The organism is Paenibacillus sp. J22FR21, from assembly GCF_056269135.1.
Genome location: NZ_JBWDNJ010000010.1, coordinates 57,672 through 115,342, shown reverse-complemented (window position 1 = coordinate 115,342; position 57,671 = coordinate 57,672). Strand labels below are relative to the sequence as shown.

Sequence of the window (57,671 nt, the reverse complement as noted above, 5' to 3'; positions counted from 1 at the left end):
AACCTGGCAAGCAGCGTAGCTGCCTCTTGCTGTATGCAGCTTAATCGCTGTGTTACCGTCCTCCGACACGACGCTATCCGGGTAGATCCATTCATTCATGCTGAAGATTTGAGCTTTCATTCGAGTTATACCTCCTGCAAGGCTTACTTAGATTGCTGGTCCATAATTGCCGTCTTCCGTTTGATAGATTCGAATATAGTCCACTTCCAGCGTCTGAGGGAATACCGTTGTCTCATCGGGATAGCCCGGCCAGTTCCCGCCGACGGCCAAGTTCAGCATCATATAGAAAGGTTTGTTGAATGGTGCCGGGTAAGGCTCGACTACCGAAGACTCCGTCTCTCGTGTATACCATTCGCTGCTCTTATAGTAAATCTGACCATCGATGTACCACCTCATCTGTGTCGGCGTCCAGTCCACCGTAAACGTATGGAACTCATCCGCGAAAATACCGGATTCCAACGTGTAGCAATCACCCTTATAATAATGCGGATTGCCCATGTGAAGCGTGCCATGCACTTTGTTTGGCTCATGTCCGCACATCTCCATGAGGTCGATTTCACCGGCACTCGGCCAGTCGCCGTGAACCTGTAAATCCGTAGACATCATCCAGAAAGCCGGCCAAATGCCTTGACCATAGGGCAGTCTCGCACGAATTTCAAAACGTCCATACGTCCAATCCACCTTGTTTCGCGTAACCAGCTTCGCCGATGTATAAGGACTTCCCTCGTATTCCTCTTTGATTGCTTTAATAATAAGCTTGGAATCCTCGATATAAGCATTTCGTGCTTCTCTCGTATAATACTGGAGCTCGTTATTCCCCCAGCCATGACCGTCAATATCATAATCCCAACGCGACAAATCAATCTCCGGCCCGTCAAACTCTTCATTCCATACCAGCTTCCATCCGTTATCCGATACATCGAAGTGGTTCGTTATCATAGGTATACCTTACCTCCAATTTATTCGAATCGCTGCCAGAACAAAAGGTTGGAGTGGAAACCCGCATTCAGGCTCCCACTCCAATGATACTGCTATTTAGTTCTCATCCTTGAACTTCTCGTTCACTTGATCAATGGCATCCTGCAAGCCAAGACCCATTTGCTCATCGGCAAATTTCTTAAGCGCTGCTTTGATATCGTCATTGCCCATAACAAGCTTGGTTACCAAACCATCAATGTCTCCGCCGCCTGTGCTAAGCGAGCTAGCAAACGAATTGACAACCCAGTTTACTGGAGCTTTCTCACCGGTTTTCAGCGCTTCTGCCTCAACGCCATCCAAGTACTGTTGTACTTGCTCCGTCTCCGACGGACCATACCCTTCAATGTAACGCACGCCGTCACCCCAGATGGATAGACCGTTGAACACGGTTGAAGACGGGTACTTCTTCGCTAGATCAAAGCCTTCTTCACCAGAATGTTTATTGGTGATTTTATCGCCGTTTGGCTCCCAATCAACGCCTTCAAGTCCGTAGAACACGGTCTTCTGACCTTCCGGGGACGCAAGCCAATCCAGCAGGGCCAGAATGCGTTCTTGCTTCTCGTCACTAACTTCACCGTTAAAGAGCGTGCCGGACCAGTAGTCAAAATAGCCGTACAAGTAGTTTTTGCCGTCCGCTGCCGGAATGTTCGGCAAAATTTTCACGTGATCGATAATTTTCGAACCCGGGTTAGCTGCTGTCCAGCCCGGAATCATACCTGTCATTGTTTTCACCGTAGTGACGATTGCAGCTGCCTTGCCTTGATTAAACTTGCCGTCAGCATCCATGTTCGGAACCGCGAAATCCTTATCCATCAGACCGGATTTGAACAGGTCTCTCTCTCGTTCAACAACTTCAGCATAGCCATCCGTCATCCAGCCCGGAATCCATTGGCCGTCTACCTTCTGCCACCAGCCGCCGCCAGGAGCAACGTTGTGGAAGACGCTGTCATGCGTCCAGCCGATGTTATTCGTCGTAAGTCCGATTACGCCTTTCTTATCAGCCAGCGTTTTCAATACAACCTTCAGCTCATCGTACGTCGTCGGATCTTTGAGCCCCAGCTCTTCCATCCAATCCTTACGAATCAGAATGCCGCGGTCGTTCGGAAGCTCATTGCGGTTAGCAAGCATCCTTGGCACAAAGTAGCTCTTGCCATCGGCTGCATTCGCGCCTTGAACGTCCGGAAGATCGATATATTTCTTCAGATTCGGAAATCTGCCCATATCGTCCGGCAGCGGCTTTATGATCCCTTGATCGACCCATTGATTGAACAAGTCACCGCTTGTCGCATCCGAGAAGAAGGCATCAGGCAGTTGACCGGAAGCGGCCCACAGCTTCGTTCTGTCCGAGTAATCGCTCCACGATTCATTAACCGGCTTGATTGTGATATTGAATTTATCTTGAATCATCTTCAGCATATCGTCCGGTTGGCCATCTTTAATCGCGGAAGCGATGTCAAAATACGCAATGGACACTTCCAAATGTTCTTTGTAAAGATCGGCTTCGGCTGCATTCCCATTGCCCGTGTTCGCTGCATTGTTCGTTGCCGCTGAATTGCCTGAATTGTTCGATGTATCCGCATTCGACCCGCAACCTGCCAGCAAGGTGGTTGCAAGCAGCGCTGTGCTAAGACCTACGGTAAGAGTTTTCTTGTTCTTCATATCTCTTGTATCCCCCTCAAGTAATGTATCTTCTTTCAAGGCCCCGGTACCGGTAATCAGCTTCAAAGGAATTAACCTTTGATCGAACCGATCATCACCCCCTTAGTGAAATACTTTTGCAGGAAGGGATAGACGGCCATGATCGGTAAGCTCGTTACCATAATTGCTGCCATTTTGAGTGAATCCTGTGGAATTTTCACTTTCGATTGATCGATAACCGATACACCGTTATTCATGCTTAATATTTGAGAAATACTAGTCAACATGTTGCGCAGCATGAGCTGCATCGGATATTTATCCGCATCGGTCAGGAACAGCATCGGCGTATACCAATCGTTCCAGCGATCCACCGCGTAGAAGAGCGAGATAGAAGCAATGACCGGCATCGAGGTCGGAATGACGATGCGCATCAGGATCGCGAAATCGCCTGCCCCGTCGATCTTGGCCGACTCCTCCAGACTCGTCGGGAAATCCCGGAAGAAGGAGAGCATAATCCAAATATAGAACGTATTGAGCGCCGATGGGAGAATCATAACCCAATAGCTGTTCTGTAAGCCAACACCTTTAATCGTCAAGTAGTACGGAATAAGGCCGCCTCCGAAGAACATCGTGAAGATAATGAAGCCCATAATATATTTCCAGCCCGGCATCCCTCTCTTGCTGAGCGCATAAGCGGCAACCGTCGTTAGAAACAAGCTGATTAACGTACCTAGGATTGTAACAGACATCGAGACCGCGAAGGCTCTGCCGACGCCGTACTTAATAATCTGCTCGTAACCCTCAAGTGTAAAAGTCGTCGGCCAGATCAAGCCGGTCGGCGTTCCGAATGAGCTGATTAATACGGTATAGAACGGAAATATGGCCGCTACTGCTGCGATGATAAATAGGGCATGCAGTAGGATGTCTGCTTTGCTCTTTCCCCTATTTGCCAAACGATGCTCTTCTTGACCGCCGACGTTCTGATTTACAACTGTAGTTTCTGCCATTACATCAGCCCCTCCTGACCCATACGTTTCACGAAATAATTAGCAATCAGCAAGAGGGCCAAACTGATAACCGACTTAAACAATCCAACTGCCGTAATGATACCGAAGCCAAGATTAACTCTTCCGGAGAACGATAATCGGTACATAAACGTATCGAGAATATCCGCCACATCGTAAACGCCCGGACTGTACAGGTTGAAAATCTGATCGAAGCCGCCATTCATGATGCCGCTGACAGCCAGAATCAGCATCATTGCAGCAACCCCATTAATCGATGGCCAAGTAATGTGAAGCATCTGCTTCCACCTGTTAGCGCCATCCATATAAGCTGCCTCATACAGCTCCGGACTTATCCCGGCAATAGCGGCCAGATAGATAATGGCTCCCCAGCCTGCTTCCTTCCATATATTCGTCGAGTACAGCAGCCCTCTGAACGTATCCGGATCGGATAGCAAACTGACATTCTCAAGGCCAATATGCGATAGCACCAAATGTACCGCACCTGTGTTGCCAAGGATATTCACGAGAATACCGCCAAGCACGACCCAGGAGAGGAAATGCGGAAACGTGAATACGGTTTGGTACAGCTTCTTCAGCTTGGAGCCTGCGACCTCGTTAAGCAGCAGGGCTACGATAATCGCCATCGGAAACTCGATGATGAGCCTGCCGATACTGATGACGATGGTATTCTGGAACGCCGTCCAGAAATCGGAATACTTGAAGATGTACCGGAAGTTGTCCAACCCAACCCATGGACTGCCCAATATGCCTTTGTTGTACATGAATTTCTTGAAGGAGAGCGTGACGCCGTACATGGGGATGTACGCGAAGATCGCGTAGTAAACGACAATGGGCACTAAGAACAAATAAAACATTTTATACTGCAAGATCCGTTTCCATAGCACTGTACCGTTCAAATGAACCATCTCCAATATACGTATGTCGTCTTACCTGCTGTTCTGTAAGGTATAGAACTATATTAGCCGCAAATGAAAGCGCTTCCCATGTACAATGAATAGCAGCTTTTGTATTCAGAATCGGTCATTTTCCGTTAGGATTCTGCTTACATCTAACAAATAGACAAGAACTAATAATAATTGTCCATTTCCGTTCGTTCAATAAAAAAAGAACGGCGGAATGCCGTCCCTATTTACTCACTCGATATTCTCTTGGCGTCTTGCCGACGATCTTCTTGAATATTTTGCTGAAATAATAAGCATCCGGATAGCCCGCGCGTTCCCCGACACGGTGGATGGGCAGGTTGCTGTTCCTCAGCAGCTCACAAGCATGACGGACGCGAAGCTCAGCCAAGTAATCCGTAAACGATTGGCTGACATGCTTGATAAACAGCTGACTGATATAATTCCGGTTCATATAAAATTCATCAGCCAGCATCTGAAGCGATAGATTCTCCTGGTAGTGATTGTTCACGTACTCAATGACGGCAACGAATGACTCGCTGCGGAAATGCCCTTGATGATACATGCCGCCTAAGTAAGCACCTGACATACGTTTCAAATCCTGGATTAATTCCGCGATATCCTGATATCGCTCGATTAATCGTTCATAGTCGACCAGCAAGTATCTGGCAAGCTTCTCTGAATCATTATTCTGCGAATGTATAATGGTCGTTAATACCGTGTTATGGAGGAAGAAGGCGTGCTTGATCTGGTAGGCGCCGGCACGGAACGACTGCTCATATTGCTCGAATAGCGACATCAATTCAGTCAAATTCCGATTCTGAAGTGCAGCGGGCAGCTGTTTGAAATCCGAGAAGCCCTTCGACTCACCGACTTGGAGCACGGTTGGCTGGCCGGTTATAAAGTATTGGAAGGCTGCCATCTCCGCATCCTCGATGGCTCCCTTCAGCTCTGCAACGTGATGGAATAATCCGCTGATCCCGATGCCGCGGAATGTGGCGCTGCTATTTGTCAAATGCCCGTAAAGCGATTCCGGCTGATCCTCTTCCGTTACGATATATACGCTCTTCCCCCCGCTTGCGCTCAGCCTCATATGCCGATATGGACGAAGCAGCAGATTCAAGTCGTTAACATCCAAACCGACAACAACACGTAAACCGCTTGCAGCATCGAAGCCGGCATTGGTCAGCAGCTTCATCACTCGCTCACTGCCGTCTTGCTTATCCTCCACAATCCATTCCAGCATAGAAGGCACATCTTTGGCCGAACGTTCATCCAGCCTCTCTTTGGCTTTCTTGAGCAGTGGAATGATCTCCTCTTCCTCAATTGGCTTCAGACAATACCCAATTGCTCCTAAATTCATGCATTTCTGTACGTACGAGAACTCCGCGAAGCCGCTGACGACAATGAAGAGCGTATCCAGCTGCAGCTCGTTGCATTTCTTAATGAGCTCCAAGCCGCTGATCTGCGGCATCCGAATATCGACGAAGGCCAAATCGGGATTGATCTCTTTCATGATCTCAAGCGCTCTTGGACTTTGCGTTTCGGTAGCGACGATCTCAAAGCCAAAACGGGACCACTCGATGGTATCCAGCAGATTCTTCACGACCCACTGCTCATCATCGACAATCATAGCTCTATACATGGTCAGCTCCTCCTACCATTTGAACGGGAATCCGGATCGTAACGACGGTGCCTCTATTTTCTTTGCTCCATATATCCAGTCCATAATCATGGTCATAATGAAATTGCAGGCGATGATGGACATTCATCAGTCCAACGCCGTCAGACTTCGCGGCATCGGGCTTCATCTGACGGTCCGAATGAAGCTGGTACCTCAATCTAGCTAATCGTTTCTCGTCAATGCCAATGCCGTCATCGCTGACGATCACAATCAGATCATGCCCGCTGTTGAGATCGTAGTGAGCGGTAATGGTCAGTTTGCCTTGTTCATATCTCGGTTCCAGCCCGTGATAGACGGCATTCTCGACTAAGGGCTGCAGGATCATTTTCGGTACAACAGCAGACTTTAAGCTCTCCGGGATATCGCACTGAAAGGTAAAACGGTTCGAGAAGCGAATCATCTGAATGTTCATATACGCTTCTGCAATGCGGATTTCATCGGACAGCAAAACTGTGTCCTGACCTTTGATACTGTATCGGAATATCCGAGACAAAGCCCCGGTCATCTCGCGAATCTCCGGCACGCCGCGCTCGGAAGCAAGACCGCGAATCGTATCCAGCGTATTGTAGAGGAAATGCGGATTGACCTGACTCTTGAGAAAATCAAACTCGGCGCGCTTCTTCTCAATTTCCGACTTTAACAGCCGTTCGTTCGAATCGACCAGCTGCTCGGTGAGATCCTGCACGTCCGAGAGCATCTGATTGTACCTGATGCCGATGACTTCCGCTTCTGTAGATCCTTGCAAATCCAGCCTTTTGTTCAAATCGTCCTTATGGTGAATTCTCATATAATGATAGAGTTTGCGCAGCGGCAAAATCATATTGTTCAGTATCAGCACGAACGGAATGATAAGCAGCAGTATGCCGACACCTAAGGCAATCATCGTCTGCTTGCGCAGCTTGCGGATATCCTTGAAGAAAACATCATCCGGAATCAAACGGACGAATTTCCCGCCGATTTGGGGCAGTTCCTTCACTTGAATATGCTGCAGCTTGCCATCCACCTGCACAATGCCGCTTTCCGATTCGTGGCTTGGTAAGCGGAACGGTTGTCCGATTTTATCACGAGCATTGCTCATGAATATCGTGTTGTTCCGATCCAGCAAGTATACGCTCGTTCCGGGCTGGAGAGATTTGATGTCATAGCCGCCGGTAAGTGTAGCTGCGTCGATAAGCAGGATGATCTGACCGATCTCGTTCGTATAGTTGTTGTGAATGTCACTGGAGAAAATGTTCGTACCGACAGCGAAGCAGTAACGTTCGAGCCCTATGTTTTTGCAGGTTTGAATGGCAGAGAAATACGAATCCGCCTTCTTCGGCATCTTGACGTTAAACTGACTCAGCGTACTGCCCTGCAGGGAGAAGGTTTCGCCGTTCTTACCGATGATTAGGAAATCCAAGATCCCCGGCTTAACCGTAGATAAGTTGATGAATAAATTCCTCAGCGTCGGATAACGCTGCAGCTTGGACAAGGGATCCTCGTCCAGCAAATAATCCTGGATCGATTTATTATAGGCGACATTGTAGGTCAGCCATTTCACTACATCATAATTCGATAGAATCGTTTGTTCAATCTGGCTGAACATATCGTTTGTATAGACCTCGTTGTTCTTAGTCAGAAAGGCCGCGCTTCGGCTGTAGTTAAACAACAGAATTGCGATAATCATGCCCATCGTTAAAGTTGCAATGAGGAACATCTGCCCTCTGATCGGCAGCTTACGCAACACATTCATAGTCTGTCATCCTGCCTCGATATGGATTGAAACGTTTCGACTCCAATTATAGCACAGAAGGTGAAACCGCTGTCAGTGTCGATATTGCCGATGCAAAATAAAAGCGTGCAGCTCCTCTTCATCGGAATGAAAAGGATTGCACGCTTCTAAATTATTATTTCACGAGCAGCTTAACAGCATCGTCCATCATTTGCTCGCCGGCGATTTTGCCGGAGTAGAGCCATGCGCTTGAAGCCGGAACTTCATAAACATGGTTGTTCTTCACAGCAGGGATGTTCTTCCATACTGGGTTTTTCAACGTTTCAGCTGCATCGGTTTTGTCGCTGTTCACAAGAATGATGTGATCGGCTGTCAATTCCGCAAGCTTCTCCATCGCAACCGGATTCCAAGAAGCTTTGGACTTCTCCGGAATTTCGTTAACCAGGTTCGGAGGCGTTACGCCAAGATCCTTGTACAGGACCGCGCCGCTTGATTTCGTTTCATCTACGATATAGAAGTTCTTCGCTACGAGCCATAGAACTGCTACGGACTGCTTATCGATCGCGCCGGCAAGCTTCGCTTTCGTGTCAGCTGCTTTCTGATCGTAGTCGGCAATTGCTTTCTCTGCATCGTCGCTCTGATTGAGCAGGCCGCCGATTGTCTTCAGAGTTTCGCGCCAGTCGTTGTTTACTTTGTCGCCAAGTACGTAAGTAGGAGCGATCTTCGCATATTGCTCATAAAGCCCCTTCTGTACAGCAGACTCGGAACCGACGATGATGAGATCCGGTGTTAAGCTCAGTACATTCTCAACCGGCAGATCCCAGCCAATTGTAGGTACATCTTTCAATTGCGGTGCCAGGTAATCTTGAATGCCGTTTGCAACAGACCACTGAGCAACAGGCGTCTTACCAAGCGTTATTACCGGATCTTCTAAATAAGAAGCGAGGATACGCTTCGGCTCAGCAGGAATTGTAACATCATGGCCCATGCCGTCCTTAACTACTTTCTCAGTTGGAGGCTCAGTTGCCGCGTTGTCGCCGGTATTCTCAGCAGCGTTGTTGCCGCTGTTCTCAGTTGCGGTGTTGCCACTGTTATTCTCGGATTTGTTGCCGCACGCGGATACAACCAGCATCAATGCCAGCAAACCCGTCATGATCAAACTAAACTTTCTAACCGTACTTGTCTTAAACAATGTAACTGCCCCCTGATGATAAAGATTTCTTCACTACACTGCATGATAATGAATATCATTTTCAAAGTCAAGACATAGTGATGGATTTCCTTGTCATGTTCGCGCTGTATACGCGCATAGTGTTCTAAGATATAGGAAATGGTCCAGTAACGTCCTTCGCTATCTCCCGACTTATAGAAACTTGTGGTACGCTTGTCATAATGATGTTATCAAGGAGTGCCCTCATGCCAAATCAAACCCTTTCCTCTCCACGGGAAACGAAGCCGCGCCATATTCTGTTTACCGGCGGCGGCTCAGCGGGACATGTGACCGTCAATACGGCACTAATCCCCACATTGCTCGATCGAGGCTGGAAGGTCTCGTATATCGGCTCGAAGAACGGGATTGAGAAGCAGCTCGTGAGCCGACTCTCCGGCGTCGATTATTACGGCATCTCGACAGGAAAGCTGCGCCGCTACATCGATTTGGAAAATGTGAAAGATCCTTTCCGTGTCGTCAAAGGCGTCTTCCAGGCATTCCGCCTCATTAGAGGACTAAAGCCCGACATGCTCTTCTCCAAAGGCGGCTTCGTCTCCGTTCCGGTCGTCATTGGCGCTTGGTTGAACCGGGTGCCGGTCATCATCCATGAATCGGATTTGACCCCCGGCCTTGCTAATCGGATTGCTGGGCCATTCGCTAAGCGGATCTGCATCACCTTCGCGGAGACCGCCCAGCATATTAAAGGCGACAAAGCCGTTCATGTCGGGCCGATCATACGCAGCGAGCTGCGCGAGGGAAGCGCGTGGAAAGGCATCAAGTGGTGCAAGTTCACACCTGGGAAGCCTGTCCTTCTCATTATGGGCGGAAGCCTCGGCTCCCAGCGCATCAACGAAACCATCCGGCGCAATGTCGCTGAGCTCACGCGCACGTACCAAATCATTCATATATGCGGCAAAGGGGAGCTGGACGCAAGCTTCGACCGCATCCCCGGCTATCGGCAATATGAATATATCCATGATGAGCTGGCTGATGCGCTCGCATGTACGGAACTCGTCGTTTCGCGGGCCGGCTCCAATTCGATCTTCGAGTTTCTCGCGCTCTGCAAGCCGATGCTGCTCATTCCGCTTTCGAAGGATGCGAGCCGCGGCGATCAGATTCTAAATGCCGAATCGTTCCGGCAATCCGGTTATTGCGAGGTGCTGCAGGAGGAGGAGCTGACGGATGAAACGTTCTTATCGCGGCTTGCCTCGCTGTACAGCAATCGGGATGCGATCAAAGAACGTATGCGGCAGCATGGGCAGGATGATGCCGTCAGCCGATTAATCGCACTTCTTATGGAATAAGGGGAATCTAAAAATGGCTCGTTCGCAGTTTTCTGCAAACGAGCCATCTTAATGTGTGTTACAGCATTACAGGGCTAAGGCTGGTAATGAAAGCAAGATCAGCTTGCGTGTAACGCTGGTCTTCGACCAAGTTTCCATATTCGTCGAGTCCGGTTACAGACATTAGCGCATTCGGAACCCCTGCTTCTACAGTCACCGACAATTGCACTTCATACGTGACATTCCCTGCAATATAAAATTCCCGTACGTCGTACGAATCTTCAAGTACTTCGTACATGGAGTAATACGCCGTATAGAAGTCACTGGAATCGACAGAAGCGAATATTTGTACAGTAATCCATACGGAATCATCGGTGTCCAGATTTCTCGTGTTCACGACGATATTGGTCGCCGCAGTTCCGGAAGCTCTGGTGTTGGTAACTACGCCTGTTGAATAAGCCATAATCACATCAACTCCTTTCAAGTAGACATGCTGTATTATATGACAAGCTGTCTACATTGACTGGGGTTTTATGTCATAATCTATGAACCCTTCTTCCTGGCGTTCAGGCTTACCATCATCTCTGCGTAACGACGTTCAGATAGTTGATAGAACGATATACATAGAACACAAAGCAGCAAGCCGATTGCCGGTAAGATGGACATCATCACATGAATACCTGTCAGCACGGTATCGGTTTGGTCTTGATCAGCCACATAGCCGGACAGCGAAAGTCCGTATCCCGCTATTGCACCTGCGATTGCAGAGCAAAGCTTCGCATTGAATGTTCCGACGGAGGTCACTATGCTCTCGGAGCGTTTCCCCGTCTTCCACTCTGCATATTCAATGGTATCCGCCTGCATGGATGTAATTAGGACAAGAATAAAGCCGAGTCCGAACATACTGATCGCATTGACAGTGAACAGAACGGCTGTATTCTCCGGTTGGATAAAGAAGAGCACCAGATTCGCAGCGATTCCAATAATACCGCCGATAATGAAGGTCGTTTTCTTCCCTCTCTTCGCTGCTATCTTCGGCGTGATGCCCATTGCCAAGAGCATCAGAAGCATCGCGCTTAACAGAAACAGCGGAAGCTTGTCTTCGTCGCCAACATTATATTTCATAAAATAAATCGCCATCGTATTCTTCAGCACGAGCGGCGTTGTAGCGAAGAAGCTCGCAAGCGTCACAATAAGCAGCGGTTTATTGCGAATGACCACGTTTACGCTGGCTTTCAGCGACTCATGCTCTGCTCTTGTTCCAACTAATCGCTCGTGTGTGTTTCGGAACATCAGCATGATAAGTAAGACACAGATGAGTGCAAATATAATCGCCGTCCACAAGTAACCGTTTGCATCATTGTCACCGCCAAGCGCCTTCACAAGCGGACTGACTGCACCGCTGGCAATGATGATGCCGACTGCACCGAGGATTTTGGGAAAGGCAATAATTTTGGTGCGTTCTGCCGGATCGTTCGTGAGCGTTGGTGCAATGGACCAATACGGTACGTCGAATAGGGAATACGCCGTGTTCCAAAGCATGTACGTGACATAGATGTAGACAATCTTCATTGGCATGCTAAAGTCAGGGGCGTAGAAGCACATTACGGTTAGCAATGCGACGATCACGCCTCCGAGCAGGACGAACGGTTTGAATTTGCCCCATCTCGTATTGGCGCGGTCGATAAACACGGCCACTACCGGGTCAAGCACAGCATCCCATATCCGTGCAATCAGAAACAACGTGCCGACGATCGCAGCATCAATGCCGAACTCATCCGTGTAGAAAACCATGAGGAATGTAGTTACGAGACCATAAATCAGGTTTTGCCCAAGTGCGCCTAATCCATAAGACCATTTTTCCTTTGCGCTTAATGCCTTCATCCCACTGTCTCCTTAGGTTCATCTTTCATTGCTGCCTACTTAAAGTCCTAGTACTACTCGCCTATCAGTGTAATTTGGTTGACCGATTGTTGCAAGATGATATGCTTGAATTCTATGATCGTGAAACTAAAAAAGATGCCTTTCGCTCCGGGAAACGCCCGTGCGATTGACATCTTTCTAGTCCAGCAGCTGCTTTACGCCTATAATGATGGCCGCCCATAGCGCCAGGGATACGGCAATTGCTGCAAGATAACTCCATTTGAAGCGCATATGATGCATGTTTCACCTCTTATCTATCCCAATAGTATCGTCAAAACCGATTCTGCACAATTGGTTTGTCCCTATTAGGAGAGTCTTTTGGGCTATCCCGCAATCATCGCTTTGTGATAAGGAGGAAATTCCGGCAATGAAGCTTACGATTACGTATGAGCATGAAATTCCGATTAACGCCTTCTATTGGACACCTAAAGCCTATCGACAGCCTTTGCATGCGCATACAAGTTTAGAAATGGGATTATGTTTGTCGGGGACGGGGACGTTTTATTTTGGGAATAAACAATATCATGTCCGGGAAGGCGACTTCTTCCTCGTTAATAATGAGGAGCTGCATATTGCGCAGTCGGATCCCCTTCATCCCAGTCACTATCTGTTTCTGAATTTCGACAGCGACTTGCTCATGAAAGAAGATCCGAGCTTGCTGCTTCCCTTCTCTTACCATTCAGAGCATTTCAGCAACCTCATTGCCGCCGATACTCCACTTGCTGCGGCCATCGCGCCATGGATGACGACGATTGAACGGGAGCTGCGTGAAGGTAAGCCGGGCTACATCGCGCTGGCCAAGAGTGCCCTCATCCAGCTGTGCGGCCTGCTCTTGCGGCATTACCATAGCGGACTTACCGCCTCGCAGCAGCGAATGATGGTGCAATCGGTCAATCAGACCAAGGCGCTGGCCTCGCTGGTTGAACAGCGCTACCGCGAATCGATCAGTCTCCAAGATATTGCGCAGGAGCTCGGCATCAGCGTGTCTCGAGCGAGCCGTGTGTTTCACGAGACTACAGGCCGCCGATTCGCCGACTATGTGGCCATGCTTCGGGTCCAAGAAGCGAAGCGGCTGCTGGCCGGAACCGACAAGCAGGTGGCTCATATCGGGTTCGAATGCGGCTTCCAAAGTTTAGCTACCTTTTACCGTGTATTCAAGGAGTCGACAGGCATTTCACCGGTTCATTTTCGCCAAACCCTCGGGCTCGCACCGGATGCAGCTTCCGCAAAAAATGAGAGTTTCCCGCCTGTACCGTGAGAAGATGCATCATCTATTGTCCGATACAATAGATATATACGTTAGAGAGGACTGGTGAATGCTATATGGCAGGTTGGGCTCCCTTATTTTCACTGATTCAAGAAGAGATAAAGCAGCGTGGTGAAGAAGGCTGTGATGTGACCGGGTTTGCGGAGAAGCTGGAGGCGGTTAAGGCGAATAGTAATAACGAGTCCGCGCTGATGGACATCTATAGCGAATTGATGGCACTTCCGATTCGAGCGGATTTCCCTTATTCGGAGCCCTCCGATCTGGAAACGATCCGTGCCGAAAGCCCAGCAGGACTGACAGTTGCTACGCCTTCGCTGACCGACGGTGAATGGCTCGATAAGTTTAACGGCGCATGGCTCGGTCGTTCCGCGGGCTGCGCGCTCGGCAAGCCGCTCGAAGCAGGTCCGTACATGAACGGTTCCGGCGGCAGACCCGGCTGGGCGAATGTGAAGCTGTGGTTTGAAGGCGCGGATGCCTGGCCGATTCAAGGGTATACGCCTGTCGAGTCCGCCAGTGTTGAAGACTACCCGGATCTACATATCGCCATGTGGTGCAAAGCGAGCACACGCGAGCATATCGCTTACATGGAAACGGATGACGATATCCGCTACACCGTGCTCGGCCTTCATATGCTGGAGGAACGCGGAACGGATTTCGACTCGTGGGATATCGGCAAAATGTGGCACCGCAAGCTCAGCTACGCCCAAGTCTGCACGGCGGAAACGCAGGCGTATCTGAACTTCGCCCAAGTGACCTCGCATATGGGCGATTCCAGCCCGGAAGAGCGGCTTGCCTCTAAGAATTGGGTGCGAACCTACCTGAATCCGTACCGGGAATGGATCGGCGCGCAAATCCGCGTTGACGGTTACGCGTATGGCGCTGCCGGTAATCCTGAGCTGGCGGCGGAACTCGCTTGGAAGGATTCCTCGTTCTCCCATGTGAAGAACGGCATCTATGGCGCGATGTTCTGTTCGGCTATGATTGCCGCTGCTTTCGTAGAGACTGACGTTCGCCGCATCGTAGAGATCGGGCTCAGCGTTATCCCGGCGGGCAGCAGACTCGCGGAGGACGTCCGATTCGCGATCGAGATTGCGAATTCGACGACGGATCAAGTCGAGCTCGTCAGCCGCATCTGGGAAGCGTTCAAGCATTACGATGCCGTGCATACGAACAATAATGCGGCGCTCTGCGCGGCTGCCTTGCTTTACTCCGGCGGCGATTTCGAGAAAGGCATTACGACAGCCGTACTCGGCGGCTGGGATACGGACTGCAACGGCGCGACTGTCGGCTCCATCCTCGGTGCGATGCTGGGGGCCGGCGCACTGCCTGCTTCTTGGACGACACCGCTTAACGACAAGCTGTACGCGGAAGTGACCGGCTTCCATCCGATTGCAATTTCGGATTGCGCTCGCAGAAGCTACGAGGTATTCCGCAAGATACAGGCACAACCGCCGGCTGCGGCTGCGGTTAACGTATAATCGAAAGGAGCTAAGCGGCTGGGATGCGCTTAGCTCCTTTGTTTTGGGGAGGGCCAGGGGCTCAGAGGGGGCACAAGTTGCTGCTGCTGGCATGGCATCGCCTCGCCTCGCCTGCGGAAGCTCGTTCTGAGCGAAAATGCTGCATTTCATGCAAATTGGCTCTGTCTGGCTGCCTGCGGAAGCTCGTTCTGAGCGAAAATGCTGCATTTCATGCAAATTGGCTCTGTCTGGCTGCCTGCGTGAACTCCTCCTTGATCGCCTACCTGGCTTGACCACCTGAGGGAACTCGTCTTGAGCGAAAGTGTTGCATTTCATGCAACATAAATGGTGTTTTGCTGCTGCAATGGGAAAATTGTTGCAGAATCTGCAACATAAATGGAATTCTACCCATCGGAACGTCGGATTTGATGCATATTCTGCAACATTTCCTCAGCAGCACTCTTAAGAACTCCTATCTGCGAAAACAAATTAGATCTTGTTAATCGCATATATTTCGCGGGAAGCTCTAACGGATCGTACAGGGCTTATTTGGTGGTATTCAGGTATCTGGGAGCTGATTACGTGGGGGAAACCGGGCTAGTCTGTTAGCGGAGAGTGCGACTTTGGAACTCTCAGCTTCATTTTGACGTGGTTTCGGTGGTGAGAGTTCGTTAATCGCACTCTCACCATCATCGCGGAGGGAGTCGGGTTAGTCTGTTTGCTGAGCGTGCGACTTTGGAACTCTCAGCTTCATTTCGGCGTGGTTTCTGTTAAACCGAAAGTCGCTGGAAACGAGTAAAGAGTAGTACCCAGAACCACACATCCTCGGTTTCTGTGGTGAGCGTTCGTTTGTCGCACTCTTACCATCCATCGAGGGGGGAACCGAGTTAGTTTGTTTGCTGAGCGTGCGACTTTGGAACTTGCAGCATACATAGAAGCGAAAGCTCAGCAATACCAGCCACAATAGAAAAAAGGGCAGCCTCGAAAGTCGCTTTTGCAACTTTCCGAGACTACCCTTGTTGTTTGTGGCCACTATGAAGCCGAATAAGACTTGGACTTCTGGTCCTTGTGGTCCTTCTTCATGCCGTGCTCCTTGCAGGCAGCGTGAAGTTCCTCGCGAAGCTGCTCGGCTGTTTTCCCTTCCGTCTTGATACCCAGACGTGTCGCTTTCTCCTGCAGACGTGCCAATCGCTCCGCTTTCTTCTCTGCCTTGAATTTCTCCCACTTCGTAGGACTCTTCTTAATGGCAGCTTTCAGCTCTTCTTGCAATTGCTCTGCGGTTTTCCCTTCGGTTGAGATCCCGAAGTAAACAGCCGCTTTCTGCAGATGCTCCAGCTTACGGGCCTCGCGGTGTTCACGGCCTTTGCCGTGATCGTCATGTCTCCAGTGCTCTTGCTTCTGTTCATGCTGCGCCTGCAGCTGGTCAGAGGATGGTATCGCCATTTCAGTACCATTCGCGTATACCGTGCCTGCTGTTAGAATGAGCGCGGCAGCTGTGCCGAGGATGGCCAGCCGCGTACGCAAACGATTCGTTGTCATGTACATCAGCTCCCTTTCGCGGGCTGTGAAACTGCCCAGTCTGCGATAGTATCCCCGACATACCCTAAATTATTCCAACTATTCTAATCTTGATTAGCCTCTGTAAGCTCTGCCAATTCCCGCTCCAAGACATCCTTGGCAAAATGCTCCCCGATGAACACCGCAACGTCATTCACAGTACCCTGCGGCGTGATCCGAATAAACTCCACCTCGCGATAGGCGTATTGGAAGAGGAACCGACTGTTCGTATCGGTGAATGTGACGATGCCTTTGGCCCGATATACTTCCTTCGGCAGCCTGTTAATGAGGGCTTCAAAGGCATGACTGTCAACGGGACCGGACAAATAATGCGTCAGCGTCATGACATGCGCGTGCGAATTATAAGGCTCGTCAGCGTGTTTATGATCGTGATTGTGGTCATGATCGTCAGCTTGGTCATGATCATGCTGGCAGTTCGCGCCGCACACATGATTGCTGTTCTGCGCCGGTTGTGCTGCGCTGAATTCCGGTTTCGCTTTGGCTGCCGCTGCTTGATCGAACATCCCCAGGTCGACGATGCAGCGAACCGTCACCGTCAGCGGAGCATACGCATTCAGCTCGCGCACCAGCTGCTGGACCTCTACGAGCTCCTCCGGTGCGAGCTTGTCGGCTTTGTTGACGATCAGATCCGTCGCGCAGCGAATTTGATCCTGCATGAGCTTGAAGGTTTTGCCGCCCCGGCGGCTGCGAACGAGCAGCTCCGGTCCGTCGACGACAGTTGCAATCGTGCGCAGATCGAGGCGCATGAATAGCGCCGCCTCTGTAATGGCGTCGATGATTTCCATCGGATTGGCAGCGCCTGTGGATTCGATCAGCACAACATCAGGCTGATGCTCCTCGATCAGCTCTTTCAGCTCGATGCTCAGATCGCCGCGAATGGTGCAGCAGATACAGCCGCTTAGCATTTCGGCCATGGGTACATCCTGATCGACGAATTGACCATCTAAGTTGACGTCGCCGAGCTCATTCATAATGATCGCGACCTTCACATCTTGCGCTTTATAGTAATCTACTACATGGTTTAGAAGGGTTGTTTTGCCGCTGCCCAGAAAGCCTGACAGCAAATGGATTGGGATGGCATTCATAGTTCGTGTTCGTCCTCTCGTTAAGTGTTCAGGGAACCAATCGCTTGCGTGCTGATTGGTCTCCGAACGAAGTTGGCTAAATTATACCGTTATTTCGATGAATTTAACAGCTTGCTCTGGTAGGTTTGCTCTCTGTCGCCCTTACTGCTGCGCACGCCCGAGATTCTGCCCGAAGAGGTTTTATTTTGGCCGAATGCCGCATATCCTTCTTTGAATGTGGACCTTGGAGGGAGTGTGAGCGCTCGAACATGGAACAATCAGCAATCCCGGTAATCGTATTAAGCGGCTTTCTGGGCAGCGGCAAAACAACACTGCTTCTGAGGCTGCTGCAGCATGCCAAGGCTACCGGTTTACGCGCATCTGTATTGATGAATGAAATCGGAGCCGTTGACGTCGATGGAACGATGGTGAGCAGTGCATCTGCCACTCAGATGCTGGAGCGGATTACGGAAGGCTGCCTGTGCTGCAGCAAGAAGAGCGAGCTAGCCTCTTGCTTGGAGCGGCTTGCGCTGATGCAGCCGGATGTGATCGTGATGGAGCTAACCGGTGTGGCGAACCCGGAGGAAATTGCAGAGGCGATTACGGAGCCGACTATTATCGGCAAGGTGCAGCTGCACCGAATCGTAACGGTGCTGGATGCCGAGCATGCGCTCGACTATAACAGCATCTTCTCCTCTGACCGCGAGCTGATTCGTACGCTGCGCAAGCAGATTGAGGCGGCGGACTTTATCATCGCCAATAAATTCGACCTCATATCCAATCGAACCGCGGATAAAGTGAAGCAGCTCATTCACGATCGCAACCAGGCTGCCGAAGTCATCACGGCAACACGCTGCGAGATCGATTCCGCGCTTGTATTCGCGGGAATCTCCCCTTCACCCGCGCGGAGGCAGCCTGTCATCTCCGGCACGCGGACGGCTTTCGCAACCGGCGGACGCGTGCTGCCGGAGAAGCTGCCGGCCAGCGGAGGAGGCGGCGGTATCGGCAAGTCGCCGGCGACCGGCGGCAAGCAAACCGCGTCCGCGCAGCCAGGCGTCACCGCAACCCAAGCGCCAAGCTCGTATTCGCGCATTCGAACGGCAGCGATTTATCCCGGCGCAGATGCAGCCGGACTTTCGCGGCGCCAGTTCGAAGCCTTTATCAGCGGGCGCGGCAACAATTGCCTGCGTGCCAAGGGTTATTTGCCTTACGGCAAGGATGGCAGCCTCATGCTGTTCCAGCTGGCGGGCAAAAGGCTGGAATGGTCGCCGAGCGGCTACGAAGGTGAGCCGTATTTTGTCATGATCGGCATCGAGCTCGATGAGAGCAAGATCAAACAGGAGTGGGCACGGTTCACTGCTCGCAAATAAAGAAGGGATATCTCACCTGCCGTCATTACGAACGGCCTGGATGAGATATCCCTTCTTTTCATACAAAGGCTAGCAATCCACCCCTGTCATCTCGCTCGTAAACATACGCTTATACTCTCTCGGGCTGATCTTCTCGGCGGTATCCGGCGCATAATGAAACTGCAGCGCACGGCGGCGCTTCTGCGAGAAATTGTATGCGGTGCCGTGCATGAGCAGCCCATGGAAGAACAGCGCACTGCCCGGTGCAAGCGGCACGGCGACATTGCGCTCGACAGGCACAACCGTATCGCATAGCTGCCAATCCCGCTCCGCATAATGCGGAATGCCTCCATTCATATGCGAACGGGGGATAATTTGCATGCAGCCGTTATCGAGCCCCGCTTCGTCAAGCGCAATCCAAACGCCGATCACAGGCCGATCATAAGCCAGGTTGCCGTAGGCCATATCTTGATGCCACGGCTTCTCGCCCCCGCCCTTCGGCGGCTTGAGCAGTGCAATATCCTGTACCAGCTTCGGCTTCGCGCCGAGCAGTTTCTCCACGACAGCCAATAGATCCGGATGATAGGCGATTGCTCGCAACCGATCATCGACCTCCACAAACTCATACAATTTGCGGACGGCGAGCTCACGCTCTTCGTCGCTGTGAAGCTCAATCCTCGGCTTCACAAACTGCACCTTCACGGCTGTCTGATCATCGGCAATATGCGCCATAATCGCTTCAGTTGCATGCCCGATATCAGCGCCGGACAACACATCCAATACCGCAGCGTACCCTTGCTGCCGATAGAACTGAACCAGCTCCTCCCCAATATCGGTAACGCGGTGAACAGCCTGATGAATCTCGCCGTGCGGATACAACTGCCTGTTGATCTCATCGGGTGATGTCAGTTTGCCCTCCATGGTATCCCTCCTGAATGGTCTTCTACCTTGTCACTTTACGGAAAGCTAGAACCGGAAATACCCTCTTGCATTCTCGTAGCACACCGCCTGCACAAGTCCGCCGAGCAGTTCCGCATCCGCAGGAACTTCCCCGTTCTCCGCCCACTCGCCAATCAAATTGCAGAATATCCGACGGAAATACTCGTGCCTAGTATACGAGAGGAAGCTGCGAGAGTCTGTCAGCATGCCGACAAACCGGCTGAGCAAGCCCATATTCGCAAGCGATTTCAGCTGCTCCAGCATGCCGTCTTTCGTATCGTTGAACCACCAAGCGGCGCCAAGCTGGATTTTTCCCGGAATACCGCCGCCTTGGAAGCTGCCGATCAGCGATGCCAACACGTTGTTGTCTGCAGGATTCAAAGAATACACGATCGTACGCGGCAGTTTATCGTGCTCATCCAGCTTGCTCAGCAACCGGACAAGCGGTACAGCTACCGGACTGTCGTTCATCGAATCAAACCCCGTATCCACGCCAAGCTCGCGAAGGGTTCGCGCATTATTGTTACGATGTGCATTCATATGCAGCTGCATCGACCAACCAAGCTCCGCATAGAGCTCGCCTAAGTAAACCAGCGTATAGGATTTGTACTTCTGCTCCTCCTCGAGCGAAACACCTCCGCCTTGAAGTGCCCGCGCAAAAATCCCCGCCGCCTCCTCGCGCGTCGTCTCCGCCCAAGGCACATAATCGAGCGCATGATCGGACACTCGTCCGCCGACGGAATGGAAGAACTGTACCCGCTCCTTCAGCGCAAGCAGGAGCTCGTCATAGCTCTCAATGCTGCTCCGCCCCGAAGCCTCGGCCAGCTTCGTAATATAACCGACGAACGGAGCACGGTTAATTTCCAGCACCTTATCCGGACGGAACGATGGCAGTACGCGGAAGCCCAGATCAGGCTCCTGTGCCAACAGCGCATGATGCTCCAGCGAATCGATCGGATCATCCGTCGTACAAACCACTTCCACGCCTGCGTCACGGATGAAATCCCGTACGGCATACCCGCCGCCGCGCAGCTTGGCATTCGCCTTCTCCCAAATGATCGGCGCGTTCTTCTCATTGATCAGCTCTTCGATGCCAAACAATCGGCGCAGCTCCAGATGCGACCAATGATAGAGCGGATTGCCAAGCGTCATCGGCACAGTCCGCGCCCAAGCGAGGAAACGGTCATAATCGCTGACCCCTTCGCCGCCGGTAATGTATTTCTCTTCAATGCCGTTTGCGCGCATCGCCCGCCACTTATAATGATCGCCATACAGCCAAACTTCCGTCAGGTTGGTATAGCTTTTATTCTCATAGATGTCCTGCTGACTCAGGTGACAGTGATAATCCAGGATCAGCATTGCTTTCGCGTATTCATGATAAAGCCGCTTTGCTGTCTCGTTATGTAGTAAAAAATCATCATCCATAAAATTACGCATAGTGGGATGTACCACCTTCCTCTAAAGTCCGTATCTCTACTCAGCATAACGCAATATTTGCCGAATATCGTGACATATTTTGCTCAAAGTGATGGTTTATTCACCTATCTTGCGCTAAAGTAAAGATATCCTGTTTAGATGATCCGCTAGGATGCAAGGAGGACATCAATTGAAGCTCACCGTCGACGAACCGCTCTCCTATGGAGATGAGGAAGGCGATTTCTATATTCAGCATGTGCATCGAACGAAGCCGTTTGGACGAAACAACCACTTTCACCCTACCTATGAAATCTATTATTTGGTGTCGGGGCAGCGCGTGCATTTCATCGAGGACCGCTCCTATTCGATTACGTCCGGCGACTTCGTGCTGGTGAATAAACAGGTCGTCCACAACTCCTCTGAGCTTGGACCTCCGGAGCATGAACGGATCGTCATCAATTTCAGCGATGCCTTCCTCGGAACGGAGCATCCCCTCTATGACCCGCTGCTGCTGCAACCATTCGGGCATAACGCGCTGCTGCTGCACCTTACGCCGCACGAGCAATTATTCGTCCGCCAGCTGCTAGGCAAAATGATCACCGAAGCCTCCGAGCAGCGGCCCGGCTTCGAATCCTATCTGCGACTGCTGCTAACCGAACTGCTTCTGTTCGCGGCAAGGCATCCCGCACCGACGGACTCAGAATTCACGAAACCCGAGCAGCCGACTGCTCTCCATCAGAAAATATCCGAGGTCGCCCTGCACATCAACGAGCACTATGACACCAAGCTCGCACTAGCTGATCTCGCGAAACAATTCTTCATGAGCCCCTACTATCTCAGCCGAAGCTTCAAGACGGTCACCGGCTTCACCCTGATCGAATACGTTCATCTGACGCGAATTCGCGAGGCGCAGCGCCTGCTCAAGGAGACGGATCTTAAAGTCATCGTCGTAGCGGAGCGGACCGGGTTCGAGAACACGGGACATTTTGACCGCATCTTCAAGAAAATGACCGGATTGACGCCGCTAGCCTACCGCAAAATGAATCCGTTATAAGCAAAAAAGCGATGGGAGGACATCCTCCATCGCTCTAGGTCGAGCAACCTACCTGCCTGGTTACAGCCATCTCCTAACCTGTAACGGTTGTGACAGTGGTTATATGGCCCAAAAAGCCCGTTTTTATTTTCTAACGGTTGCCAGCGGGCTTATTAGGGCATTTTCCCGGTAGAATCCACCCTTACGCAGCGAATAACGATGCTCACAACCGTTAGCCGTTTAAAAGATGTTCCTCGTATGAAATAGCCACACTGACAACCGTTAGAGATTCAATAGGCCCTAACGTCGCTCCACCGAACATGGGAGCGGATGTAACCAGATACGAATCTATCATTTCATCCGATACTCTCCCGCACTCATCCCGGCATAACTCTTAAACCGCTTATAGAACCAATCCAGCTCGCCATATCCGACAGCCTCAGCAATCTCGTAAACCTTCTTATCCGACTGTCGGAGCAGCTCCTTCGCCTTCTCCATGCGCACCTTAAGCAAATAATCGTTGAACGACTCGTCGGTTCCGGCCTTGAACATCTTGCCCAAGTAATTGGGGTTCAAGAAGACCTGCTGAGCGATACTCCGTAAGCTAATGTTGGTGTGATACTGCTCCTGAACAAGCTTCCTCACCGTTGTAACCAGACTGCTCGGCTGCAGCTGTTTCATCCCGCATACCCGCGCTCGCACATCCATAGCCTTTCGACTTGCGAGAAGCTGCAGCTCCTCCATCGTCTTGCATTTCATGACCCGTTCGTAGTCGCCAAGCTCATATTCGAAGAGGCCGTCGGCACTGGCGCCGAGCTCTCTGACCAACTGCTGCAATTGGACGAGCAGCTCCAGCACGCTCTTACGAACGACACTTCCCGGCGCTTGCTCTGCCTTGAAACCTTCCCATAACCGTTCAATGGCTTCCTCCACCTGCTGTTCATCTTGCAAATTGGAAATCGCCTCAAGCACGCCAGACTGCAGCTTGCCTGTACTTTGGAAGCCGCCGCCAACGCCGCTGCCCGTATGCGCCATCGCATGCCGGCCAAACAGAATCGAACCGCTGCCCACCAGAAACTTCCCGTCGAGCGCTTCCTCTGCTGCGGCGAAGGCTGGCGCGAGCTCTCTCCCGTTCGAGGCCACGCTCCCGACGCCGATACTGATCGTTTCTTTGGCATTCACGGCAACAGCGTCTCGCAGCTTCCCGGTGAATGCAAGCAATCCATCACCTTCATATTCGTCCTCCAGCTCGATCATAACGATGCCGTACCGTTCCTCGGTCATCTCGAACACTAGCCCCCCACCACCGCACAGTTCCTCCAGGATATTACGCACCGCATATCGCTTCAACTCCGCATCATGCTCGGTCAGAGCCGGGCTTGGCGAAGAGAGGGAATCCATCTCCACCAGCAGGGTGCGAAGCGGTCCTTCTCCCATCCCGCTGCCGATCATTCGAATGGCTTCCTCGTATTCGCTTCGGCTGAGCGGACCATGCGCAAGCTTCCGAAGCACTTGATCGCGAAGGGCAGTCAAACCCAGATGATGCTGTCGCTGTAACGACCGCTTCTCCGAGATGCTCTGACCCATCCGCTCCAAAATCGCAATTAACTCTTCTTCCTCCACAGGCTTCAACAGGTAGTCGTGAACCCCCATCTTGAGTGCTTGCCGTGCATATTCAAAGTCCTCGTACCCGCTGAGAATAATGACCGGGACATCCGTGAATTCCCGCAGCTTGGCGATCAGCTCCAGCCCGTTCATCGTCGGCATGCGAATGTCCGTAAGGACAAGCGAGTAGTGGTTGCGCTGCATAAGCTCAAGCGCCCGTCTGCCGTCCTCCGCCTCCGCTCGGATTTGGAATCCGTAATCCTCCCAATCGATTACATATTTAAGCGATTCTCTTGCGAGCGGCTCGTCTTCCACGATCAGTACGCTATACATCTGTTCCGCCTCCATTATCCGCCTGCTGCATGGGAATGAATATCGTCACTTTCGTTCCTACGTCTTGCTCGCTCTGCACGGTTAGTCCATAGCTGTCCCCATACCTGACCTTCAATCGCCGATTCACGTTACGAAGGCCGATGTGGGAGGTGACTTCCAGTGAATCCTGCTGCAAGCCGGCTTGTATCTCGGTTAGACGCTCCGGTGTCATGCCGAGACCATCGTCTTCCACAGTGATCTGAAGCGTGCCTTCAACCAGTTCCCCTCTAATCTGAATGCAAGATTGCATCGGACTCAGCTCCACCCCATGCGTAATCGCGTTCTCGACAAGCGGCTGAATGCACAGCTTCGGCAAATTCACATCCAGTGCTTCCGGCGGAATCGCGATGGCAAAGGTGAACTTATCGCCGAACCGATGCTGCTGGATTTGCAGATAGATCGAGATAAACTCCATTTCTTCACTCAGCGTAATCGTAGGGCCGCCATTACGCAGCATCATTCGGAACGACTTCGCCAGAAGCCCTACGACTTTGGCCGTATCCCGCTCGCCGGCGATCAGCAGCTTGCCTCGGATCATATTCAGGACATTGAACAGAAAATGCGGATTGATCTGCGTCTGCAGCGCGTACAGCTCCACTTCCTTCGTCCGCAGTGCCTGCTCCTTCTGATCGATTTCCGACTGATACACCTCTTGAATGAGCTGCCCGACCCGCTGCACCATCAGATTGAACATTTGCCCCAGCTGCGCAACCTCATCCTTGCCCCTAACTTCGACGAAACTCTGAAAGTTATCCTTATGCACCCGCTTCATCCGAAACGACAGCTCCGTCAACCGGCGCGTCAGCCCTACCGATATCGTGGAAATGAAGAGCGCAGAAACAACAATCGCGATCAGAAACAAGAGAATCGAGAGCGAGCGAAGCTGTTCGATCTTCGGCATCAGCTCATTGGTCGGAATAAAAGTCAGCACCTTCATCCCTCTCACCGAGTTGTGAGATTCAAGCGTCTGGAACATGATCTGATAGCTGTTATGCTCATCCTCGTAGCTGAAACTTCCCTCTGTTTCTTTCATGATTTTCGAATAAAAAGGCAGTTCCTTAATCTGCGTAATCCCGCCGGTCTGCGCACTATCAATCAGCACCGTACCGTCTGCGAGCGTAAAAATAAAACGCTTACTTTTGCTCTCTACATTAATAAGCTCCGATAACACACGAAGCTGGATTTCGATCGAGACCACATTCGGGGAATCCGGCTCGAAATTGTTCATTCGTTTACGGAAGCTGAACACCGGTTTATGTTCAAGAAGCGGCGTATAGGGTCCGGTCCAGTAACCGCCAATTCGGTTATTAAACACCTTGCGATACCAATCGCTTTGGCGCGTCTCCTCATCGATCAGAAACACATTCGCGAATAGAAAGGTGGGGTTATCGGTATATAAGTTGAGATGAGAGATCGCCTTGGTCGCTTGGACGGCTGAAATAAATGGCTGGTAATAGTCAAAATACGTATCATACGCTTCCTGCTGATCCTTATATTTCTTCTGGAGTTTCTCATTCAGAGAAGAGTTCAAGAATAACGTGTTCGCATTCTCCTCATAGGAGCTCAGCTTATTATCGAAATTCGCGCTTACTTGAGACAGCGAGAGTTCGGCATTCTCGATGATATGCTCGTAGACCAGATCGCTGCTGCGTTTCATGAGCACATACGTAAGGGAGCCCAGCAGAAGCAAAACAACGAGTAAATTGGCTACGATCAGCTTTGTCCGTATTTTCATGTCGCGGCTACCTCGCACCTTTCGTGGCTGTTCGTTTCTCACTCATTCGCTTTACCCAAGCTGATTTCCTCCCGCTGCTGCACGAAACATACTCCTTGCCCGCAATCGCTGCGAACAAGGAGTAGCTTAACAATTAAAGATTACTGGCCTAATATGCTGTTGTACTTGGCATTAAAATCCGCCCATAGCTGCGTATAAGCCGCTTCTACTTTCTCCAGACCATTCTTGTTGATGCCATCCTGCATATCCTTCCAATTGGAATCGAACGCAGCGTCATCCTTCGACATGATGATCTTCGGCAAGTATTTGCGCCATGTATCATCGATCTTCTGTTCTTCCACCTTCGTTGACTCTGGTGGCGTGAGCTGCCAGATATAACCCGGTACATACTCGACCGGCGGCAAGAAATCAGCCCAGACCTGCTTGCCGTACTTCGCCAGCACTTCCTTCGTCATGTCATCGTAGTTGGCGATAACCATATCCTTCGTAAGCGGTGTGGAGTAGTCGCCATCAGCCAGCTTCGCGCCATTGCCCACTCCAAACCACGAGAAGTTGCCTGTTCCGATGCCGTGGAAGCCTTCCTTGTAATCCGTATCCGGATCGGCAAGACGCTGTGCGATAAGCTCCGGCTTCAGTACGCGGTGGCCGTCTTTCACATCAAAGTGAGTGCCTTCAATTCCCCACTGAGTGAGGATTTGACCTTCATCGGAGAAAAGGAAATCAATCATCTGAATCATGCGCTCCGGGTTCTTCGCATTCTTGCTGATCGTCCATTGATAGCTGCCCGCTTGCGTCGGTGTCAGCGTGTTGGAGTGATCTTCCGTTCCTTCCGAGAAATAAATCGGAATATGAGCATAGGCGCGTTCCGGATGACCCGAATTACGCAGGGAGGCTTCAGCGTCTCCTAAGAACCAGCCCGGTGAATAAGCAGCAAGGACGCGGCCTTGTGCGGCTTTCGTTGCAATGTTGTCGAGCGAGAAGGCTTCTTTGTCAAATAGCCCATTATTATACAGCTTGTTTAGGAACTTCATATAAGCCTTGGATTCCTCGGAAACCGGGTTGTACGTTACATTGCCGCTTGCATCAATGCGGGAACGGTCATGGTCGGGCAGTCCAAGCGCATTGATGACCGGATTGTTGAACTCAATCTTCATCGTCCAGCTGGCCATGGAAGCGGCGAAGCCAATGGTATCCTTCCCGTCGATTTGCGGGTGTTTATCGGCATACGCTTTGATGACGTCGTAGAGCTGATCGAAGGTTTTGATTTCCGGATATCCGGCTTCCTTCAGCACATCGTATTGCACGATAAAGTTGGCCGTCGAGTTGGCTGCCGCTTCTTCGCTCTTGTTGACGCCGGACAAGGAGTAGATATTGCCGTCTTTGTCTTTGAGCAGGTTGAAGTATTTGCCATACTTGTCTTTAATGTTCGGACCGTATTTCTCGATCAGATCGTTAAGCGGGATAATGGCACCGGCATCTTTAAACTTCTGTGTATAGTTGGCATCGAGCACGACGACATCCGGATAGTCTCCGGCCGCCAGCCATAGATCCCATTTCTGAAATTGATCGCCAACGGAGAGGTCATACTTGAGCGACACGCCTGTTTTATCTGTAATCGCTTTCGTAATTGGCGTATCCCATTTCAGCTTGTCATCTGCCGTGTTGATCGTAAACTCGATCGGACTTAAGTCCGCTGCCGGCTCCGCCTCTGCTGTCGTATTGTTGCCTGTATTGGCTTCGTTTGTTGCTGTATTCGTGCTCTTCGCCGGTTCGTTTGTGTTTGCTGCCCCATCGTTATTGTTATTATTGGAGGAACCGCAGCCTGTAATAAGCACTGCCAGTACGGTAATGATGAGTCCGAATGTCAAACTTCGCTTTAGCCTTCTACCCTTCATCGTTAGACTCCCTTTCAATCCTCGTTTTTGTATATATCAACGGATCGATCGCTCCGTTTGATATTGTGCGAAGCCTTCGTTATTCCTTAATTGCAGCCAATGTAACGCCTTTGACAAAATACCTTTGCAGGAATGGATAGACCAGCAGAATCGGCATCGTAACTACGATGGTCAGGGCAGCCCGAATCGTATCGGGGTTCGACTGAATCGCTTTACCGTCCACATGTTCATTCGCATTCGCAACTTGGCTGACGCTTTGCAGCAGAATCTTCTGTAATTCAAACTGCAGCAGGCTCAAATCCGGATTGCGGCTGGCATAGAGATTGTTATCGAACCAGGAATTCCAATGACCAACCGCGATGAATAACGTGATGGTCGAAATTACCGGCAAGCTGATGGGTACCACAATTCGAAACAGCGTCTGAAAGTCGGTCGCTCCATCGATTTGCGCTGATTCTACCAGTCCTTCCGGAAGCTGATCGAAGTAGCTGCGAATGAGGATGACATTGAACACCCCGATTAAGCCGGGAATGATATAGACGGCAAAATGATTCATTAACCCAAGGTTCTTGATCAGCAGATACGTCGGAATGAGGCCGCCGTTCACGTAGAGCGTAATGACCAAGATGACGTTAAACGCTTTGCGGAAGATGAATTGTTTGCGGCTTAGCGTATAGGCAATCATGACAGTGCCCGTAACGCCGAGCACGGTGCCAAGCAAGGTACGAATAACGGAACGAACAGCCGACCATGCAAGTGCGTCATCGCTCAATATCGCTCTGTAATTCATTAGTGTCCATTCTCTGGGCAGGAGCGTTATTCCTCCCTTCAAGGAATCGAGCGGATCGTTAAGCGACACCGCAATGAGGTTCAAGAAGGGAAACAAGGTTGCCATGCCGATGAGAAGCAGCAGCGTAAGGTTAAAAGTGTTGAACGCGATTGCGCCCCACGCCCGATTGCGGTCCATTCTTGACCACCCTCCTTTTCTTGTCGGGATTGTGATTGTGTACGTGTAAACGCGCTGCTAGATTAATCGGCTTTGATTCGTTTTCTTGGCCAAGTAGTTAACGCCCAGCACCATCACTACGCTGACAACCGATTTAAACATGCTGATTGCAACCCCGAACGAGAAGTCTCCCAGTTGTGTCGAGTAGCGCAGCGCATAGAGATCGAGCACCTCGGAATAATCGACGACGATTGGATTGCCCAGTAAATACTGCGACTCGAAGCCGCCCTGTATGATCCAGCCGACATTTAAGATGAGCAGCAGAATCGCGGTCGGCATGATGCCCGGAATGGAGATGTACCACATTTTCTGAAAACGGCTTGCGCCATCGACTTCCGCCGCTTCATATTGCTCGGGATTCAGCCCAACTAATACCGCCAAGAAGATAATGGTGCTCCAGCCCAGCTCCTTCCACAAGCTGACCGTCGTATGGATGAACCAGAACCATTTTTCCTCGCCCATGAAGTAGAGCGGTTCCTGGATGATGCCAAGCTTCATCAGAATGCGGTTCAGCATCCCGTCGTCCGGAGAAAGCATCGTGAGCGTAATGTTCGCAATGACGACCCAAGAGACAAAATGAGGAATGTAGGTAATCGTTTGGATCACCCGCTTGAACCAGACGAACCTGACCTCGTTCAGCAGCAGGGCCAGCGCAATGGCGCATACGAAACCGGTGATCAACTGCAGCAGCCCCATGGCAAGCGTGTTGCGCAGCACATGGTAGAACTGTTCATCTTGGAAGAGCGCGACGAAATTATCGAAGCCGACGAAGGGACTGTGTTTAATCCCTTTGCCAAGCGTGTACCGCTGAAACGCCATTACCCATCCCCAAAGCGGGACGTAGGAGAACAGGACAATCAGGAGGACGAACGGAACAGACATGTAGATCAGCTGTCTTTGCATAATGACTTTTCTACCGAAACTGCGTTTGTTTGGTACTGTGTCTTGCCTGGTTGGAGCGATTGATTTCACACTGCCGTACTCCTTTCAACCCTATTTCTCATCCTAGTTTTATTATGCAAGGGGCGGGTAACATCAACAACCTGATAAACTGCAACTTATCACCCTAGTAGCGGGTGATCCTTGCGGAAGAGAAACACGCCATTGCCCGGTAATTCGATCGTGCCCACCGCAATGGTTTGCTCCGTTGTAAGTTCGTACAGCGGCTCTGCGAGCGTGATGGATTGATGGTCTGTACCGTGATTGATAGCGAAAATATACTCGTTGCCGCTGTCGCTTACCCTTCGCATGAGCTCGATGCTGCCTTGAACCTGTATGCCCTCTATTGGCGTTACTCCGGCATCGGTGCATATGCGATCCATAAGTGCATACATTAGGGCAGGCTGCGGCTCCATGCCTAAGTAATAGGCGGTGCCTTGACCATACCGATTGCGTGTTGCTGCAGGCGATCCGGTGTAGTAATCTTCGCCGAACCAAGCGATCGGCTCCGCCATCTCGGGCTGGATGACGTCATACCAGGTCTTGGCGTTGTAGCTGTTTGTGTCTTGGGATAGCTGGACACTGCGCGTTTGACCTTCTCGCAGGATGCCGTAGTCGGTAATCGAGATGCCAAGGAGCTCCCGATAGATGCCGGGCAGCGTTTGATCCGACATCCGGTTGTCCCACAGCCGTGAGCCGGAACGGAAATCCAGCAGAACCGTGCCGCCTTGCGCCGCATAATCATAGATTCGCTGCTTGGCTTCCGGCTTGGAAAGCATATAATGCGGCAGGACGACAAGTCGATAACGGCTGAAATCCGCCTCGTCGGACAGGAGATCAACCGGAATATGACGGTCATAGAAATAACGATAATAGCTTTTGAGATGGCGGATATATCGGTGGCCCATCACCTGAGGTTGAATATCCATAACCCATTCATTGTCGTAGGAACGAATGATGGCGACTTCTGCTCCTGCGCTGCTGCCTTCGATGAGCGGCATGACTCGTTTCAGCTCCTCACCAACATGTTTGATTTCGTCATACCGCCTTCCCGGAATGCCGTCATGGGGCAAGATGCCATGCCAGAACTGCTCCGCGCCGAACAAGCAGGTCCGCCAGCGGAAATACACGATCGCATCGGCGCCGTGGGCAACCGAATGATACGTCCATCTGCGTAGCTCCCCCGGGCGCGGCGTTGGGAACATGATGTTGCCACCCGGTGCACCGCTCTGATGCTCCAACACCCAGAAGGGAGCTTGCTTCACACCGCGGGCCATATCGAGCTGAATGGCGCTTTCGCGAGGGTCCGGTTGATCCGTAAAACAGAGATTGGGATAGATGTCCCACGAAGCGAAATCCAGATCCTTAGACAGCTCGAAGCTGTTGATCTCATTCATCTCCGACCACATGTTATGGGTGACGGGCTGACTCGGGGCAAGCTGCTTCAGCAGGTCAATTTGTCGTTTCTGATACGCGATGACGGAATCGGAAGCAAACCGGCGATAATCGAGCTCTAGCCCCGGGTTATGCAGATGGAAGACCGTATAAGCCGGAAGCACGATTTGCTCCCACTCGTTGTAGGTTTGACTCCAGAATACCGTTCCCCAGCTTTCGTTTAGCTGATCGATGCTTATATAGGTATGGCGAAGCCAAGCCTGAAAGGCTGCACGGCAATACTCACAATAGCAATACACCGTATCGTTGCAGCCGAATTCATTATCCGTCTGCCAAGCGATGACATTCGGATGCTCGCCGTATTGCTGCGCGACTGCCGTTACAATGCGATCCGAGGCTACCATATAGTTGGGATTGTTGTAGCAGTAATGCCTTCGATTGCCGAAACCTCGCGCTATGCCTTTGTTGTCCCGCATATAGATGTCAGGGTGTTTGTCCATGAGCCACTTCGGCGGTGCGGCGGTTGGTGTCCCTAAGATGACCTCGATTCCTTCGGCTGCCAATAGATTAATGATGCGATCCATCCATGAGAAATCGTAGCTGCCTTCGTAGCGCTCCAGCTTCGACCAAGCAAATTCGCCGATGCGCAGCACGTTCAGCCCGGCTTCCTTCATGAGCTTCACATCCAGCTCCCAGCGTTCCTCCGGCCAATGCTCCGGATAATAACAAGCGCCAAACTTCATCTGCTTCTCCTCCTCGGTTGACGGTTGTCTACCTCATTATGGAGGAAGCGCGAGCGTGTCAAAACCTTAGTGATTCAACCTTTTGACCATAGAAAACAGACCAATCCGGGGGCGGATTGGTCTGTCGTAAATAATATTCATTAACTGCTCGATGGAATTTACGTTTTTTACATACCGGATTTGCTCATGGCTAGATGATAGGTTTTATTTCTTTATTTTTATATTTCTCCCTATTTATTTCTTCTTTCAGATGGAAACATTTTTCTAAGTCGACTTCATAAATATTAGCTAACGCTGAAACATAGTAAAGTATGTCATATAACTCCTCTTCAACCGTTCCTTTGATGTTTCCTGTTTGATCTAATCTTTTATTTTTCCTTAGTACATCCGCTAATTCCCCGACTTCTTCAACTAGTTTAAGAAAATAATCATTTTTCTTATCTGGTTGATGGTCAAAGCCTCTGATATATTCCTGTAACCCTCTTACAGTTAAATTTTCAGACATCGTTGTACTCCTATTCCTTTTTTAATTCGGTTGACCTCATTCGATTTTTTAAACTAAATCTTCGTTTGATCTTATCACCTAGAAAAAAGATAAAGCCTGCTGCCTGGGGGGCCACTGAAAAAGTTCTGCTGCTGAAAGGCATAGACTTTCCATTTACTTGCCAGAGCCAGGGGTTTATATAAAAGTTTTAATCGGCTTCCTCCTTGAGTTGTACAAACTACACGACAAACCGAAGCCTTTCGAGAAAAAAAGTACTTAACGTGTATAAAATGCATTTGAAATTCGGATAACCAGCTATATGCACTAGAAAAAAACGTATGAATTGTACGAAGTACACGTCATACGTCATTTGAGACTAGAAAGTAGCGAATGTGTTGCACTCCTTACACCAGCTAGAGAGCAATGTCACAAAAAAACCGAATCGCTAAGATCGCCAGAAAATCTAAGTTCTTCAGTGGCCCCCTTCCTGGCAGACCCTTTCGCATTGTATATCTAGTAAATCGACTTCAGCTCATAGCTTTCTAGTGAACGAAGAACTGCATTTCCCCCACGACTGAACAGGCAAGCCCCCAAACTATCCGGCTGCGGATAAATTCGGTTCGTCATCGTTTTCTCGCCGTCATTCGCAAACAGCTCCAGCGAAGAACGGTCGAGGAACAGATGGAGCTTCAGCTGTCCGCCGTCCTGCGGCGCAAGCTGAACCTCACTGATTCCGCCATCGCCCAGACCCGCATGATCGCGGTTCACATAGAGCGTGCGGTCCGCGGCGCGATACCCGATTTCGGTATATTCGCTGCCGTCCGCCGAGCAGCGCAGCTTGAGGCCAAACTCGGCCGCATCGCCGTCGAACACTACGATGATTTCCACCGCATCCGATGCGATACCAGGCAGGGCGACTTCCGTATCTGCTTCGATTACCTGCGATTCGATCTCGTATCGCACTCCCCGAAGCTTCTCCAGTTCCTGCACGGGAAGCATACGAATGCTGCCGTCCGGCTGCAAGAACAGCTCACGCGGAATCGTCATCGCGCCCATCCATCCGTCTTGCTGCTCAGGCATCGTAGCTCCCCACATATTCATCCATCCGAACAGAATGCGTCTGCCTTGATCGTCTTCCAGCGTCTGCGGCGCATAGAAGTCGAAACCGTAATCGAGTCGTTCCGCACGCGTAGTCGTGAGCTTACCCTCTTCGTAGTCGAACGTCCCGGACAAGTACATCGTCTTCGTTGCTCCCATGTTCATGGGAGAGACAATCAGCACATGATTCTCTCCTCCGCCAAGCGGGAACAGATCCGGGCATTCCCACATATCCCCCTGCGAGCCATCGCTGTCAGCGGCGATACTCACATAGCGCCACTCACGCAAATCCGAAGAAGCATACAGCCGCACATTGCCTCGGCCTTCTTGACCGCTTCCGATCACCATGTACCATGTATCTTCATGCTTCCAGACCTTCGGATCGCGGAAGCCGAACAAGCCCTCTTCCGGCGGTCCCGGAATAACCGGATTCGCTTCGCTTTTCGTGAACGTGTTGCCGTCGTCTGAGCTGACTGCCAAGCACTGTACCTCTACCGGCGAATTACCGGAAACATGCCCTGTGTACAACAGTGCAAGCTTATCGCCATCTACGACAGCGCTTCCAGAAAAACAGCCATAGCCGCCGCTTTCGCCTTGATCATAGGGTTCCGAAGGTGCCAGTGCGACCGGAAGATGAGTCCAGTTGACGAGGTCCTCGCTCTTGGCATGCCCCCAGTGCATCGGTCCCCATTTCGGCTCGTGCGGATAGTACTGATAGAAGGCATGGTAGCTGCCCTTGAAGTATACAAGTCCATTCGGATCGTTCATCCAGCCGGTTCTCGGCATCAAATGATAGCGAAGTCGGAAGCGCTCCTCCGAAATCCGCGAGCTTCCTTCCTCCGTTGCTTGATTGGCTCTGGCAATTTGCTCCTCATGCTTCTTGGCTTGATTGGTTTCCATGACAGCCTCCTGCTCGAATTGGACTCCTTGCACGTTTAAAGCAACCACTTTTAAACGGATTATAGCATACTATTAATCTGCCTATTCCTTTTTTTCGCAGGTAAAATGAAGCGGAATGGAGTGCATCTGTGGAGCCATACATTAGAGTCTGATTTGGCACTTCCTCAGGTGCATCATTTAAGAAAATGTTGCATTTCCTGCAACAAAACTGGCGTTTTACGGCTGGTTAGGTCGATTTGTTGCGCATTATGCAACATTTGGTCTCGTTATGGCCTTTTAGGGCTCGTATTCTAAGGAAATGCTGCCTTTCGTGCAACATTTGCGCTGTTTTACGATTGAGATGGTAGATATATTGCATATTGTGCAACATTTGGGCTCGATGTGGTATAGGGGGGATGGCCAGCATCGTGTAGGCGCATACTGCACAATCCCCCGGCGAAATCTGCCACAGCTTTGGCGCATGCTGCCATGCAGCTCCTGCGATCCCTCCGCTCGCCGCAAAAAAAGGACAGCCCACTTCCGGCTACCCCTCTCTCAAACCCGATGCTGCACCGCGTGCTTCGTTCGATATTCCATCGCCGAGATGCCTTCCATCTCGCGGAAGACGCGATTGAACTGCTTCGAATTCTCGAAGCCGACCTGCTCGCTGATCTCGTAGATTTTGTGCTCCGTTTCCTCCAGCAGCGCCTTCGCCTTCTGGATACGTACCCGCTTCAAGTAGACGACGAAACTCTCGCCGGTAAACTCCTTGAACGCCTGGCTGAAATACGAGTAGTTCAGCGAGACATGGTTCGATACTGTCGCCATATTCAGGTCCCGGTGATAATTGTCGTGTATGTAGCTGACCGCCTTCTTCATCTCCTTATGCTCGACATGCACAAGGCGCAGCCCTTTCACATAATCGTTCAACCGCAGCAGCAAATCCTCCACGCTGTGAAAATAATCATGAATCGTCTCGAAGTTATACATGCAGCCGACCTTCTTGTAGATCCGCAGAATTTCCACCGATTCCTCGCCGTACTGATTGAATACGCGGTCAAACACAAGCTCATTCAGCTGCTTGCTGATTTCCTCGATCGACGCGATATCGAAGCCGGTCAGCTTCTTCGGATCAAGAAGCTCCGTCAGAATCTGCTTCATTTCCTTATCCCGTTCGGTGCCGAGCATATTCGCCAGACGCCGGATGTCCTCGATCGGCAAGTGGCTCTCCTGATGGCGAGATCTCTTCCGATCATATTGCAGCAGCACCGGCTCGGCAGTTACCGCCTGCAAGAAGCCGTACCTCAGCGCCTCAAGCGCTTCGGCATAGGCTTGTTTGACTCCGCCTGCGCCATTCAACGGCTCGCTTACCCCGATTTGCGCCGAAACATGATGCTCCTTCATGAACGCGAGCAATCCCCCCGGCCCTACGGCCTCCTCGCCAATAACGACTAACCGCTCATCCTTATCTTTAAAATAAAACCGAACTCCGCTAGGCCGAGTCGCCAGCAGCGCCTCCAGCTGACCTGCTTTCCCGGAGGACAATCCGCCTCGAAGCTTCAGCAGTGCGATCACGTAACCGCGCGCCTCACCCGCTCCTGCCCCAACCCCCGACGAATCCCGAGCTTCAACAAGCGCATCCCAGCCTGCTTTGGCACAACGTTCAGCAATTTCGGTCTCCGCCATATCCGGATGCAGGAAGATATAATTCAACTGGCTCGCCAGCAGCTCGTCACGATAGTGATGCACCTCTCCCAGCCGTTCGGACAGTGCCGCTTGCCGCTCCAGCTCTCGCTCCACCCGCTCAAGCGCTGCGAACAGTTCATCCCGAACAATCGGTTTGAGCAGATACTCCCGTACATCGTAGAGCATCGCTTCCTTCGCATAATGGAAATCATCATGTCCGCTGAGGATCATAACGACCGGCTTCTGCTCTAGCAGCGCCAGTTCGCGAATCAGCGCCAGACCATCCATCCCCGGCATCCGAATATCCGTGATAACGATCTCTATTTGACCGCCTTGAATCAGCCCAAGAGCTTCTTCCCCATCTGCCGCGAATAACATCTCATACCGCCTTGGATAACCTCGTTCAATGATCGCCTTCAGCCCGAGCCTGATATTACGTTCATCGTCCACAATCAGCAGTGTACGCATGTCAGGTCACCCCTCCGCTTAATATGAAATAAGGTACGCGCATAATGACGCGCGTATAAGCACCTTCCCTGCTCTCGACGAACAAGCCGTACTCTGTACCATAAAATAATTGGATACGCTGATGCACATTGCGCAACCCGATCCCGCTGCCTTCCGTTTGCTTCTCCTGCTGCGCATAAATATCCCGTTTGTCGGTGAGGCCGCCTACCTCTTCTTGGCTGATTTTCCGGTTCAGCTCCTCTGCCATCTCCGCTGTCATGCCAATCCCGTTATCCTCAATTGAGATGACGATGCTGGAATCGACAACCTCGGCTTTAATCGAGATGACAACATTGCGCGCCTCCGAAGGCTTAAACTTCATGCCGTGCTTGACGGAATTCTCCACGATCGGCTGCAGGGACATCTTGAGCAGCTCCTGATCCAAGTAATCCGGCGGAATGTTGATCTGCAAGCTGACCGTATGATCAAACCGAACGTTCATAATGGCAATATAGTTCGTAATATGTCCAAGCTCATCCTTCAGCCGCACATATTCGCTCGTCCACTTCAAGTTGTAGCGCATCATGCCGCCAAGCGAAGTCAGCGCATCCGAGATGACAGGCTGGTTCTCGATTTCTGCAAGCATCTTAATGTTCTCCAGCGTGTTGTAGAGGAAATGAGCATCGATCTGGTTCTTGAGCGTCCGCAGCTCTGCTTCCTTGGATGCAGCCTGTTTCGTGACGGCCTCGGCGATGAGCGAATTGATTTTCTTTAGCATTTTGCGAAAATGATGCGCAAGCTCTCCGACCTCGCCACCGCCGCGGATCGTGAAATCAAAGTTAAAATCACCCTGGCGCACCCGTTTCATGAAATGAGCGAGCGTATGCAATTTCTTCAATATAAGCGCATTCAGAAAGTAAGTCGAAACAGACAGAATCGCCAGCAAAATCACGTTGACCATAATAAGCTTATTACGCGTTTTATTGATATCAGCGAATACATTCTTCAGCGATACGACGTTAACTACATAAGCGTCCAGCTTCTCGATGTACATGTAGTTGCCTAGGAACGGCGTTTTGTCGTGGTTAAACAGGAAGTGTCCGGTTCCTTGCGTGACATGCTGATTCAGCGCGCTGCGGATGTCCGTCTCTTCAAGACCTGTGTTAGCCAGAAAAGGACTGGCGTCATTGCGGAACATTTTGCCTTCCCCATCAATAACGAACATCTCCGACTGGCTTGTATCCGTACCATGAAACACGCCCTGAAAGAAATTCGTCAGCAGCATATCGACCTGCATAATGCCGACATGGCGACCTGCCGGATATTCGATCTCGCGCAGCAGCGAGAGCTTCGGTCTGTATTCCTTCGCATCGGGGACAAGTGAGCGGATCGGCTCCCGATCCATCCGGTCAAAATACCATAACTCCTGTCCGTCTAAGCTGTTCACCTTCGCATACCAAGGGTCCCCTTGAATACGCCGCTCCAGCATAATGACAGGCCACAGCTCGTTAATTCGCTTATTATTCGAGAACAGCCGGATATGCTCGATATTCGGATTGTTGAACTGAAGGCGCAATATATTCGAGACCACCGTCGTGTCGAACTCAATCAGCTCCGTGGCGTTGGGTTCACTGGTCCGCTCTAGATAATAAAGTACCTCTTTGTCCGAGATCGACAGCTGCGCGGCCCGCTCCATCGTTTCAATATTATTGTTCATATTGACCCGCTCGATCTCCAGCGTGTTCTCGTACTTCTTCACAATGTCTTTCATATAATTGTCGTTCAGCTCTTGAAAAATATACAGCGAAATCAGGAGACTCGGCAGCAGCAAGATGAGGATGTACGAAATAAACAGTCGCTTCTGCAAGGACAGCTGTTCCAGCTTATAAATAATCGTTTCACGGCTGATTATGCGCGGTCTCTTAAGCAAATGAAATCACGTCCATAGAGTGGGATGAATGCCTAGTCACCAGTATAACGCAGAAAACGAGCATGAACAGCCGGGCGAAAGCCCGCAGCCAAGAAGGGCGGCAGACTTCACCACTCTTCTTGGCCGAGGCTTACAACGCCGGCTGTTCGATTACCCGATTGTTGCGAATTGTATGTCGTCTTCTATTTCAGAAATTCTTTCAGCTTCGCTACGTTCTCTTCATATTTCTTCTGTTGGAACGCCTGCACCTTATCGAAGCCTGCATCTTTACGTTTCTCTACGAACTCCGCGAACGTTTTGTCGAAGTCTTCATCGGACTTGCTAAGCAGCAGCTTCGGAAGCGTTTTGCCCCATGTTTGAGCGATCTTCGTGTTCGCAATCCCTTCCTCGGAGTTGCCCGTCGGATTGATTTGGTCGTATTGCGAGAAGCTTTGCGTTTTGCCTTTGGTCCAATCTTCCATTTGTTTGGACGGCTCCACGCTCGGCGGCGCCCATTTCAAGTTCATATTGGTATCCATTAGCATCCAGAAGGTATACGATGCACCATACTTCTTATCGAAGGAAGAGCGGTCTTTGTTCAGCAGCTCAAGGACTTCAGGCTTGAACACGTCTTTGCCGTCAGCGGTGTCATACGTAACGCCCGGCTCGCCCATGAACAAGTCTTTGTTGCCTTCTTCACTTATAAGGTAGCTAAGGAAACGGATTGCTCTTGCTTTGTCTTTCACGTTCTTGGAAATAAGCGTTACCGTCCAGCCGGAGATGCCAGGGCCGGCAAGCGTCGGTTGGTCGCCTGCATCATTGCCAGGACCGTCGATAGCGATGTAGACGGAATTCGGATCTTTGGCAAATAGAGCATTCTGTTGTGCGGCAAAATCACTGCGTTGGTACAGCATCGCGAAGTAACGGCCTTGCGCGATTTTCTCTTCCATTTGCGGACGTTTGTCGATGAAGATGTCTTTTGCCAGCAGGTCCATTTCATTGGCTTTGCGGAATGTCTTCAGCCAGCTTACGTACTCCGGATCTGTTACACGGTCATATAACTTGCCGTCCTTCTCATAGGGAACAGCAAGGAAGTTCTGCAGGTAGCCTTCCAGAGAGCTGTTGCCGGTCTCGCCAAACTCATGCAAGCCAAGCGGGATAAGCGGCTGTCCGTTTACTTCGGGGAATTTCTCCTTCGCTGCTTTGAGCGCGTTCAGGAAGCCTTCCTTGGTGCGCATGTCTGGTTTGCCAAGCGCTTCATACATATCTTTGCGTACGACGAACGTTTGGTTCGACGTGTAATCGCGTGCATATTTCTCGAAATCCTTCGGAGAGGACGATGCGTTCGGATACCCGTATACATTGCCGTCTTCTTGGGTGTACCAGGATGTCTTCGCAGGGTCAGCAACCTTGAAGAAGTACGGGTCATACTGATCGGCCAGCTTGTTCAGCGGTTCTACCAAACCGCCCTCGATCATCTTCTTCACGCCGTCCTCATACCAGCCAAGCGTGATGAAATCCGGAAGCGAACCGGAAGCGATCATCGTATTCAGCTTCTCGTTCTCGTTGCCTGCCGGCACGATGAAGTTGACGTTTACGCCGGTTTTCTTCGTGATGTATTGGGAAGTTGCGTCTACGCCCCACTTATTCGGGAACCAAGAGAAGTTCAGATACCAGTCGAACGTGATTGGCGACGTGTCGGCTTTCCAGCCTGGCTCGTCGGCTGATACGGCAGGTTTGTTCTCTGCTGTCGTGTTCTCTGCCGCTGTGTTGTCCGCAGTATTCGTGGCTTTGTTGTTGCCGGCTGCCGCTTCGTTCTTCTTATTGTTGTTGCCGCCGGAGCAAGCCGCCAGTGTGAAGACAAGCGCAAACACTGTCGTTAAAGCAATTAAGCGCTGAACCTTACCTTTTCCCATGTGTTCTACCCCTTTGCTTCGCTTATTATAATGTCTTTGCCGACTTGGAATCCAGCCTGCTAGGACGAATAACCTAACCTTTGATCGAGCCAATCATCATACCCTTGACAAAATATTTCTGCAGGAACGGGTACACCAGCACAATTGGCAGCGTTGTGACCACCATCGTGGCGAGCTTAATCGACTGCGAGGTCACGCTCTTCGTAATGCCGCCCGGCATCGCCGCCATCATAATGTTGGAGCTCGACTGTGCGATAACCCGGTACAGGTACGTTTGAATCGGCTGCAAATCCATATTGTTGATATAGATCATCCCCGTAAAATAATCGTTCCATTGATACACCCCGTGGAACAAAGCGATCGTTGCGATAACCGGCATCGATACCGGAAGGACGACGCGTACGAAGATGGAGAAGTCATTGGCTCCGTCGATCCTCGCTGCTTCCTCAAGCCCAGCGGGAATTTCTCGGAAGAAAGCCAAGAAGATGATGAGATCAAAGAAGTTGAACATGGCCGGAATGATATAAACCAAGAAATTATCGAGCATATGCAAGTCGCGAATAAGCAGATAGAACGGGATGAGACCGCCGCTGAAAAACATCGTGATCGTGCCCAGCAGCATGTAGATTTTGCGTCCGACCAACTCGCGTCTGGAGAAGGCGTAGGCAACCATTGCGGTGAAGAACACATGTGCCGGAACACCGATAACGGTCTTCGCAACCGTTACGCCCATGGCCAGCATAATGCCGGGGTTGTTGAACACGGCTTGGAAGTTATCCAGACTAACCAGACGAGGCCACCAGTAGATGCCGCCGCGCATCGCGTCCTGTCCTTCATTGAAGGCATTGACGAGCACGTACCAGATCGGATAGATCGTCACGAAGCAGATAAGCAGCATGCCGATCGTATTCACGGCATCGAACAGTGCCTCGCCGGCGGTTTTTCTTCGGAGTAGGGATGTAAACATCAGTCGGCGCAACCACCTTATCTTTTATTAAAATAGCGACGTATCGTTTAGCTTCTTCGACACTTGGTTTGCCATAATCAACAGAATCAGCGCGATAATCGATTTAAACAATCCGACTGCGGCCGAGTAAGAATAACGCCCGCTTAAGAGACCGGTTTGATAGACGTACACGTCAATGACGTTGCTCGCGCTCTCATTGAGCGAATTGCGCAGCACGAGAATTTGGTCGAAATTCGAATTCAGAATGCCGCTGACTGCTAGGATGAACAAGATCGCTATCGTACCTTGGATGCTTGGCAGCGTTACGAACCACATTTTCTGAAAACGTCCCGCTCCGTCGATCGTAGCGGCTTCATACATTTCCGGCGAAACGCCTGCGATTGCCGCCAAATAGATGATGGCCGACCAACCGAGTTCCTTCCAAATATCTGATGAGATGACGATCGACCAGAAGTAGCTCGGCTCCGCCAAATAGCTAATCGGTTCATCGATGAAGCCAAGTGCGATAACGATGTTGTTGATGATACCGACATCGGCAAGCCATGTTGTCAGGATCCCTCCCAGAATGACCCATGAGAGAAAGTGAGGCAGGTAGGAGATGGTCTGAACGAACTTCTTCAGCTTCAGCGAGCGCAGCTCGTTGAGGAAGAGGGCGAAGATGATCGGCAGCGGGAACCCGATGATGAGCTTGATCATGCTCATGCCAACCGTGTTCCAGATGACGCCGGGCAGCTCGTCATCTTCGAGAAACTCGCGGAAATGCTGGAAACCAACCCAAGGTGCATCGTGTACGGAATGGATGATGTCAAATTCCTTAAAGGCGATTATGACGCTGTACATGGGAATGTAGTTGAAAATAACCATCCAGGCCACGCCAAGCAGCGCCATCACCTGCAAATACTTCTGGCCGATCATCTTGCGGATCACTTTCTTGGCCTTGTCCTTCCGGCTTGCCGGCTGCTGCCTCGTAGACAGCTCATAGCTCAGATTGGCGCTCATGCTGGCAGACCTCCAGGGATTGATGTGTTCGATGTAAGTGCTTTCATTCTTCTGGACTTATTGTAAGCCGCGGGGCACTGGCAATATAAGGCCTCAAATTTTGCTTTCGGTCGCAAAATTTCAGGTACCCTCCCTTTGTGTCGCTCTCTGAGCTACTTTTCCACTGTTTTCGGGCAAATAAGACCCGTACGATTCGTTAGAATTTCCTGGATGCCACATCCGCATGTTGATGCGCTCCCAATACAACAAAAAACAGCCCGGGTGCATGATGAGATCATGCTCGCCGGACTGTTTTATGGGATGGTGGATCACTTTGCGCCAATTAATTGTTACGCTGGTTGTTGTTCTGGTTGTTGTTCTGGTTTTTGTGCTGGTTGTTCTGCTGGCTACTGCGGACTCAGCAGGCTCTGAAGCCGCTCCTTGATGACCGGCCACTCCCGATCAAGAATGCTGTAATAGACGGAGTCTCTTACATAGCCGTTCGGATAGATCATGTGGTTGCGAAGCACGCCTTCCTTCACGGCTCCGAGGCGTTCAATCGCCTGCTGGGAGCGCGTATTCCTTGAATCTGTCTTGAGCTGGACGCGGATGGTACCCAGCGTTTCGAAGCAATGCTTCAGCAGCAAATATTTGCATTCCGTGTTGATTGCTGTGCGCCAAACACAAGGGGTCAGCCACGTCGAGCCGATCTCCAACCCTCTATTCGCAATAGAGATATCGAACAGCTTCGTGCTGCCAACGATACGCCCTGTTACCCGATCGAAAATTACAAATGGCAACGCCGCCGATTGTGTTAGTGCCTTATTGACATCGGCCTTGGCATCGTCCAGTGTAGCTATGGCTCCAGCAGTAAGCGTCCATATCTCAGGATATCGGCCTGCTTCATAGATACCCTCGACATGCTCGACTGTCATCGGAACCAGCTCTACTTTGTTGCCGGTAAGTGTGATTGGTTTTATGTCCATGGTGATGTTCCTCCCGTGTTGCTATTGAGTTGCGATGGTTGGCTACTAATCTGCTTGCGCAAGATGCCAGCATACGCCTGCCGGATCAATGAGATGAAGTTCGCGGCGGCCCCATGGGAATAGCTTTGGTTCATTCGCGCGCATCGTCGGGAAATGGCCACTCTCTATAATAGATTGGATATGTGTCCACCAGGCATCCAGATCGTCTACAGTCAGGTCCAGCATGTAATTGTCCTGGAATGACTGGTTATGGTGATTTTGAAGAATAAACTCCTGTTCGGATAGTCGGAAGATGCTGATGTCCTGCACGGAAAGGATACATTCGAAGCCAAGTTCCTTGAAGAATCGCTGTGCCAGTTCATAGTCCGCACCAGATGGAACAAATGGTCTTAATTTCGTCGCTTTCATGTCGTCGTTAGCCTCCCTGTCATTTGTGCTAATTAGCAATACAACCCTATTCGCGATAGCCGCGCAATCTCCTTCTACGGCTAGTATTTCGGCATCTTGTGCGCTATACTTGGGCAAATGAAATTTACTGATGATGGATGGGGTGCACCTATGAAAATGAGTCCGCGATTACTGCAGGTTGTGAGCATTTTCTTTATCGGTTACGGCATTATTGATATTTTGTTCGTCAATTGGGTGCTTGGCGTAGTGCTGCTGCTTATCGGTATCTACATGAATTATTCGGCCATCAAGAAGCGCCGTGAGCTGAAGAAACAGTAAAGTTATAGAGAAGCTTAGGCTGAGAGTGCGATTATCGCGCTCTCGGCTTTTTTAATGGAGTTGGCACCATAGACATGAACATATTCAGGCAACTTGCCACAATTCCGTAATAGCTTCCCATTGTGCATCATTTCCCAATGGGCAATAATATAGATATGTTAGTCACCATACAATCTCCATAGAAGAGGTGTGCGCTTAAGCGATCAAATGAACAAACAAAGTTTGCGTGATATTAAACGGGAGGCAACCGGTACTGCCCTTGCCGAAGCGGCGTTCAAGCTTGCCCTTGAACGAGGAATGGATGGTTTCGTCGTCGACGATATTGTTCAAAGAGCCAATTATTCCAGAAGAACGTTTGCCAACCACTTCTCCTGCAAAGAAGAAGCTGTGGCTAGTGCCGCTATAACCTTTCAAAGCTCAGAAGAAGCCGATCATTTGATAGCAGGTATGCCCGATAACAGTTCCCCACTAGACCTGCTGTACCGTTTATTGCAGATGCAGCTTACTGCAGAACTTCTGTGGAAATTGCGGGAGCTCATAACGCTATCGAAACAATCCCCATCGCTTGAACCGTACATCCTCAATGCTCTTCGCCATTTGCAAAAATCATCGCAAGAGATATTGAGCGATTTTGCCAATGGTCGATACCCGGAAGGATACACTCATCTTCTTGCCGGTGCTGTCTATGGGGCATTTATGCCTCTGCTCGATGGCAGCTTGAACGTTCTGCTGCCTGGCCAAACTTCTGAGGAAGTCCCGGGAGCTACCACATTCGATCAATACTTAAACAATATGTTCGGTTACTTACGGCACGGTTTCTAGTGCTTTTACTTCTTGCCACTTTATCTACTCACAAAGGAGAACCAACTTCATTATGTCTACATTTCTTTACAAATTGGGCAAATCTGCTTACGACAGACCTTGGTATTTCATCATCAGTTGGATTGCGATTCTCGGTATTGTACTTGCCTTGCTCGGCGTAAACGGTATACATATCAGTTCCGATATGAAAATCGAAGGCACAGAGTCGCAAAATGTACTCGATCAATTGGCAGCGGAACTCCCGGAGGCTTCAGGCGGTCAAGCCAGTGTCGTATTCACGGCACCTAAGGGCGAACGTCTGGACACTGCGAACCGTTTGAGCCTAATCACCAAAGCCGTTAACGATGTGTATAACCTGGATTATGTGATTAATCCTGCTGAATTGGCTGCAGAAGCCGGTGCATCGGCGGCGGGTAATGATCAAGCAAATGCATTAGCCGGTGAAACTAGCCAAGAGAGTAACGCTTCGCAGTCTGCGACGGTCGAAATGCCTCCTTTTGGCCCTCTATTGAACGATGGCATACCGGTTCCCGGTGTGATGCTCTCATCAGACGGCAGCGTTGCCTTGTTCCAATTCCAATTCACCGTCCAGCAGATGTCGCTTCCCGAATCGGTACCTGATTCCGTCATCCAGGCTATCACTGCCGCAGAAGGGAATGGTTCCGGCATCACTGCGTTACCTAGCGATTCGCTGGAAACGAAGCCCGCACTCGGTTCAACGGAAGCTGTCGGTCTTGTCGTCGCCGCCGTTGTTCTGTTCATGACGCTCGGCTCGGTTGTTGCAGCAGGCTTGCCGCTGTTAACGGCCATTCTCGGAGTTGGGATTAGCGTCGGCGGCGCTTATGCCTTCTCGAAATTCATCCATATGACCGACATCACCCCTGCCCTGGCGCTCATGGTAGGACTTGCCGTCGGTATCGATTACTCCTTGTTCATCGTGAACCGCCAGCGCCGTATGATGCTCGATCAAGGGCTAAGCTCTCGCGAAGCTGTGAGCCGAGCGGTCGGCACTGCAGGAAGCGCAGTATTATTCGCAGGTTTAACGGTCATTATTGCGCTATGCGGGATGCTCGTAATCGGTATAGCATTCTTGTCCGCCATGGCACTTGTCGCAGCAGCAGCGGTAGTCGTGAACGTACTTATTGCGCTGACCCTGCTCCCGGCGCTGCTCGGATTGGTCGGAGAACGGATTTGCTCTCCGAAAGCGCGTATGAAACAAATTGCTCAAGCTAAAACAAGCAAGCATGGATTCTCGTATCACTGGGTTAAGGGAGTTGTAAAGTTCCGGTGGCTCATAGTGATTGGTGTCATTGTAGTCCTTGGTACAGCAGCAATCCCGGTGGCGAAAATGGAAATGGGCATCCCTTCCGGCGCCTCGGCGAACCTAGACACCGCTTCACGCCAAAGCTATGACGCGATCACAAACGGCTTCGGGGAAGGGTTTAACGGACCGCTTCTTCTGGTCGCTGAACCACAAGACGCCGCTGGCAAAGTCACGCCTGAAACGTTGAATAGTCTTGTTCAGGAGCTCCAGAAGCATGAGAATGTTATGCTTGTTACCCCTATGGGTATTAATAAATCCGGTGATATGGCGATTATCAGCCTCATCCCGAAAACAGGGCCGACTAAGGCTACTACCAAAAACCTAGTGCAAGATTTGCGTGCACCTGATTCGAAGATTGCACAATCTTACGGTGTTACAATGGGAGTTACCGGATTCACCGCCATTAACATCGATATGTCGTCTAAGCTCGCAGAGGTGTTTCCGCTTTACGTCGGTATCATCGTCATTCTTTCGCTGATTATCCTACTGCTCGTTTTCCGATCGGTGATCGTTCCAATCAAAGCGACCGTCGGATTCCTTCTGAGTGTACTTGCCACTTTCGGGATCACCACAGCCGTATACCAATGGGGATGGCTGCATTCCTTATTAGGCTTTGACACCGGCGGACCGCTGCTTAGCTTTATGCCGATTATGGTTACCGGTATCTTATACGGGCTGGCGATGGATTATCAGGTCTTTCTAGTCACTTCCATGCGTGAGTCTTACGTCCATGGGCATCATGGAGTCGAGAGCGTCATTCATGGATACAATCAGGCAAGCCGCGTGGTTGTCGCAGCAGCCGTAATCATGGTATCCGTCTTCGCAGGGTTTATTTTCGCTCCTGATATTATGATCAAACAGATCGGTTTCGCATTGGCCATCGGCATTCTCATCGATGCTTTTATCGTCCGTATGGCCCTTGTGCCCGCTGTCATGGCCCTCTTCGGCGATACCGCATGGCGCCTGCCGAAATGGTTAGACCGTTCGATTCCGAACTTGGATGTCGAGGGAGATAAGTTAATCGCAGAGTTGAAAGCGAAGGAAAACGTCGGTAAGCTCAAACCTGCTCGAGCTTTGAAATAACCTTCCGCACTATTAATAACGGCCTTGGTCCAATTAGACCAAGGCCGTTATATTATCCATTTGCTTGTTAAATAAATTCAAAACCATAATACGTAGCTGCCGCAAATAGAACCGTCCAGAATGCAAGGCTAGTCGTCATCCAGACGAGAACGTTTTTACGCGGGGCTTTGAAAATCATGGCGAAGACGACAGCGACTTCCGTTCCAATCAGCAGCGGACCGATTATGGCAAGTCCGGGCAGTCCATATTTGACGAACACATGATGAGCACGTTTGCTCTTTTTGCTCTCCTGCGGTTGCGTCTCGTCGACAATCTGTTTTTTGGCCCTCCATTCCTGCCACCTATGGAATAATAAGATCATCAGCAGCACGGTTAACCAATTGCCCGTAAAAGCAAGAATCGTAGACCAGATCGGGTTTAAACCAAGCGCAATAGCCAGCACGACAATCGCCGCCGATTCTATCCAGGGCAGCGCCGACAGAATGATTACCGCCAAGTAAGACCATTCTTTAAGATATTCCTCAAGCATATGGCGCCCCTCCTTGAAATCTTCAACATGGATTAATGGACATCAGATTACCACCGATAACCATTACTTCGCTTGGTTCTCGATAACGCGGAACGCTACAATTCTCTTGATTAAATCGTAGGGTAATGGCTTGTTAAGAGGAAATTGAACCGATCCCTTCGCCATTTTATAAGGTGAAAGTTCCTCTTTAAACCTTTCGATTCCACTAGGCGTAGGATAGAATCCGATATGTTTCTCGAAAGCTGCAAAATGCACCAAGTTTCCATTCAACGCGAATGTCGGCATTTGATAACTGATCTTTTCGGTCGCGTTCGGTGCGCAATCGTGAACGAGTTGTCTCAGCTTGGTAAGGATCTCTTGTCTCTCTCCGTTAAACTGTGCAATATAGTCGTCTATTGTGCTAATTTGTTGTTTCTCCATTCTTCATTATCCTCCTTAAGACTGCTTTTTCAATACCATCAGTTGCCCGATATGGTACGCATTATGAATGCACAAATTTGAAATAACACCCCACCACTGAGCATTGAAGTAGGATGGAATTCTTCTTTCCAGTTTGGACTCCTCGCAATTCCTGATCGTGTCTCGCCAATCCGAAAAACTATTATTTAATCGCTCTATGGTCTCGTTCCAACCTGTTTCATTCATCTTCGTATGATCCAATTTGAACATTTCATCATTTTCAATATTATACTTCTCGATAACTTCATCGTTAACAAATCGTCTTAGCCACATTTCATTCCAGAAAATGAGATGGTTCACGATCTCCCAGATGGAACTTGAATGACCACTTGTTTTCCGAATTGCTTCATCTACCGATATATCACCTAAAATCGTTGTAGACGATTTAAACCAACTTTCATCGTTATGACAAGCTGCCAACTGATCGAGTAAAATCTCCCTTACGCTAGTCATCGTTATCACTCCCAGAAAGTCCTCAGATTTAATAGTGCCTAAGTAACTATAGTTACTTGCATCTCCATATTCGTGAGAAGCTCATTCAATTCCTTTACTAAAAACAACTCCCGTTACTTCAATAACTAACGGCAGCCGATAATTTCGGCTGCCGTCTATGACTCCCAAACATCTGAAGTAGCTATCTTCGCATAACTCCCACGGCCTATTGATTCGCTAACGGTTGTCAGCGTGGCTATTTCATGAAATGAACACCATCGTAATTTCTAACGGTTGTGAGCGTCGCTATTGATGGCAAAATGGTTGATTCCTAGCTGAAAAGGTCCGAATAAGCCCGCTGGCAACCGTTAGAAAAAATAAACGGGCAATTTAGGCCAAATAACCACTGTCACAACCGTTACAGGTTGGAAGCTGGCTAACACGCAGGTTTCTCGACGATCTACAAACGTAAAAACGTCCTCCTTCGAGGACGTTTACTCGCAGTCATTCACTTCGGGATTTTGGCACCCTTTTTCCTGCTGTTGCGTTAACCTCCCGTCGTTTCGAACCGCATGCATTCCCTTCATCCTAGCGCTAGTAAAATACGATTGACACGTTACAATTAGTATCATACAATATATTTGGCTACAAATTGTATCAAAATAACTAGTTATGGAGGTTATTTCATGCTAAGTTCGACAGCAAGCTTCAAAAAGCTATCTTTCCTGTTTCTCGCTTTCTGCATGATCTTCCTGCTCGCAGCACCGCTTCAAGCATCGGCGAAGCCTCGCGACGAGCCGAAGAAGCCAGGGCGACTAACCCTGACAGAACTGAATCACGATGTAAAAGAAGGCAAAGGTTCGGTTACGATCACCGTTGAGCGAATTGGCGGTTCAGATGGTGTAGTGACGGTGAACTACTGCAATTGCAGCTTTACAGCCACAGCCGGTGAAGACTTCTATCATGTTTCAGGCGTTCTCGTATTCGGTAACGGCGAAACAAAGAAAACATTCACGGTGCCTATTGTTGATGATTCCACCTATGAGAAGTATCCGGAAGCCTTCAAAGTCTATTTGAAAGAACCAACCGGCGGCGCTACGTTAGGTCTCTTCATCTCCTTCGTTACCATTTGGGATAACGACAAAAAATAAGCTTCGAACGAGGCAGCTGTATTAATGAGCCTATGGCAGGGGCTACACACTGCCTCACTCCAACTATCCGGATCGAAAGGGGCATCGTTCATGCTCAAACGAAGTTTCGTTCTCCTGCTTTCGCTGTTTATTGCGCTATCTGCCGGAACAGCTGTCCATGCACAATCGAATAACACGACCGCTAAACCCATGGTCCTAACTCTGGATGAGCAGCTCCAGACAGGTCAATTTACAGTCACCTTGAACAAAGCGATCACTCTTAAGCAGCTTGAGGCGAATTTCGCTATTCCGAACAAGAAAATTAAGTGGTACACCGAACAATACGGCGGGACCAACAAGTCCTACTACGGGGTAATCGACAAAGCTGTCAAAGGGCATAATTATCCCGTCAAACTTGGCAAAGAGCTTGATCGAGCCCAAACCATCGACCTCAGTCTGCTGTGGCGCAGCGATTATATGGATGGAGAACTGGGTTTCTTCCTGGATATCGGTGTGTTCGAATTAACATCTACCCAGCAAACAAATCCAGAACAGCTTCGGAAATCTATCAAAGCAAACGATGCACCCGTAAACGTAGAGCCGGCATCGGAGAATGATGGATTCCACTGGATCATCACAATCCCGAATGCAAAGCCTTCCGTGAATTACGCGATTACATTTGCTAAACCGATCGTAATTTCAAATACCGTCTACAGCTGGCGTCCCATTGCCGTCAATTTTACGGGCGTCAAACCGGATCTGACTGCCGGCACGATTCAGCTGACCCTTCACATGGATGCGGATCGGGAGCTGTCGCTTCGTGATTTCATCATTACGGCAACACGCAATGATAAGCTTTTCAAGTTACAAAATGTAACCTACAAAGCAGGGATCCTCAGCTTCACTCCGATTGCCGATCTCACGCCGGAAGACAAGCTGTCGATTCAAATTATAGGTAACGCTGCAAGCAGTGTGTATGGAACCATCAAAGTAACGAATACGTGATGCTAAACTAATGGAGGGATTAAGTTGGTGTTACACCTTGGTAATACCATTGCAGAGCTACGGGAATCCAGGGCAATGAAGCAAGAAGACTTAGCCAGAACGCTGGGGATTTCCAGATCTACGCTCTCGCATTACGAGAAGAACAGAAGGAAACCCCCACTCGACATTATCGTTCTACTAGCAACAACGTTTAACATTCCGGTGGAGCAAATTATTAACGCTCCTGCGAATCAGGAATTGTAGGTCGGTATTCTATTCGCACTTACAATTGCTTCTTACTTAGCTCATACAGTGAAGTGGACGCTGCTCCGCAGCCCCAATCGAAGATCGTAAATTCACCGACCGCCATACCATCGGAATGATTGACATTCTCCATATGAAAGCCATAATCGCTTTCCTTCATATGGGGGTGAACCTGCTCGTACTTTGCCTTCACATCCACATTCTCCGGGCAGTACATCATATAGAACGACGCCTTCATCGCCCAATAGGCTCGATATCGATAGGCTTCATCGCCAGTCGTTTCGTAGTAGCCCATGTAGATGCCGGCAAACAAGCTTTGTCTGGCGTCGTTCCATTCCGAATCGCAATTCATTACGCCGAAGCCGCCAACCGTAGGAACGCTGTGGAAAGGCGGCTGCCAAATTTGCTGGTACAACGATGCTTCAGCCAGCACGACTTGGCCTTGTTCCAGATAATGCGCTTTGCCCGTCAGCAAATATAGATCGCGCATCGCTTCAGCCGTCCAGTACATGCCGAAATTACATTGGCTGTACAAACCGCTCCTTGCATCGCGAACCCCCAGCTGCTTCTGCTCCCACATCCCGGCACATGACCAGTAGGTCTCGAAATCCTCCCAGCGTCCTTCCGCTATCACGTGCTTCTCAAGGAATGCCGCTGCTCGTTCCGCAGCTTCAAGATACTCCGGCTCCGGCCGCAACCGGTACAAGCTGCATAGCAGCATAATATGCGCTGCCGTTTCCGAGCTGACCGTCAGATACTCCGAGCCTTCCAAGGTCTGCGGATGAACCCAGGCCGGGAAGCTGCCGTCTTCTTCTTGCAGCTCAAGCAATGTCTTTACATAACGATCCACGTAGTCCATGATCCGTTCATCCTTGTTAATATCCCCGTACCACTTCAGCAGCCATATGCTTGTCCATGAGCAATCGAGCAAATGCGCATAATCATTCTGTCCTTTAGGAACACGGGAATGAGACATAATCCAGCGTCCATCCTCCCAGCGATTATCCGGTCCTGCCATATAACAAGCCGGGAACAACCCGTTCGTCTGCGGCGCTGCAAGCGCGAAGGCCAGCGACTTCTCCGCCTTCTGCATCCAGTCCGGTTTGCCCCACGCCTTTCCCCACATCCAGTAGCCATACGCACTGCGAAGACTGCAGAACCAGGCCTGATTCCAGATGCTCTTCTTCTCGCGCCAAACCTCTTCTTGCCCATAACCCGGCTGCTGCCTTGTCGTGACGATGAAAACAACGCCGCCGACTTCCTGACCATCCAGCTCAAACTGCTGCCAGCTGACCGATTCCCACCGTTCGAATGCCCATTCATAGGCATACTTGGCGTAGCGCTCCAGCTCCTTGATTCCGCTATCAGGTTCCACAGCAGTCATTGCGGCGGAAGCAAACCGTTCCCACAAGAAATGTTCAACCGGTCTATAGTCACGCGACACGCCCGCTTCCATTTTCGTCCACTCCACCAGATAGAAGCTAAGCGCAATCGGCGCCTGAACAACCCGCGGCCGAGGCTCCAGCTTATAGTACGTATGACCGGTATCGCGATAATCCGAGACTCCATAGTAGAGCGCATGAGCGGACAAATCATAATCCATAATATGAGGAATAACCCGATTCGAGGCCGACAAATGTGTAAGATCCGGGATCAGCGCGCACATCTTGGACTCATTCTCCAGAATAATGGCCGGTGAACGAAAAACGATATCTCCGATCGTCATCCCTTCAAGCGGCGTAAGATGGGTCTTCCAACTAAGCTCAAGCCCAGCCTCGACCGGCATCACGAATTGAAATCCACTAAGCAAACCATCAGCCCCAGCGGTTACTTGTACTTCTACGCGGCAGCAGCGATGTTCGGACGTCGTGCTCTGCTCATCCAGAACGGTTACGTTGACTTGACCGCCATTCTCGGATTCACCGCTCCATGCCCTGCGCGTTTCATGCGCCTCTTCAAGTTCGTGCTCGTTCCAGCCCTCATTCCCATGCCATTTAAAACGGAGATGATTATCGATCCAACTGTGCATCATCCAAGTTGCCCCCTCATCATTAGTCCTGCCGCCAATTTTTTCGATAGGCGGTTGGAGAACATCGTTCAACCTTCTGAAAGCTTTGTAGAAACGTGCTGTAACTATCGAATCCCGAGCGATAAGCAACCTCCGTAACCGAATGTCGAGACAGCAGCAGCAATCGCTTAGCATGATTAATTCTATTTAAGAGCAGATATTCCCTTGGTGTACATTGAAAATATCGCTTAAATGCGCGATTAAAGTGAAAATAACTCAGCCCGCTCCGGTTCGCAACCTCCCTGATGTCCCGGATGCTGGCTAGAGATTCGTCCATATACTGCTTAGCAAGCTGAAGCGCAGCCGGATACACTTCCCCCGAGACGTCCCCTCCCTTGCCTCTTCTATAGGCGAGTGCTTGAAGCAGCAGCTCATAAAGCAGCTTCGATATTTCATAATCTTGCTCCAATGCCGGCTCCGGCTCCTGCATAAGCGCGATAATGGTATCCATACACGGCAGCAACGAATGTTTCGGGCCTGGAGAAATCAAAATAATGGTCCGATCAGTGAAATACAAATTCCACAGCTCGACGAGCGGCATACCATCAAAAACAACATATTTCATAACGAATGGATCATCCGGATGCGCCTTATAGCCATGCGGGTATCGTAAATCTTGAATAACGCTGTCTCCTTCATGGATCTCGATCCAATCCTTGCCTTTTAAGTACCATCCTTTGCCTGAAACCACATGGATAACTTCACATGCCGGATAGAAGTCGCGAACGAGTTTATAATTGCTCCTAGCACAATAAATGCCGGAGAGCATCGCGTATAATAAGCGGGATCTTGTAAATTCGCCGGGCGAAGCGATCCATTCCACATTCTGATTGATCAAACACAGCTCGCTGCTTGCAGGCATTATCCCTTCAGCGAACGTTGATGCCATGCTTGTCGTAACCATAGTCATCCCTCCGGTTTGCTTCTAGCACAAAGAGACGCCATTTCATCTCCATGGCGTCTCTCTTGTCATTCCAGCGCATTCCAGCGCGTTACGCTACCTCATTAATTAAATACTTTGAACGCATCGAGTACGACATAATAGTCAGAGGATGAACTATTCTTCGTACCGGTCACAACCAGCTTTATCGTGTGCGATCCGCTGCTTAAGCCTGCTTTCTCATACAGCACCGTCTGCTGCGGACCTGTTCCCGAGGTGTAGAGATCCACAGTCGAATCGAGCGCGCCATCAATGTAGACGCCAACCTTGCCCAAATTATGCTGCTTGTAGCCAATAACTTGGATTTTGTTTCCCGTAAAGGTAAACTGCGCATAATCATTTGTTGATTTCGAGTATTTCTCGGTATCCGCGTAATCCCCGGTCCAGTTATCAAGCGTCCAGCTGCCGCTGTACGTAATAGCCGAATCGCGATCATCCGTCGTCACGACCGTCTCGGAAAAAATAGTGACTCTATCCGCTGTCACGACATAACCGGATGAACTGGCATTCTTCGTCCCTTTCACGCGCACTTTCAAGGTATGCGCCCCGCTAGTCAGCACCGAGCTGGTCCAGAGCAGCGTGTTATCGGTCCTTGAAGCTGCATAGAAATCGACATCTACTTCAGTTCCTCCGTCGATGGATACGGCCGCGATCCCATGATGGGCATCTTTGCTGCCATAGAGCTTGATCTGTTTGCCATTGAACTCGACTTGATAGTAGCTGTTTGTCGTCAGCGAATAATGATCGTCGCCATTATATGTGCCCGCTCCTGTCGACGTATTCCATGTGCCGACATACTCGAATTGATTCAACCCGGTGCCTGTTGTCGCATCGTTGACGATAACTTCGCTTCCTGCGGATGCCGTGCTAACATTCAACGTGCTGCTGGCTGCAGAGACATTGCCTGCGCCATCCTTAGCCTTCACGGTGAAGGCGTACGCTGTGCCGGCCGTTAATCCTGTTACACTATATGATGTGCTTGTCGTCGTTCCCGCCAAGGTCGAACCTCGATAGACATCATAGCCGGTGACGCCGACGTTGTCGGTTGAAGCACTCCAGGACAAATTAATAGATGTTTGCGTCTGCGATGGAGACGTTAAGCTTGTCGGTGCCGTCGGTGCTTGGGTATCCGAATCGATGACGACACGGTCGGCAGTCACTACATAACCGGTGGAGCTTGCATTCTTCGTGCCCTTCACCCTTACCTTCAACGTATGAGTGCCTGCCGTCAGTGTCGGACCAGTCCAGATCAACGTGTTGTCAGCGCGGGTCCCCGCATAGAAATCGGCGTCGACCTCTGTTCCTCCATCAATGGAAACTGCCGCAATGCCATGATGCGCGTCTTTCGTTCCGTAAAGCTTAATGCCCGTGCCATTGAAATCCACCTGATAGTAGCTGTTTGTCGTCAGCGAATAATGATCTCCTCCGTTGTATTTCACACTGCTGCCAGTGGTTGCAGACCACGTTCCGACGTATTCGAACTGGTTCAATCCTGTACCTGTTACAGAGTCGTCAACCGTACCCGGTCCACCCCCGCCAACACCGCCGGAGCCGGGTACAATGTTCACCTCGTCGAGTGTCAGTACGCGGGAATTGCTATAGAGCGCTTGGGTTTGCGCATTTGTATTGCCGTTCGTTAAGAATTCGCCCCAGGTCATGAACCAGCGGTATTTCGTTTGCGATGTGGCAAGCGTAGAAGGACTTGGATGTTCGCCGCACTCGCCGATCGAAATGATTTTTCCTTGCGATAGCGTCTGCAGATCGTCATGATAGCTCTGCTGATAATCGTTGTTATACACATCGACGGCAAGCACATCGACTTTATCGATGCCAGGGAAGTAGGTTGAATACGGAGCACCCCATGGAGTGTTCGGCGTATTGGCATTCCACACCCAGATCAAATTATTAAGGCCGTGGTAGTTCGTGAAACGATCGTACATAATGTCCCACAGCTTATAATAATTGGGTTGTTGCCCCCACCAGAACCAGCCGCCGTTCATTTCATGGAATGGCCTCCACAGAACCGGCACACCTGCATCCCTTAGCTGTTCCAGGTAGCTTGCGACGAGATCGATGTTGGCAATCAACTGGTTATACGCCGTGGTTCCCGGTGTAACGATTTGATTAAACTCGGTTTCACTGGTACCTGCTTGCACGCATTCCGCCCAGCAGTAGCCCGTTCCCGGCTTATTCGCGTGATACATCATCGTTACGATCCCGCCGTTCTCGTACCAGTCAATCGCACTGTCGACGACGGCTTGTCGCTGATCGTCCAATTGGGCTTCCGTCTGACCCGAAATGGCACCCATCTCATAACCGTGAACGGCAGGATATTTGCCCGTTATGGCATAAACCTGATCCGTCCAATAATCCGGACTCTCGAGAAAATTGTGCTGACCGGATAATATATTTGTATCTTCAATACTGTATAAGTAGGCGAGCAGGTCTCTCGCCGCTTGCGATGCATTCGCATTGATAGGCGCGGAGGCGGCAAAAGCCTTATCGGAACTGGCCGCATACATAACAGGAAGCGCAAGTGCGGCAATCATGAATACGTGCAGCGTCTTCTTCAACCATCGTGAAACACTAGGAATCATCATTTTTCCCCCAATGAATGTTTTTGTCAACCAGCGCTGCCAATCCTCCCATCGCATCCGTGTACACTCAAGCTGCCAATCATCGCATACGCTCATCCTTGGATCATCATTCACCCCCATGGTCTTCCGTCAACCCAATCATAGATTCAGAACGCCCCCTAAACAATGTGACTGTACAACGAAATCTAGCACTTTGAACCGATTCCGGCCGCTCAGCCTGCCCTCACCACGGCCATGTTTCCGTCTTGATCATAGAAGCATGGAATTTCAATATGTATGGACGTCCCCTCGCCTAACACGCTTTGAATTTGCACGCCATACGCGCTGCCGCATTGCAGTTTTATCCTGTCATCCACATTTCGTATACCGTAGCCGCCTTTGATTTCACGATTAAGCACACAATCGATCATTTCCTTGGGCATCCCTACGCCATCATCGGAAATCGTGAATACGATTCGATCATTGTCTTTGTAAGCGTGAATATGGATATGGATATGGTCGCCGTTCCAGGCGTGCTGCAGCGCGTTTTCTACGAATGGCTGCAAGATCATTTTCACTGTGCTGTATGGCAGAACATCAGGATCAATTTCGGTGGTCACATCGAGGCCATCCGCAAACTTGATTTTCTGAATATCGATATACGTTTGAATCTGCTGGATCTCCCGGTCGACGGAAATAATTGTCTTGCCTTCGTTAAGCGACAACCGATAGAACTTGGCAAGTCCCATGACCATTTGATGCAGACGCTCGATTTCACCGAACCGGGCAAGCCTGCTGATAGAGGACAACGTATTGTACAGGAAGTGCGGATTGATT

47 protein-coding genes (2 of these 47 cut by a window edge) are annotated in these 57,671 nt (G+C 50.4%); 11 read left to right on the top strand and 36 right to left on the bottom strand.

Features of this window, described 5'->3' with window-relative positions:
* From AC0YNS_RS27465 to AC0YNS_RS27430, 8 genes are all read right to left on the bottom strand, one after another.
* Window positions 1–120, bottom strand: the beginning of a protein-coding gene (locus AC0YNS_RS27465) for a DUF4091 domain-containing protein (RefSeq protein ID WP_475784123.1). 1,467 nt of this gene lie to the left of the window's left edge; only the first 120 of its 1,587 coding nucleotides appear in the window; its start codon is at window positions 118–120; the stop codon falls past the left edge of the window.
* A 27-nt stretch (window positions 121–147) separates the two neighbouring features.
* A complete protein-coding gene (locus AC0YNS_RS27460) occupies window positions 148–939 on the bottom strand; it encodes a glycoside hydrolase family 16 protein (protein WP_475784122.1) in 792 nt (263 codons plus the stop codon).
* Between the two features lie 96 nt (window positions 940–1,035).
* Window positions 1,036–2,637 (bottom strand): extracellular solute-binding protein, encoded by a 1,602-nt coding sequence (locus AC0YNS_RS27455; protein ID WP_475784121.1) that lies wholly within the window; start codon window positions 2,635–2,637, stop codon window positions 1,036–1,038.
* Between the two features lie 71 nt (window positions 2,638–2,708).
* On the bottom strand, window positions 2,709–3,623 hold the full coding sequence (locus tag AC0YNS_RS27450; protein WP_475784120.1) for a carbohydrate ABC transporter permease: 915 nt from the start codon (window positions 3,621–3,623) through the stop codon (window positions 2,709–2,711).
* The gene (locus AC0YNS_RS27445) at window positions 3,623–4,540 is read right to left on the bottom strand and encodes an ABC transporter permease (RefSeq protein ID WP_256208761.1); all 918 of its coding nucleotides are present in this window, start codon (window positions 4,538–4,540) and stop codon (window positions 3,623–3,625) included. Before AC0YNS_RS27445 ends, AC0YNS_RS27450 begins: the two co-directional genes overlap by 1 nt.
* A gap of 229 nt (window positions 4,541–4,769) precedes the next feature.
* Window positions 4,770–6,188: a response regulator gene (locus AC0YNS_RS27440; protein WP_475784119.1), complete on the bottom strand. Its 1,419-nt coding sequence runs from the start codon at window positions 6,186–6,188 to the stop codon at window positions 4,770–4,772.
* On the bottom strand, window positions 6,181–7,959 hold the full coding sequence (locus AC0YNS_RS27435) for a sensor histidine kinase (protein WP_475784118.1): 1,779 nt from the start codon (window positions 7,957–7,959) through the stop codon (window positions 6,181–6,183). The genes AC0YNS_RS27440 and AC0YNS_RS27435 overlap by 8 nt, the downstream gene beginning before the upstream one ends.
* 154 nt (window positions 7,960–8,113) lie before the next feature.
* Window positions 8,114–9,130 (bottom strand): iron-hydroxamate ABC transporter substrate-binding protein, encoded by a 1,017-nt coding sequence (locus AC0YNS_RS27430; protein ID WP_475784117.1) that lies wholly within the window; start codon window positions 9,128–9,130, stop codon window positions 8,114–8,116.
* Between the two features lie 224 nt (window positions 9,131–9,354).
* Between AC0YNS_RS27430 and AC0YNS_RS27425 the strand changes: the two genes are divergently transcribed.
* Window positions 9,355–10,452 carry an undecaprenyldiphospho-muramoylpentapeptide beta-N-acetylglucosaminyltransferase gene (locus AC0YNS_RS27425; protein ID WP_475784116.1) on the top strand — a complete coding sequence of 366 codons (1,098 nt, stop codon included), beginning with the start codon at window positions 9,355–9,357 and terminating at the stop codon, window positions 10,450–10,452.
* 58 nt (window positions 10,453–10,510) lie between these two features.
* Here AC0YNS_RS27425 and AC0YNS_RS27420 read toward each other — a convergent pair whose 3' ends face one another.
* The gene (locus AC0YNS_RS27420; protein ID WP_475784115.1) at window positions 10,511–10,894 is read right to left on the bottom strand and encodes a hypothetical protein; all 384 of its coding nucleotides are present in this window, start codon (window positions 10,892–10,894) and stop codon (window positions 10,511–10,513) included.
* 80 nt (window positions 10,895–10,974) lie between these two features.
* Window positions 10,975–12,315 carry an MFS transporter gene (locus tag AC0YNS_RS27415; protein WP_475784114.1) on the bottom strand — a complete coding sequence of 447 codons (1,341 nt, stop codon included), beginning with the start codon at window positions 12,313–12,315 and terminating at the stop codon, window positions 10,975–10,977.
* A gap of 406 nt (window positions 12,316–12,721) precedes the next feature.
* On the opposite strand from AC0YNS_RS27415, the gene AC0YNS_RS27410 reads away from it, so the two are divergent.
* Window positions 12,722–13,612, top strand: coding sequence for a helix-turn-helix transcriptional regulator (locus AC0YNS_RS27410; RefSeq protein ID WP_475784113.1), 891 nt, complete (start codon window positions 12,722–12,724; stop codon window positions 13,610–13,612).
* Window positions 13,613–13,677: 65 nt separating this feature from the next.
* Window positions 13,678–15,099: an ADP-ribosylglycohydrolase family protein gene (locus tag AC0YNS_RS27405; protein WP_475784112.1), complete on the top strand. Its 1,422-nt coding sequence runs from the start codon at window positions 13,678–13,680 to the stop codon at window positions 15,097–15,099.
* Between the two features lie 1,011 nt (window positions 15,100–16,110).
* On the opposite strand, the gene AC0YNS_RS27400 is transcribed toward AC0YNS_RS27405, so the two are convergent.
* Together AC0YNS_RS27400 and AC0YNS_RS27395 are read right to left on the bottom strand one after the other, a co-directional pair.
* Complete coding sequence (locus AC0YNS_RS27400; RefSeq protein ID WP_475784111.1) at window positions 16,111–16,617, bottom strand: hypothetical protein; 507 nt, start codon at window positions 16,615–16,617, stop codon at window positions 16,111–16,113.
* An 83-nt stretch (window positions 16,618–16,700) separates the two neighbouring features.
* Window positions 16,701–17,741: a CobW family GTP-binding protein gene (locus AC0YNS_RS27395; protein ID WP_475784110.1), complete on the bottom strand. Its 1,041-nt coding sequence runs from the start codon at window positions 17,739–17,741 to the stop codon at window positions 16,701–16,703.
* Between the two features lie 248 nt (window positions 17,742–17,989).
* Between AC0YNS_RS27395 and AC0YNS_RS27390 the strand changes: the two genes are divergently transcribed.
* Window positions 17,990–19,090, top strand: coding sequence for a CobW family GTP-binding protein (locus AC0YNS_RS27390; protein WP_475784109.1), 1,101 nt, complete (start codon window positions 17,990–17,992; stop codon window positions 19,088–19,090).
* A gap of 69 nt (window positions 19,091–19,159) precedes the next feature.
* Here AC0YNS_RS27390 and AC0YNS_RS27385 read toward each other — a convergent pair whose 3' ends face one another.
* A complete protein-coding gene (locus AC0YNS_RS27385) occupies window positions 19,160–19,990 on the bottom strand; it encodes a phytanoyl-CoA dioxygenase family protein (protein WP_475784108.1) in 831 nt (276 codons plus the stop codon).
* 45 nt (window positions 19,991–20,035) lie between these two features.
* Window positions 20,036–21,445, bottom strand: a complete 1,410-nt coding sequence (gene uxaC, locus AC0YNS_RS27380; RefSeq protein ID WP_475784107.1) for a glucuronate isomerase — start codon at window positions 21,443–21,445, stop codon at window positions 20,036–20,038.
* A 169-nt stretch (window positions 21,446–21,614) separates the two neighbouring features.
* Between uxaC and AC0YNS_RS27375 the strand changes: the two genes are divergently transcribed.
* Complete coding sequence (locus AC0YNS_RS27375; RefSeq protein WP_475784106.1) at window positions 21,615–22,478, top strand: helix-turn-helix domain-containing protein; 864 nt, start codon at window positions 21,615–21,617, stop codon at window positions 22,476–22,478.
* 330 nt (window positions 22,479–22,808) lie between these two features.
* Here AC0YNS_RS27375 and AC0YNS_RS27370 read toward each other — a convergent pair whose 3' ends face one another.
* The 15 genes from AC0YNS_RS27370 to AC0YNS_RS27300 all read right to left on the bottom strand — a co-directional run bounded on the left by AC0YNS_RS27370 (window position 22,809) and on the right by AC0YNS_RS27300 (window position 43,905).
* Window positions 22,809–24,395, bottom strand: coding sequence for a response regulator transcription factor (locus tag AC0YNS_RS27370; RefSeq protein WP_475784105.1), 1,587 nt, complete (start codon window positions 24,393–24,395; stop codon window positions 22,809–22,811).
* Complete coding sequence (locus tag AC0YNS_RS27365; protein ID WP_475784104.1) at window positions 24,388–26,169, bottom strand: sensor histidine kinase; 1,782 nt, start codon at window positions 26,167–26,169, stop codon at window positions 24,388–24,390. The genes AC0YNS_RS27370 and AC0YNS_RS27365 overlap by 8 nt, the downstream gene beginning before the upstream one ends.
* Before the next feature lie 140 nt (window positions 26,170–26,309).
* Window positions 26,310–28,064, bottom strand: coding sequence for an extracellular solute-binding protein (locus AC0YNS_RS27360; protein WP_475784103.1), 1,755 nt, complete (start codon window positions 28,062–28,064; stop codon window positions 26,310–26,312).
* A gap of 79 nt (window positions 28,065–28,143) precedes the next feature.
* Window positions 28,144–29,031: a carbohydrate ABC transporter permease gene (locus AC0YNS_RS27355; protein ID WP_475784102.1), complete on the bottom strand. Its 888-nt coding sequence runs from the start codon at window positions 29,029–29,031 to the stop codon at window positions 28,144–28,146.
* A gap of 57 nt (window positions 29,032–29,088) precedes the next feature.
* Window positions 29,089–30,042, bottom strand: a complete 954-nt coding sequence (locus AC0YNS_RS27350; RefSeq protein WP_475784101.1) for an ABC transporter permease — start codon at window positions 30,040–30,042, stop codon at window positions 29,089–29,091.
* A gap of 89 nt (window positions 30,043–30,131) precedes the next feature.
* Window positions 30,132–32,147 carry a beta-galactosidase gene (locus AC0YNS_RS27345; protein WP_475784100.1) on the bottom strand — a complete coding sequence of 672 codons (2,016 nt, stop codon included), beginning with the start codon at window positions 32,145–32,147 and terminating at the stop codon, window positions 30,132–30,134.
* Between the two features lie 190 nt (window positions 32,148–32,337).
* On the bottom strand, window positions 32,338–32,652 hold the full coding sequence (locus AC0YNS_RS27340; RefSeq protein ID WP_475784099.1) for a MazG nucleotide pyrophosphohydrolase domain-containing protein: 315 nt from the start codon (window positions 32,650–32,652) through the stop codon (window positions 32,338–32,340).
* A 492-nt stretch (window positions 32,653–33,144) separates the two neighbouring features.
* Window positions 33,145–34,629 carry a glycoside hydrolase family 32 protein gene (locus AC0YNS_RS27335; protein ID WP_475784098.1) on the bottom strand — a complete coding sequence of 495 codons (1,485 nt, stop codon included), beginning with the start codon at window positions 34,627–34,629 and terminating at the stop codon, window positions 33,145–33,147.
* Window positions 34,630–35,163: 534 nt separating this feature from the next.
* Window positions 35,164–36,762 (bottom strand): response regulator, encoded by a 1,599-nt coding sequence (locus AC0YNS_RS27330; RefSeq protein ID WP_475784097.1) that lies wholly within the window; start codon window positions 36,760–36,762, stop codon window positions 35,164–35,166.
* A 1-nt stretch (window position 36,763) separates the two neighbouring features.
* Complete coding sequence (locus AC0YNS_RS27325; protein WP_475784096.1) at window positions 36,764–38,671, bottom strand: cache domain-containing sensor histidine kinase; 1,908 nt, start codon at window positions 38,669–38,671, stop codon at window positions 36,764–36,766.
* Window positions 38,672–38,853: 182 nt separating this feature from the next.
* Window positions 38,854–40,566 (bottom strand): type 2 periplasmic-binding domain-containing protein, encoded by a 1,713-nt coding sequence (locus AC0YNS_RS27320; protein ID WP_475784095.1) that lies wholly within the window; start codon window positions 40,564–40,566, stop codon window positions 38,854–38,856.
* A gap of 73 nt (window positions 40,567–40,639) precedes the next feature.
* Window positions 40,640–41,533: a carbohydrate ABC transporter permease gene (locus tag AC0YNS_RS27315; protein ID WP_090983350.1), complete on the bottom strand. Its 894-nt coding sequence runs from the start codon at window positions 41,531–41,533 to the stop codon at window positions 40,640–40,642.
* A 27-nt stretch (window positions 41,534–41,560) separates the two neighbouring features.
* Complete coding sequence (locus tag AC0YNS_RS27310) at window positions 41,561–42,532, bottom strand: ABC transporter permease (RefSeq protein WP_475784094.1); 972 nt, start codon at window positions 42,530–42,532, stop codon at window positions 41,561–41,563.
* Between the two features lie 386 nt (window positions 42,533–42,918).
* The gene (locus tag AC0YNS_RS27305) at window positions 42,919–43,497 is read right to left on the bottom strand and encodes a GNAT family N-acetyltransferase (protein WP_475784093.1); all 579 of its coding nucleotides are present in this window, start codon (window positions 43,495–43,497) and stop codon (window positions 42,919–42,921) included.
* A gap of 45 nt (window positions 43,498–43,542) precedes the next feature.
* On the bottom strand, window positions 43,543–43,905 hold the full coding sequence (locus AC0YNS_RS27300) for a VOC family protein (RefSeq protein ID WP_475784092.1): 363 nt from the start codon (window positions 43,903–43,905) through the stop codon (window positions 43,543–43,545).
* A 150-nt stretch (window positions 43,906–44,055) separates the two neighbouring features.
* On the opposite strand from AC0YNS_RS27300, the gene AC0YNS_RS27295 reads away from it, so the two are divergent.
* From AC0YNS_RS27295 to AC0YNS_RS27285, 3 genes are all read left to right on the top strand, one after another.
* Window positions 44,056–44,223 (top strand): hypothetical protein, encoded by a 168-nt coding sequence (locus AC0YNS_RS27295; protein WP_475784091.1) that lies wholly within the window; start codon window positions 44,056–44,058, stop codon window positions 44,221–44,223.
* 207 nt (window positions 44,224–44,430) lie between these two features.
* A complete protein-coding gene (locus AC0YNS_RS27290) occupies window positions 44,431–45,045 on the top strand; it encodes a TetR/AcrR family transcriptional regulator (RefSeq protein ID WP_475784090.1) in 615 nt (204 codons plus the stop codon).
* 52 nt (window positions 45,046–45,097) lie between these two features.
* Window positions 45,098–47,452: an MMPL family transporter gene (locus AC0YNS_RS27285; RefSeq protein WP_475784089.1), complete on the top strand. Its 2,355-nt coding sequence runs from the start codon at window positions 45,098–45,100 to the stop codon at window positions 47,450–47,452.
* 67 nt (window positions 47,453–47,519) lie between these two features.
* Here the strand turns inward: AC0YNS_RS27285 and AC0YNS_RS27280 are convergent, their stop codons facing one another.
* The 3 genes from AC0YNS_RS27280 to AC0YNS_RS27270 all read right to left on the bottom strand — a co-directional run bounded on the left by AC0YNS_RS27280 (window position 47,520) and on the right by AC0YNS_RS27270 (window position 48,893).
* Window positions 47,520–47,981, bottom strand: a complete 462-nt coding sequence (locus AC0YNS_RS27280; protein ID WP_475784088.1) for a small multi-drug export protein — start codon at window positions 47,979–47,981, stop codon at window positions 47,520–47,522.
* A gap of 63 nt (window positions 47,982–48,044) precedes the next feature.
* Window positions 48,045–48,401 (bottom strand): iron chaperone, encoded by a 357-nt coding sequence (locus tag AC0YNS_RS27275; protein WP_475784087.1) that lies wholly within the window; start codon window positions 48,399–48,401, stop codon window positions 48,045–48,047.
* A gap of 15 nt (window positions 48,402–48,416) precedes the next feature.
* Window positions 48,417–48,893 carry a DinB family protein gene (locus AC0YNS_RS27270; protein ID WP_475784086.1) on the bottom strand — a complete coding sequence of 159 codons (477 nt, stop codon included), beginning with the start codon at window positions 48,891–48,893 and terminating at the stop codon, window positions 48,417–48,419.
* A gap of 665 nt (window positions 48,894–49,558) precedes the next feature.
* Between AC0YNS_RS27270 and AC0YNS_RS27265 the strand changes: the two genes are divergently transcribed.
* The 3 genes from AC0YNS_RS27265 (at window position 49,559) to AC0YNS_RS27255 (ending at window position 51,250) form a co-directional block, all read left to right on the top strand.
* Window positions 49,559–50,023, top strand: a complete 465-nt coding sequence (locus AC0YNS_RS27265) for a Calx-beta domain-containing protein (protein ID WP_475784085.1) — start codon at window positions 49,559–49,561, stop codon at window positions 50,021–50,023.
* Between the two features lie 90 nt (window positions 50,024–50,113).
* Complete coding sequence (locus AC0YNS_RS27260) at window positions 50,114–51,007, top strand: hypothetical protein (protein WP_475784084.1); 894 nt, start codon at window positions 50,114–50,116, stop codon at window positions 51,005–51,007.
* Window positions 51,008–51,082: 75 nt separating this feature from the next.
* Complete coding sequence (locus AC0YNS_RS27255) at window positions 51,083–51,250, top strand: helix-turn-helix transcriptional regulator (protein ID WP_475784083.1); 168 nt, start codon at window positions 51,083–51,085, stop codon at window positions 51,248–51,250.
* Between the two features lie 19 nt (window positions 51,251–51,269).
* Here AC0YNS_RS27255 and AC0YNS_RS27250 read toward each other — a convergent pair whose 3' ends face one another.
* The 4 genes from AC0YNS_RS27250 to AC0YNS_RS27235 all read right to left on the bottom strand — a co-directional run.
* Window positions 51,270–53,282, bottom strand: a complete 2,013-nt coding sequence (locus AC0YNS_RS27250) for a hypothetical protein (protein WP_475784082.1) — start codon at window positions 53,280–53,282, stop codon at window positions 51,270–51,272.
* Window positions 53,283–53,301: 19 nt separating this feature from the next.
* Window positions 53,302–54,222 carry a helix-turn-helix domain-containing protein gene (locus AC0YNS_RS27245; protein WP_475784081.1) on the bottom strand — a complete coding sequence of 307 codons (921 nt, stop codon included), beginning with the start codon at window positions 54,220–54,222 and terminating at the stop codon, window positions 53,302–53,304.
* Window positions 54,223–54,323: 101 nt separating this feature from the next.
* Window positions 54,324–56,858: a glycosyl hydrolase gene (locus AC0YNS_RS27240; protein ID WP_475784080.1), complete on the bottom strand. Its 2,535-nt coding sequence runs from the start codon at window positions 56,856–56,858 to the stop codon at window positions 54,324–54,326.
* A gap of 209 nt (window positions 56,859–57,067) precedes the next feature.
* Window positions 57,068–57,671: the 3' end of a sensor histidine kinase gene (locus tag AC0YNS_RS27235; protein WP_475784079.1), read on the bottom strand. It continues 1,160 nt past the right edge of the window; 604 of the gene's 1,764 nt are visible here — the last part of the coding sequence; its start codon lies beyond the right edge, outside the window — the gene reads right to left on this strand; the stop codon is at window positions 57,068–57,070.

Coding starts and splice junctions, on each gene's coding strand:
- AC0YNS_RS27275 (WP_475784087.1), bottom strand. CDS start 48,401: ATGGAGAAACAACAAATTAGCACAATAGACGACTATATTGCACAGTTT.
- AC0YNS_RS27255 (WP_475784083.1), top strand. CDS start 51,083: ATGAAGCAAGAAGACTTAGCCAGAACGCTGGGGATTTCCAGATCTACG.
- AC0YNS_RS27365 (WP_475784104.1), bottom strand. CDS start 26,169: ATGAAAATACGGACAAAGCTGATCGTAGCCAATTTACTCGTTGTTTTG.
- AC0YNS_RS27320 (WP_475784095.1), bottom strand. CDS start 40,566: ATGGGAAAAGGTAAGGTTCAGCGCTTAATTGCTTTAACGACAGTGTTT.
- AC0YNS_RS27315 (WP_090983350.1), bottom strand. CDS start 41,533: ATGTTTACATCCCTACTCCGAAGAAAAACCGCCGGCGAGGCACTGTTC.
- AC0YNS_RS27305 (WP_475784093.1), bottom strand. CDS start 43,497: ATGGACATAAAACCAATCACACTTACCGGCAACAAAGTAGAGCTGGTT.
- AC0YNS_RS27240 (WP_475784080.1), bottom strand. CDS start 56,858: ATGATGATTCCTAGTGTTTCACGATGGTTGAAGAAGACGCTGCACGTA.
- AC0YNS_RS27360 (WP_475784103.1), bottom strand. CDS start 28,064: ATGAAGGGTAGAAGGCTAAAGCGAAGTTTGACATTCGGACTCATCATT.
- AC0YNS_RS27450 (WP_475784120.1), bottom strand. CDS start 3,623: ATGGCAGAAACTACAGTTGTAAATCAGAACGTCGGCGGTCAAGAAGAG.
- AC0YNS_RS27435 (WP_475784118.1), bottom strand. CDS start 7,959: ATGAATGTGTTGCGTAAGCTGCCGATCAGAGGGCAGATGTTCCTCATT.
- AC0YNS_RS27345 (WP_475784100.1), bottom strand. CDS start 32,147: ATGAAGTTTGGCGCTTGTTATTATCCGGAGCATTGGCCGGAGGAACGC.
- AC0YNS_RS27280 (WP_475784088.1), bottom strand. CDS start 47,981: ATGCTTGAGGAATATCTTAAAGAATGGTCTTACTTGGCGGTAATCATT.
- AC0YNS_RS27425 (WP_475784116.1), top strand. CDS start 9,355: ATGCCAAATCAAACCCTTTCCTCTCCACGGGAAACGAAGCCGCGCCAT.
- AC0YNS_RS27420 (WP_475784115.1), bottom strand. CDS start 10,894: ATGGCTTATTCAACAGGCGTAGTTACCAACACCAGAGCTTCCGGAACT.
- AC0YNS_RS27400 (WP_475784111.1), bottom strand. CDS start 16,617: ATGACAACGAATCGTTTGCGTACGCGGCTGGCCATCCTCGGCACAGCT.
- AC0YNS_RS27300 (WP_475784092.1), bottom strand. CDS start 43,905: ATGAAAGCGACGAAATTAAGACCATTTGTTCCATCTGGTGCGGACTAT.
- AC0YNS_RS27330 (WP_475784097.1), bottom strand. CDS start 36,762: ATGCGTACACTGCTGATTGTGGACGATGAACGTAATATCAGGCTCGGG.
- AC0YNS_RS27370 (WP_475784105.1), bottom strand. CDS start 24,395: ATGTATAGCGTACTGATCGTGGAAGACGAGCCGCTCGCAAGAGAATCG.
- uxaC (WP_475784107.1), bottom strand. CDS start 21,445: ATGCGTAATTTTATGGATGATGATTTTTTACTACATAACGAGACAGCA.
- AC0YNS_RS27405 (WP_475784112.1), top strand. CDS start 13,678: ATGGCAGGTTGGGCTCCCTTATTTTCACTGATTCAAGAAGAGATAAAG.
- AC0YNS_RS27260 (WP_475784084.1), top strand. CDS start 50,114: ATGCTCAAACGAAGTTTCGTTCTCCTGCTTTCGCTGTTTATTGCGCTA.
- AC0YNS_RS27270 (WP_475784086.1), bottom strand. CDS start 48,893: ATGACTAGCGTAAGGGAGATTTTACTCGATCAGTTGGCAGCTTGTCAT.
- AC0YNS_RS27410 (WP_475784113.1), top strand. CDS start 12,722: ATGAAGCTTACGATTACGTATGAGCATGAAATTCCGATTAACGCCTTC.
- AC0YNS_RS27440 (WP_475784119.1), bottom strand. CDS start 6,188: ATGTATAGAGCTATGATTGTCGATGATGAGCAGTGGGTCGTGAAGAAT.
- AC0YNS_RS27265 (WP_475784085.1), top strand. CDS start 49,559: ATGCTAAGTTCGACAGCAAGCTTCAAAAAGCTATCTTTCCTGTTTCTC.
- AC0YNS_RS27310 (WP_475784094.1), bottom strand. CDS start 42,532: ATGAGCGCCAATCTGAGCTATGAGCTGTCTACGAGGCAGCAGCCGGCA.
- AC0YNS_RS27290 (WP_475784090.1), top strand. CDS start 44,431: ATGAACAAACAAAGTTTGCGTGATATTAAACGGGAGGCAACCGGTACT.
- AC0YNS_RS27390 (WP_475784109.1), top strand. CDS start 17,990: ATGGAACAATCAGCAATCCCGGTAATCGTATTAAGCGGCTTTCTGGGC.
- AC0YNS_RS27335 (WP_475784098.1), bottom strand. CDS start 34,629: ATGGAAACCAATCAAGCCAAGAAGCATGAGGAGCAAATTGCCAGAGCC.
- AC0YNS_RS27245 (WP_475784081.1), bottom strand. CDS start 54,222: ATGGTTACGACAAGCATGGCATCAACGTTCGCTGAAGGGATAATGCCT.
- AC0YNS_RS27460 (WP_475784122.1), bottom strand. CDS start 939: ATGATAACGAACCACTTCGATGTATCGGATAACGGATGGAAGCTGGTA.
- AC0YNS_RS27295 (WP_475784091.1), top strand. CDS start 44,056: ATGAAAATGAGTCCGCGATTACTGCAGGTTGTGAGCATTTTCTTTATC.
- AC0YNS_RS27385 (WP_475784108.1), bottom strand. CDS start 19,990: ATGGAGGGCAAACTGACATCACCCGATGAGATCAACAGGCAGTTGTAT.
- AC0YNS_RS27415 (WP_475784114.1), bottom strand. CDS start 12,315: ATGAAGGCATTAAGCGCAAAGGAAAAATGGTCTTATGGATTAGGCGCA.
- AC0YNS_RS27355 (WP_475784102.1), bottom strand. CDS start 29,031: ATGGACCGCAATCGGGCGTGGGGCGCAATCGCGTTCAACACTTTTAAC.
- AC0YNS_RS27340 (WP_475784099.1), bottom strand. CDS start 32,652: ATGTCTGAAAATTTAACTGTAAGAGGGTTACAGGAATATATCAGAGGC.
- AC0YNS_RS27395 (WP_475784110.1), bottom strand. CDS start 17,741: ATGAATGCCATCCCAATCCATTTGCTGTCAGGCTTTCTGGGCAGCGGC.
- AC0YNS_RS27250 (WP_475784082.1), bottom strand. CDS start 53,282: ATGATGCACAGTTGGATCGATAATCATCTCCGTTTTAAATGGCATGGG.
- AC0YNS_RS27455 (WP_475784121.1), bottom strand. CDS start 2,637: ATGAAGAACAAGAAAACTCTTACCGTAGGTCTTAGCACAGCGCTGCTT.
- AC0YNS_RS27285 (WP_475784089.1), top strand. CDS start 45,098: ATGTCTACATTTCTTTACAAATTGGGCAAATCTGCTTACGACAGACCT.